The sequence below is a fragment of the Humibacter ginsengisoli genome (genome assembly GCF_054780095.1).
Window position 1 is genome coordinate 166,472 of record NZ_BAAGWZ010000004.1, and the last position, 57,221, is coordinate 223,692.

50 protein-coding genes and 4 tRNA genes (2 of these 54 running past the window's edge) are annotated in these 57,221 nt (G+C 64.3%); 26 read left to right on the forward strand and 28 right to left on the reverse strand.

Annotated features, from left to right (window positions below; translation table 11 throughout):
* The 3 genes from ACYVI5_RS07455 to ACYVI5_RS07465 all read right to left on the reverse strand — a co-directional run.
* Positions 1-80: the beginning of a carbohydrate ABC transporter permease gene (locus ACYVI5_RS07455; protein ID WP_460579653.1), read on the reverse strand. The gene continues 841 nt to the left of window position 1, outside the view; the window shows 80 of its 921 coding nt (coding positions 1-80); its start codon is at positions 78-80; its stop codon lies beyond the left edge, outside the window.
* A gap of 6 nt (positions 81-86) precedes the next feature.
* The gene (locus tag ACYVI5_RS07460; RefSeq protein WP_460579654.1) at positions 87-1,397 is read right to left on the reverse strand and encodes an ABC transporter substrate-binding protein; all 1,311 of its coding nucleotides are present in this window, start codon (positions 1,395-1,397) and stop codon (positions 87-89) included.
* 61 nt (positions 1,398-1,458) lie between these two features.
* Positions 1,459-2,334 (reverse strand): nucleoside hydrolase, encoded by an 876-nt coding sequence (locus tag ACYVI5_RS07465; protein ID WP_460579655.1) that lies wholly within the window; start codon positions 2,332-2,334, stop codon positions 1,459-1,461.
* Between the two features lie 171 nt (positions 2,335-2,505).
* Here ACYVI5_RS07465 and ACYVI5_RS07470 point away from each other — a divergent pair, with 171 nt between their 5' ends.
* A complete protein-coding gene (locus ACYVI5_RS07470; protein WP_460579737.1) occupies positions 2,506-3,495 on the forward strand; it encodes a sugar-binding transcriptional regulator in 990 nt (329 codons plus the stop codon).
* Between the two features lie 27 nt (positions 3,496-3,522).
* Here the strand turns inward: ACYVI5_RS07470 and ACYVI5_RS07475 are convergent, their stop codons facing one another.
* Positions 3,523-4,446 carry a nucleoside hydrolase gene (locus ACYVI5_RS07475; protein ID WP_460579656.1) on the reverse strand — a complete coding sequence of 308 codons (924 nt, stop codon included), beginning with the start codon at positions 4,444-4,446 and terminating at the stop codon, positions 3,523-3,525.
* A gap of 364 nt (positions 4,447-4,810) precedes the next feature.
* Here ACYVI5_RS07475 and ACYVI5_RS07480 point away from each other — a divergent pair, with 364 nt between their 5' ends.
* Positions 4,811-5,443 carry a ScbR family autoregulator-binding transcription factor gene (locus ACYVI5_RS07480; RefSeq protein WP_460579657.1) on the forward strand — a complete coding sequence of 211 codons (633 nt, stop codon included), beginning with the start codon at positions 4,811-4,813 and terminating at the stop codon, positions 5,441-5,443.
* Positions 5,444-5,494: 51 nt separating this feature from the next.
* Here the strand turns inward: ACYVI5_RS07480 and ACYVI5_RS07485 are convergent, their stop codons facing one another.
* Positions 5,495-5,854: a YciI family protein gene (locus ACYVI5_RS07485; RefSeq protein WP_460579658.1), complete on the reverse strand. Its 360-nt coding sequence runs from the start codon at positions 5,852-5,854 to the stop codon at positions 5,495-5,497.
* 125 nt (positions 5,855-5,979) lie between these two features.
* Positions 5,980-6,975 carry a sigma-70 family RNA polymerase sigma factor family protein gene (locus ACYVI5_RS07490; RefSeq protein ID WP_460579659.1) on the reverse strand — a complete coding sequence of 332 codons (996 nt, stop codon included), beginning with the start codon at positions 6,973-6,975 and terminating at the stop codon, positions 5,980-5,982.
* A 129-nt stretch (positions 6,976-7,104) separates the two neighbouring features.
* On the opposite strand from ACYVI5_RS07490, the gene ACYVI5_RS07495 reads away from it, so the two are divergent.
* The 3 genes from ACYVI5_RS07495 to ACYVI5_RS07505 all read left to right on the forward strand — a co-directional run bounded on the left by ACYVI5_RS07495 (position 7,105) and on the right by ACYVI5_RS07505 (position 9,995).
* Entirely contained in the window at positions 7,105-7,863 is a 759-nt protein-coding gene (locus ACYVI5_RS07495) for an SDR family oxidoreductase (RefSeq protein ID WP_460579660.1), read from the forward strand.
* A 73-nt stretch (positions 7,864-7,936) separates the two neighbouring features.
* Entirely contained in the window at positions 7,937-8,854 is a 918-nt protein-coding gene (locus ACYVI5_RS07500; RefSeq protein ID WP_460579661.1) for an NADP-dependent oxidoreductase, read from the forward strand.
* 127 nt (positions 8,855-8,981) lie between these two features.
* Positions 8,982-9,995: an aldo/keto reductase gene (locus tag ACYVI5_RS07505; protein WP_460579662.1), complete on the forward strand. Its 1,014-nt coding sequence runs from the start codon at positions 8,982-8,984 to the stop codon at positions 9,993-9,995.
* On the opposite strand, the gene ACYVI5_RS07510 is transcribed toward ACYVI5_RS07505, so the two are convergent.
* A complete protein-coding gene (locus ACYVI5_RS07510; RefSeq protein WP_460579663.1) occupies positions 9,953-11,002 on the reverse strand; it encodes an SDR family NAD(P)-dependent oxidoreductase in 1,050 nt (349 codons plus the stop codon). The genes ACYVI5_RS07505 and ACYVI5_RS07510 overlap by 43 nt on opposite strands.
* A gap of 75 nt (positions 11,003-11,077) precedes the next feature.
* Between ACYVI5_RS07510 and ACYVI5_RS07515 the strand changes: the two genes are divergently transcribed.
* A complete protein-coding gene (locus ACYVI5_RS07515) occupies positions 11,078-12,016 on the forward strand; it encodes an AraC family transcriptional regulator (protein ID WP_460579664.1) in 939 nt (312 codons plus the stop codon).
* Here the strand turns inward: ACYVI5_RS07515 and ACYVI5_RS07520 are convergent.
* Positions 12,010-12,918, reverse strand: coding sequence for a Rossmann-fold NAD(P)-binding domain-containing protein (locus tag ACYVI5_RS07520; protein WP_460579665.1), 909 nt, complete (start codon positions 12,916-12,918; stop codon positions 12,010-12,012). The two genes, ACYVI5_RS07515 and ACYVI5_RS07520, sit on opposite strands and share 7 nt — an antisense overlap.
* A 69-nt stretch (positions 12,919-12,987) precedes the next feature.
* On the opposite strand from ACYVI5_RS07520, the gene ACYVI5_RS07525 reads away from it, so the two are divergent.
* A complete protein-coding gene (locus ACYVI5_RS07525) occupies positions 12,988-13,854 on the forward strand; it encodes a LysR family transcriptional regulator (protein ID WP_460579666.1) in 867 nt (288 codons plus the stop codon).
* Between the two features lie 54 nt (positions 13,855-13,908).
* Here ACYVI5_RS07525 and ACYVI5_RS07530 read toward each other — a convergent pair whose 3' ends face one another.
* The gene (locus ACYVI5_RS07530) at positions 13,909-15,081 is read right to left on the reverse strand and encodes a low temperature requirement protein A (RefSeq protein WP_460579667.1); all 1,173 of its coding nucleotides are present in this window, start codon (positions 15,079-15,081) and stop codon (positions 13,909-13,911) included.
* A 133-nt stretch (positions 15,082-15,214) separates the two neighbouring features.
* On the reverse strand, positions 15,215-15,898 hold the full coding sequence (locus tag ACYVI5_RS07535; RefSeq protein WP_460579668.1) for an SDR family NAD(P)-dependent oxidoreductase: 684 nt from the start codon (positions 15,896-15,898) through the stop codon (positions 15,215-15,217).
* Between the two features lie 74 nt (positions 15,899-15,972).
* Here ACYVI5_RS07535 and ACYVI5_RS07540 point away from each other — a divergent pair, with 74 nt between their 5' ends.
* Entirely contained in the window at positions 15,973-16,368 is a 396-nt protein-coding gene (locus tag ACYVI5_RS07540; protein ID WP_460579669.1) for a winged helix-turn-helix transcriptional regulator, read from the forward strand.
* A 201-nt stretch (positions 16,369-16,569) separates the two neighbouring features.
* Here the strand turns inward: ACYVI5_RS07540 and ACYVI5_RS07545 are convergent, their stop codons facing one another.
* Together ACYVI5_RS07545 and ACYVI5_RS07550 are read right to left on the reverse strand one after the other, a co-directional pair.
* Entirely contained in the window at positions 16,570-17,160 is a 591-nt protein-coding gene (locus ACYVI5_RS07545) for a dihydrofolate reductase family protein (RefSeq protein ID WP_460579670.1), read from the reverse strand.
* 79 nt (positions 17,161-17,239) lie between these two features.
* A complete protein-coding gene (locus tag ACYVI5_RS07550; RefSeq protein ID WP_460579671.1) occupies positions 17,240-18,709 on the reverse strand; it encodes an efflux MFS transporter permease in 1,470 nt (489 codons plus the stop codon).
* 154 nt (positions 18,710-18,863) lie between these two features.
* Here ACYVI5_RS07550 and ACYVI5_RS07555 point away from each other — a divergent pair, with 154 nt between their 5' ends.
* Together ACYVI5_RS07555 and ACYVI5_RS07560 are read left to right on the forward strand one after the other, a co-directional pair.
* On the forward strand, positions 18,864-19,526 hold the full coding sequence (locus ACYVI5_RS07555) for a winged helix-turn-helix transcriptional regulator (protein WP_460579672.1): 663 nt from the start codon (positions 18,864-18,866) through the stop codon (positions 19,524-19,526).
* A 116-nt stretch (positions 19,527-19,642) separates the two neighbouring features.
* Entirely contained in the window at positions 19,643-21,082 is a 1,440-nt protein-coding gene (locus ACYVI5_RS07560; RefSeq protein WP_460579673.1) for an ABC transporter permease, read from the forward strand.
* A gap of 152 nt (positions 21,083-21,234) precedes the next feature.
* On the opposite strand, the gene ACYVI5_RS07565 is transcribed toward ACYVI5_RS07560, so the two are convergent.
* The 7 genes from ACYVI5_RS07565 to ACYVI5_RS07595 form a co-directional block, all read right to left on the reverse strand.
* Entirely contained in the window at positions 21,235-21,738 is a 504-nt protein-coding gene (locus ACYVI5_RS07565) for a hypothetical protein (RefSeq protein ID WP_460579674.1), read from the reverse strand.
* 105 nt (positions 21,739-21,843) lie between these two features.
* Positions 21,844-22,059, reverse strand: coding sequence for a hypothetical protein (locus ACYVI5_RS07570; protein ID WP_460579675.1), 216 nt, complete (start codon positions 22,057-22,059; stop codon positions 21,844-21,846).
* Between the two features lie 237 nt (positions 22,060-22,296).
* Positions 22,297-22,551: a hypothetical protein gene (locus ACYVI5_RS07575; protein ID WP_460579676.1), complete on the reverse strand. Its 255-nt coding sequence runs from the start codon at positions 22,549-22,551 to the stop codon at positions 22,297-22,299.
* Positions 22,552-22,938: 387 nt separating this feature from the next.
* A complete protein-coding gene (locus tag ACYVI5_RS07580) occupies positions 22,939-25,419 on the reverse strand; it encodes a glycoside hydrolase family 2 TIM barrel-domain containing protein (protein WP_460579677.1) in 2,481 nt (826 codons plus the stop codon).
* A 6-nt stretch (positions 25,420-25,425) separates the two neighbouring features.
* Positions 25,426-27,582 (reverse strand): glycoside hydrolase family 3 C-terminal domain-containing protein, encoded by a 2,157-nt coding sequence (locus ACYVI5_RS07585; protein WP_460579678.1) that lies wholly within the window; start codon positions 27,580-27,582, stop codon positions 25,426-25,428.
* Between the two features lie 16 nt (positions 27,583-27,598).
* Positions 27,599-28,294, reverse strand: coding sequence for a TetR family transcriptional regulator (locus ACYVI5_RS07590; RefSeq protein WP_460579679.1), 696 nt, complete (start codon positions 28,292-28,294; stop codon positions 27,599-27,601).
* 72 nt (positions 28,295-28,366) lie between these two features.
* On the reverse strand, positions 28,367-29,788 hold the full coding sequence (locus ACYVI5_RS07595; RefSeq protein WP_460579680.1) for an MFS transporter: 1,422 nt from the start codon (positions 29,786-29,788) through the stop codon (positions 28,367-28,369).
* Positions 29,789-30,019: 231 nt separating this feature from the next.
* Here ACYVI5_RS07595 and ACYVI5_RS07600 point away from each other — a divergent pair, with 231 nt between their 5' ends.
* From ACYVI5_RS07600 to ACYVI5_RS07620, 5 genes are all read left to right on the forward strand, one after another.
* A complete protein-coding gene (locus ACYVI5_RS07600) occupies positions 30,020-32,425 on the forward strand; it encodes a glycoside hydrolase family 3 protein (RefSeq protein WP_460579681.1) in 2,406 nt (801 codons plus the stop codon).
* A gap of 72 nt (positions 32,426-32,497) precedes the next feature.
* Positions 32,498-34,912, forward strand: a complete 2,415-nt coding sequence (locus ACYVI5_RS07605; protein WP_460579682.1) for a glycoside hydrolase family 2 TIM barrel-domain containing protein — start codon at positions 32,498-32,500, stop codon at positions 34,910-34,912.
* On the forward strand, positions 34,909-35,160 hold the full coding sequence (locus tag ACYVI5_RS07610; protein WP_460579683.1) for an SGNH/GDSL hydrolase family protein: 252 nt from the start codon (positions 34,909-34,911) through the stop codon (positions 35,158-35,160). Before ACYVI5_RS07605 ends, ACYVI5_RS07610 begins: the two co-directional genes overlap by 4 nt.
* 238 nt (positions 35,161-35,398) lie before the next feature.
* Positions 35,399-36,187 (forward strand): SGNH/GDSL hydrolase family protein, encoded by a 789-nt coding sequence (locus tag ACYVI5_RS07615; RefSeq protein ID WP_460579738.1) that lies wholly within the window; start codon positions 35,399-35,401, stop codon positions 36,185-36,187.
* Between the two features lie 303 nt (positions 36,188-36,490).
* Positions 36,491-36,613, forward strand: coding sequence for a hypothetical protein (locus tag ACYVI5_RS07620; RefSeq protein WP_460579739.1), 123 nt, complete (start codon positions 36,491-36,493; stop codon positions 36,611-36,613).
* A gap of 70 nt (positions 36,614-36,683) precedes the next feature.
* Here ACYVI5_RS07620 and ACYVI5_RS07625 read toward each other — a convergent pair whose 3' ends face one another.
* Positions 36,684-37,361, reverse strand: a complete 678-nt coding sequence (locus ACYVI5_RS07625) for an RES family NAD+ phosphorylase (protein ID WP_460579684.1) — start codon at positions 37,359-37,361, stop codon at positions 36,684-36,686.
* A gap of 2 nt (positions 37,362-37,363) precedes the next feature.
* Complete coding sequence (locus tag ACYVI5_RS07630; RefSeq protein WP_460579685.1) at positions 37,364-37,753, reverse strand: hypothetical protein; 390 nt, start codon at positions 37,751-37,753, stop codon at positions 37,364-37,366.
* Between the two features lie 142 nt (positions 37,754-37,895).
* Here ACYVI5_RS07630 and ACYVI5_RS07635 point away from each other — a divergent pair, with 142 nt between their 5' ends.
* Positions 37,896-38,321: a hypothetical protein gene (locus ACYVI5_RS07635; protein ID WP_460579686.1), complete on the forward strand. Its 426-nt coding sequence runs from the start codon at positions 37,896-37,898 to the stop codon at positions 38,319-38,321.
* Here ACYVI5_RS07635 and ACYVI5_RS07640 read toward each other — a convergent pair.
* The gene (locus ACYVI5_RS07640) at positions 38,318-41,005 is read right to left on the reverse strand and encodes an AAA family ATPase (protein WP_460579687.1); all 2,688 of its coding nucleotides are present in this window, start codon (positions 41,003-41,005) and stop codon (positions 38,318-38,320) included. The genes ACYVI5_RS07635 and ACYVI5_RS07640 overlap by 4 nt on opposite strands.
* A 372-nt stretch (positions 41,006-41,377) precedes the next feature.
* Here ACYVI5_RS07640 and ACYVI5_RS07645 point away from each other — a divergent pair, with 372 nt between their 5' ends.
* Positions 41,378-42,319: a HipA domain-containing protein gene (locus ACYVI5_RS07645; RefSeq protein ID WP_460579688.1), complete on the forward strand. Its 942-nt coding sequence runs from the start codon at positions 41,378-41,380 to the stop codon at positions 42,317-42,319.
* 52 nt (positions 42,320-42,371) lie between these two features.
* Positions 42,372-43,100 carry an HIRAN domain-containing protein gene (locus tag ACYVI5_RS07650; protein WP_460579689.1) on the forward strand — a complete coding sequence of 243 codons (729 nt, stop codon included), beginning with the start codon at positions 42,372-42,374 and terminating at the stop codon, positions 43,098-43,100.
* Between the two features lie 397 nt (positions 43,101-43,497).
* Here ACYVI5_RS07650 and ACYVI5_RS07655 read toward each other — a convergent pair.
* Positions 43,498-43,570, reverse strand: a tRNA-Val gene (locus ACYVI5_RS07655).
* A gap of 376 nt (positions 43,571-43,946) precedes the next feature.
* Here ACYVI5_RS07655 and ACYVI5_RS07660 point away from each other — a divergent pair.
* Entirely contained in the window at positions 43,947-46,334 is a 2,388-nt protein-coding gene (locus ACYVI5_RS07660) for an AAA family ATPase (protein ID WP_460579690.1), read from the forward strand.
* A gap of 182 nt (positions 46,335-46,516) precedes the next feature.
* Here the strand turns inward: ACYVI5_RS07660 and ACYVI5_RS07665 are convergent, their stop codons facing one another.
* Positions 46,517-46,885 (reverse strand): hypothetical protein, encoded by a 369-nt coding sequence (locus tag ACYVI5_RS07665; protein WP_460579691.1) that lies wholly within the window; start codon positions 46,883-46,885, stop codon positions 46,517-46,519.
* Between the two features lie 323 nt (positions 46,886-47,208).
* On the opposite strand from ACYVI5_RS07665, the gene ACYVI5_RS07670 reads away from it, so the two are divergent.
* Positions 47,209-48,228 (forward strand): tyrosine-type recombinase/integrase, encoded by a 1,020-nt coding sequence (locus ACYVI5_RS07670; RefSeq protein ID WP_460579692.1) that lies wholly within the window; start codon positions 47,209-47,211, stop codon positions 48,226-48,228.
* A 75-nt stretch (positions 48,229-48,303) separates the two neighbouring features.
* On the opposite strand, the gene ACYVI5_RS07675 is transcribed toward ACYVI5_RS07670, so the two are convergent.
* The 4 genes from ACYVI5_RS07675 to ACYVI5_RS07690 form a co-directional block, all read right to left on the reverse strand.
* Positions 48,304-48,379 (reverse strand) — tRNA-Phe (locus tag ACYVI5_RS07675).
* A gap of 69 nt (positions 48,380-48,448) precedes the next feature.
* Positions 48,449-48,522: transfer RNA gene (locus ACYVI5_RS07680), tRNA-Asp, on the reverse strand.
* Positions 48,523-48,552: 30 nt separating this feature from the next.
* Positions 48,553-48,625 (reverse strand) — tRNA-Glu (locus ACYVI5_RS07685).
* A 94-nt stretch (positions 48,626-48,719) separates the two neighbouring features.
* Positions 48,720-49,682 (reverse strand): helix-turn-helix domain-containing protein, encoded by a 963-nt coding sequence (locus ACYVI5_RS07690; RefSeq protein ID WP_460579693.1) that lies wholly within the window; start codon positions 49,680-49,682, stop codon positions 48,720-48,722.
* An 89-nt stretch (positions 49,683-49,771) separates the two neighbouring features.
* On the opposite strand from ACYVI5_RS07690, the gene melA reads away from it, so the two are divergent.
* From melA to ACYVI5_RS07720, 6 genes are all read left to right on the forward strand, one after another.
* A complete protein-coding gene (melA, locus tag ACYVI5_RS07695; protein WP_460579694.1) occupies positions 49,772-51,193 on the forward strand; it encodes an alpha-galactosidase in 1,422 nt (473 codons plus the stop codon).
* 97 nt (positions 51,194-51,290) lie between these two features.
* Positions 51,291-52,640 carry an ABC transporter substrate-binding protein gene (locus ACYVI5_RS07700; RefSeq protein ID WP_460579695.1) on the forward strand — a complete coding sequence of 450 codons (1,350 nt, stop codon included), beginning with the start codon at positions 51,291-51,293 and terminating at the stop codon, positions 52,638-52,640.
* On the forward strand, positions 52,637-53,602 hold the full coding sequence (locus ACYVI5_RS07705; protein ID WP_460579696.1) for a carbohydrate ABC transporter permease: 966 nt from the start codon (positions 52,637-52,639) through the stop codon (positions 53,600-53,602). The genes ACYVI5_RS07700 and ACYVI5_RS07705 overlap by 4 nt, the downstream gene beginning before the upstream one ends.
* The gene (locus ACYVI5_RS07710; RefSeq protein ID WP_460579697.1) at positions 53,599-54,492 is read left to right on the forward strand and encodes a carbohydrate ABC transporter permease; all 894 of its coding nucleotides are present in this window, start codon (positions 53,599-53,601) and stop codon (positions 54,490-54,492) included. The genes ACYVI5_RS07705 and ACYVI5_RS07710 overlap by 4 nt, the downstream gene beginning before the upstream one ends.
* 154 nt (positions 54,493-54,646) lie before the next feature.
* A complete protein-coding gene (locus ACYVI5_RS07715) occupies positions 54,647-55,918 on the forward strand; it encodes a peptidoglycan DD-metalloendopeptidase family protein (RefSeq protein WP_460579698.1) in 1,272 nt (423 codons plus the stop codon).
* Positions 55,919-55,935: 17 nt separating this feature from the next.
* Positions 55,936-57,221 carry the 5' portion of a C40 family peptidase gene (locus ACYVI5_RS07720; protein ID WP_460579699.1) on the forward strand. The gene runs 232 nt beyond the window's last position, so 1,286 of the gene's 1,518 nt are visible here — the first part of the coding sequence; the start codon lies at positions 55,936-55,938; its stop codon lies off the right edge, out of view.

Below are 57,221 nucleotides of genomic sequence, written 5' to 3' on the forward strand. Positions count from 1 at the left end.
AGCCAGATGTTCAGGCCTTGTGACCAGCGGCGACGCTTCATGCGCGCCGCCGCTGGAAACGAGCGTGTCGTCGTGCTCATGCGCGGCTACTTGCTCGACTTACTGAAGCCCGACTTGATCGCCGGTTCCATCTGTGCCGCAGCCTTCGCTGGTGTCATCGAGCCCTGAACCACCTCCGACTGGATCGAGAAGTAGGTGTTCGCAGTCTCGGCCGGAAGGGCCTGGTCCTGAATGGTGTAGAAGGGATTGTCGGCTCCGATCTTCGCATTCAGTGCGCTGGCAGGATACTTCGAAGGATCGGGCCCGGCACCCTTCACGGTCGACTCCGTGTTCTGGATCGCCTTCTGCGTCGACACCTTGCCGAGGAAGTCGAGGAGTTTCGCGGCGTTGTCCGGGCTCTTGGACGCGGCATTGATCATGAAGCCTTCGACCCAGCCGGCGTGACGGATCGGTTTCTGATCAGTCGGCATCCTGAAGGTGCTGTAGGCCGATGGATCTTTGGACGTCTGGATGTCTTGGCTGTCGACCCACGCGCCCGCGAGCGTGTAGGCGTACTTGCCCTGGGTGAATCCCGGTTCGGTGTTGTTCGGGTCGAGTCCCATGACGCCCTGCGGCAGCCAACCTTTGTCAGCCCACTCCTTCAACTCGGTGAAGGATTGCACCACGGAAGGCGTGTTCCAGCTCGCCTTGCCTGTTATCAGCTTGTCGTGCAGCGCAGGGCCCGCGTTCTTCTCCAGCAGGTACTCGAAGAGACGCATGACGTCCCAGCCGTATTCGCCCCCGAGGCCGCACGGCACCTGGCCGCTGGCCACCAGCTTCTCGTTCGCCGCAACCAGTTCCGCGTAGCTGGTCGGCTCAGAAGTGATGCCTGCCTTGTTGAAGGCGTCCTTCGAGTACCACGCGCTCACGGTTACTCCGTAGAGCGGAAGGCCATACGGCTTTCCATTCCACGTCATGCCGTCAATGTCGTTCTTCGGGATGACGCTGTTCCAGCCGTACTTCTTGTAGTACGGCGACAGATCAGCGGCGAAGCTGTTCTGTGCGAATGGGCCGCCGATGCTTCCGCCCCAGATGCGCCAGACATCCGGCCCCTTACCGCCCACCAATTCGGTGCGGAGCTTCGACGGGAAGATCGCTGCACCCGAGCCCGGGATCGTGTTGAGCGTGACCTTGATACCGGTCTTCTTGTGGAACACATCGAGCTGGGCCTGCAGGATCTTCGCCGGCGCCGCGTTGTCATATGTGAGCAGTGTGAGGTTCTTGCTCTCGCTGCTTCCGCCACTGGACGTGGACGAGCATGAGGCAAGGAATATCGCGACGGGTGTCGCTGCTGCCGCGCCGAGGATGGCGCGTCGCGTGATGAGTTTGGATCCGCTGTCCGGGTGCCGACTCTTCATTGATCTGACTCCGCTCTGGGATGGGTTTTATGTGGGGTGGGTGGTGCAGGGATTAGCCCGGTCACGACCGAGCAGCGTGGGCCTTGATCTTCGCGAACATGTCTTCGAGGAGGAAGCGCGCATCAACCGTTTCGGCGACGCGCACGGAACGCCCCTCGACGACGACGTTGGTCATTCGTGCGTCCTCGCCGAAGACCTGTACGGGGCGGTTGCGCCATATGGCGCCGTCAGGGTTGAGAACGACACTCACCGCGGGTGAGTCGCCGAGTGTGCGGTACTCGATCTCCGGCTCGACATTGGCTGCATTGAACTCCTTGAGCTGACGCACGAGGTACGCACCGAGCTCGCCATACGGCGCGACCTTCTCGTCCAACTCGGCATAGCTCACGCCGACCATTCGGTAGACCGACATTGGTATCTGCCACACCCGCAAGTTCGACTGGAAGACTACGTTCGCGCTTGTGACGTCGTTGCTGAGGTTGTACTCACCACGTGCTTCGCCGCCGGTGATCCCGTCGTATGGTGTACCTCCGATCCAGACGACGGTGATATCCGGATTCTCGGCGATCGTCGGATCGAGGAGCAACGCGCTCGCCATGTCAGTCAGCGGGCCCAAGAAGATGATGAAAAGCGGGCCAGCCGTGTGCGCCTCCTGAATGATCAGTCGCGCCCCGTCTGAATCCGCTGGCGTGGCAGCGTCCGGGATGGCGTGAGCCGCGCCGTTCGCGACCACGACGTCGTCGCGATGGAGCAAATGCAGCAGGAGATCGACCTCGTCTCGGCTGTCTTGCATGCTGTGCGCGCTCTTAGCTTCTCCGAAGTGTGCGGCGATGATGCCGGCCACTTCCAAGGTGGGCGAGAGCAGGGCATGCACGATGGCGTACTGGTCATCGGCCTCGTTCTTGGCGTCGGTATTGATGATCAGGCGGCGCTTCATCGGGTCTCCTTCGGGAATGGTCCGAACCGCTGCGGGCATACTCATGCGTTTTCGCATCGTCATGCCAGGGTACGCAGATAGGTCATGTTTCGTCAACAGTGGGCATATATTCGCTCGACGAAGCCGGAACGCTCCAAGGTAAGCGCATGTTTATGCACTACTCTGGTGGGTATGAGTTCCTTGTCCGCGGATGTGCCGCAGCTGCCTCCGCAGAAGAAGGTCGCACTGCTGACAAAGGTGGCGCGCATGTATCACGAGCGCGGAATGACGCAGCCTGAGATTGCAGAGCAGTTGAACCTGTCGCAATCACGTGTCTCGCGATTGCTGAAGGAAGCTGTGGCGATGGGTGTGGTGCGCACCATAGTGGTCGCGCCATCCGGCGTGCACACGGATCTGGAGGACGAGATCCGCACCCGCTACGAGCTCCGCGACGTGGTGATCGTCGATGCTCCTGTCGAACACAACGAGGAGGCGCTCCTCGCAGCTCTCGGGAGCGGTGCCGCTGGCTACCTGGAAGCGTCGCTCAGTCCTGACGATCGGATCGGTATTTCGTCATGGTCGTCGACCCTGCTCGCGGTGTTGAAAGCCATGTCCCCGCGAACCACTCGCATGGCGCGCGAAGTCGTGCAGATACTCGGCGGTGTCGGGAACCCCGCGGCGCAAGTCAAAGCCACTCATCTGGCAGACGGCCTCGCGCGTGTCACAGGTAGCAGTGCCGTGTACCTTCCGCTCCCAGGAATCGTTGCCGACGCATCCGTTGTCGATGTGCTTCTGAACGACTCCTACTCAGGGACGGCACCGTCGCTCTGGGACGACCTCACGGTTGCTCTTGTCGGCATCGGTAGTCTCAAACCTTCGGAACTGCTGCGATCGTCGGGCAACACCATCTCGGATGACGACGAGAAGCAGTTGCGACGGCAGGGCGCAGTCGGTGACGTGTGCCTGCGGTTCTTCGACAAGTCCGGTGTCTTGGTGGAGAGCGACTTGGAACGACGAGTGATTGGCATTTCGGCAGAACAACTGCGCCGCACGCCTCGGCGCATCGGCGTCGCCGGTGGCGCGCGCAAACATGAGGCAATCCAGGCGGCTGTGCGCGGCAGCTGGATCAATGTACTGATCACAGACGAGGGCACGGCCGATTACCTTCTGCGCTCGTCGTAATCGCCGAGCGAACAATACTTCTCTGCGTCAGCGTGTCGCGAAGAGTTTCAGTTTCAGGAAGAAGTCCTCGAACATCAGCCGGGTGTCTAGATCCGTGTAGACGCGCATCGGTCTGCTCGAGGGAATGTCGCTGTACGAGCCATCCGAATTCAGCCGCGGTGTCGGCTTCGTCACGTGGAAGCTGGATGACGGATCGGGCTCGAAGGCAGACTGTAATGCAGTAAGCAGAACGAGCGGACTATCGCCGAGAGCATAGGTCTCGCCCAGCGGATGCCCCAATTGGCCGGCGCGTTCGGCGAGGTCGTCGATCGCACGTGCCATCCGGTCGCCTAGAGCACCCATCGAGCGAACCCGAACCTCCAACTCCGCCTGCGAGACCAAGCATTGCCGGTAGACGTTCCGGGGGACCTGCCAGAGTCGAATCGGGGAATCGTTGAAGATGACTTGTGCCGCGAGAATGTCGACGTTCAGGTTGTATTCCACGGCCGCAGCGTCGGGAGGTGGTGTTGCAAGGTCAGCGTGCTCATTGCCTCCGATCCAGATAGCCGTGAGACGCTCGGCGATCCTCGGTTCGAGCAGATATGCGCTGGCGAGTTCGGTGAGACCTGCACCGAGCGCGACGTAAAGTGGGAGGTCCGTGTCGGCGCGCATCGCTTCGGCGATGATGCCGCGGGCGGCCTCGGTGTCAATCGGGTCCGTTTCGGAGGTAAGCGCAGTGTTGGAGCCCAGCCATACCGGATAGCGTCCCTTTGCATTGAGCAGGTCGAGGATTTCTTCCGCGGTGCGCACAGCATTCTCGGCCTGGGAGGTCGACGAGTCGAACGGGTCATCCGGGCTGAGGTGCGACCCGATGATTCCTCGAATTTCGACCGAGGGTGACAACACATGATGCACGAGCTGGAACAGATCGTCTGGATCCCCCGAGAAGTCGTTGTCGATGATTAGGCGCATTCGCGGGACAGTCATTGCATCCTCCAATGAATAGACAATCGCCAACGACTGTACATGACTGTTCGGGGGCCAAGGCTAGCGGCAGAATGCAACGATTCGCTAAGCAGCACACCATCATCCGGTCCGGCCTTGAGGTCCAGTAGCTCCGGGCGGTCAGCTGCCCTCGTCCGCCCGCCTCGTGGAGACGATGTTTAAGGGCGCCACGTTCGTGAGCTGGATGGACTTCTTCCGGAGCGCTGGTTGCCCGCTGTCGATCGAAGTTCAGCGGTGCACCTACCTGAAGTCGAGACACCGCAGCCTCGAACCTGGGATGATCATGCAGTGGGCTGCGACATCCGCAGAGTGCCCGGAGGGGAGAATCAGCGTGCAGAACAGGTCGATCGAGACGCGGGAGACGCTGCTGCTGGCTGCAGCTCAGGAGTTCGACGAGCACGGATACGCGGCCGCCACGCTCCAAGGCGTCGCCGACCGGCTCGGCAAGACGAAGGGCGCGCTGGGCTACCACTTCCCGAGCAAGGGTTCGATGGCTCTCTCGATCGTGGAACGCTTCTACGCGGAACTCCCCGCGCTCGTCGAGCGTTACAGTACGGGCGGGAGCACGGATGTGCGATCCCTCGTCGCGATGTCGCTCGAGGTCGCGGCGCAGTTCCGTGATGACGTGATGGTCCGGGCCGCTGTGCGCCTGCAGCGCGATGTGGACGTGGTCGACGTCGAAATGCCGACGCCGTACGTGAACTGGATCGCACTAACGGAAGCGGCTTTGCGGGATGCGGAGAACGCTGGGCAGCTTGTGGAAGGGCTCGACGTCGCGGCTGCCGCGAGGGTGCTGGTCGCCGCGTTCTTCGGCACTCAGCAGGTTGCGACAGCGTTAGGTCACCGGGCCGAGTTGACGGACTGGGTGCTCGACATGTGGCGTCTCCTCCTGCCGGGAGTGGTGGGGGAAGCGGCAGACGGCGTACTGAGCGAGGTCACCGGAGGAGTTTCCCGAGCTCACTGATCCGGCCGGACCTGGGCTCCATGGAGTCGCGTAGTTACTGGATGCGCCGCTTCAGTCGCCGGAGAACGCTCGATCGGCGATGAAAGCGCCCTCGACCGGGCGCACCTCGACGCCCCCGCCCTGACGATTGATCGGGTTGCGGCGCGCTATCTCGAGTGCCGAACCGAGGTCATCCGCCTCGATCACATAGAAGCCGGCGATGAGTTCTTTGCTCTCCACGAACGGACCATCCGTCACCTCGCCGTGGCGCACGGAGACGGCCGTGGTCTCAGCTGGTTGAAGCGCGACGGCGACCACCATGTCTCCGGATGCGGTGAGATCGTCGGCGTAGCTGTCGTGGGCATCCCGCTCATCCGTTGTCTCGCCGACCGGATCGGCTGGACCGTAGATGAGGACTGCGTACTGCGACATGGCTTACTCCATTCACTGATCCGGACGCGTTTCGTTCGGCATCTCTTCGTCGAACAGGAAGTGGGCGATCCGACAAACGCGGCGAGGATCGCCATAAGTGGTGTCATCACCATGCATCCGACAAGCTAGGCGTCGTCTGCGTCGCGGAAGGTGTAGACGACGCCGCCGAGTTTCGCCGGATTCATCATCCAGTACATGCGATCGATGCCGTGGACGGTTGCGGTGACGGTCACCATGGCGAAGGGGACCCCCTGGTAGATGAGCAGGCAACCCAGTCGATTGTTGGCCTCCACGAACCGCACGTCGACGAGCTCCCAGAGCCAGGCGCCGAATGCCATGAGGAACTTCGCGACCCGTTCCCGGCCGGCGACGGGGATTCGCGCGGCATTGCCCTTGCCGTCGCCGTCGGCCCAAGTGACGACGTCATCGGCGAGGAGTGATTCGAGTCGCTCGAGGTCACCACTGCGGGCCGCATCGAGGAATGCGGTCATGAAGCGGCGTTGTTCCGATGCGCTCACCTGTGTGCCGCGTTGTTCCGCGAGGTGTCGTCGTGCCCTGCTCACGAGCTGTCTGGCGTTCGGTTCGGTGGTGTCGATGGTCTCGGCGATCTCGCTGTATGGCGCATCGAACGCTTCACGCAGAACGTAAGCAGCACGTTCCGCGGGCGTCAGCCGCTCGAGGAGGAAGAGCACCGCGAGTTGCAGCGTCTCGTCGTTCTCCGCGGCGAGTTCGGGATTCTGACCGGTGTCGATCGGTTCCGGCAGCCACGGCCCGATGTATGACTCGCGCCGGGCTCGAGCGGATTGCAACTCGTTGATCGCCATGCGGGTCGTCGTGGTGGCCAAAAACGCCGCAGGCTCCCGTACCCGGTCGCGCTCATAGTGCTGCCAGCGCAGCCAGACCTCCTGGACCAGATCCTCCGCATCGGCGACGCTGCCGAGCATGCGGTAGGCGATTCCGAACAGGCGGGGCCGGACCGTCAGGAAGGTCGCCAACCCGTCGTCGACTCCGCGGCCGGCTCGGTCAGGGCCTCGGTCATGGTCGGCGTGGGTAGCCGGCTTCCACAGCCGTCGGGGCATCCGAGGCTCGGGAAGGTCGGCCAGAACGATCTTCCTGGACATCACCACCCCCGTCCGCTCGCATGCTACCGGCACCATGGGATGCGGGCGAACGTGTCACAGACGAGTGCCCTATCCGGTCCGAGCTGTTGATGGCCGCGGAATCGCTGTGGCCGAAAGGAAGGATCAACCATGAAGATCGTCGTCATAGGCGGCACCGGGCTCATCGGATCGAGGGTCGTGGAGCTCCTCGGCGAACACGGCCACGATGCGGTTGCCGCATCCCCGAGTTCCGGGGTCGACACCATCACCGGAGAGGGACTCGAGGATGCATTCAAGGGCGCCGATGTCGTCGTGGACGTGTCGAACTCGCCGTCGTTCGCCGACGACGACGTGCTCGCGTTCTTCACGACCTCGACACGGAACCAGCTCTCCGCGGAGAAGTCGTCGGGCGTGAAGCATCACGTCGCGTTGTCGATCGTGGGCGCCGACCGCCTCCCGCACAGCGGATACTTGCGCGCCAAGGTCGCCCAGGAGAAGTTGATCCGAGACTCGGGCCAGCCATACTCGATCGTTCGTGCCACGCAGTTCTACGAGTTCGCGAAAGCGATCGGCGCAGCCGGTGTCGTCGACGGGATCGCCCGGGTCAGCTCGGGCGTGATGCAACCTGTCGCGGCGGCGGATGTCTCGGCTGCGGTCGCGATGGCCGCGGAGGCAAGGCCGACCAACGGCATCGCGGAGATCGCGGGGCCCGAGAAGATCGCGCAGGACGACTTCGTGCGTCGCGCCTTCGCAGCGATCGGCGAAAGCACCCCCGTCGTGGGATCCCCGGAGACCCCGTACTTCGGAGCCGTGATCGACGGTGACGAGCTGACTCCCGGACCGGGCGCTCGAGTTGCTGCGACCACGTTCGACCAGTGGTTGGCGGCGCAACGGGCAGCAGCGCAGTAGCCGATCAGCGCATCGACCACCGGCCGGTCTAGGGTCGCGATAGGCCATGCGGCACCGATACAAGGAGGAACTCATGAAGGCGATCGTCGCGACGGACCGGGCCGCGGAGGCTGCAGGAATCACGTTGACCGAGGTTCCACAGCCGGAACCGGCGATCAATGACGTCGTCGTCGAGGTGCACGCATCGGGCTTCGTCCCCGCCGAGTGGGAGTGGCCATCCACCTGGGCCGATCGTGCAGGGCATGCACGCACCTCGGCGGTGATCGGCCACGAAGTCGCCGGTGTGGTCTCCGCGTTGGGATACGGCACGACAGGGCTCTCGCTGGGGCAGCGCGTCTTCGGAATCACCGATTGGCACCGTGACGGCACATTGGCCGAGTACACGGCCGTCGAATCGCGCAACCTCGCACCGCTGCCAGGCGACGTCGACTTCACCGTGGGCGCCAGCCTGCCGATCTCGGGCCTGACGGCGTGGCAAGGGCTCTTTCAGCACGGGAACCTGCGGGCCGGGCAGACCGTCATCGCTCATGGCGCCGCCGGGGCCGTGGGATCAGTGGTGGTCCAGCTTGCCCGCGAGTGCGGCGCGTACGTAATCGGGTCGGGACGAGCGGCGGACCGTCAGGCGGTGCTGGACTTCGGCGCCAACGAGTTCCTCGACCTCGGCAGCGACGAGCTCGAGGATGTCGGCAAGGTCGACCTTGTCTTCGACGTCATCGGCGGCGATGTGCAGAAGCAGTCGGCAGAAGCGATCCGGTCCGGAGGGGCACTCGTGACGATCGTCGGTCCCGTCGAGTCGCAGCCGGCCGGCGTGCGTGTCGTCGACTTCGTCGTCGAGTCCGACCGCGGCCAGCTGAGTGAGATCGTGCAGCGCGTGCGCGACGGTCGCTTGCGCACGAATATCGGCACGATCGTTCCCCTCGACGATGCGCTGCCCGCGCTGAATCCGACCGGCCGGCACAAGGGCAAGACCATCATCACCGTTCGTCCCTGATCGTGGGAGGCCCCGTCAGTACCCGGATGACTGGGGACTCCCACGGTCCGGGAGTGGCAGCTTGAATGGAGAAAACAACGCAGCGCCGGCGGGTACGCCGGCAGGTGCGTGAAAGGAACGGAATCTCGTGAAGCAGCGCACTCTCGGTACTGGACTGACCGTCTCGGAGATCGGGCTGGGTTGTATGAGCCTGACCGGCGCGTACGGCAACGTCGGCGGTCCGTCGAGGTCGGACTCGGTCGCTCTCATCCGTCGTGCCGTGGAACTCGGCATCACGTTCTTCGATACTGCGGAGGTGTATGGCCGCTTCGAGAACGAGGACATCGTCGGGGAGGCGCTCGAGCCGTTCCGTGACCAGGTGAAGATCGCCACCAAGTTCGGCTTCGCGTTCCGGGAGAACGGTGTCGAGGACGGCGGACTGAACAGCACACCCGACAGCATTCGCCTGGCGGTGGAGGGGTCGCTGCGGCGCCTGCGCACCGATCGGATCGACCTGTATTACCAGCACCGTGTCGATCCGAACGTTCCGATCGAGGATGTCGCGGGCACGGTGAAGGAGCTCATCGAAGCGGGCAAGGTCGCGCACTTCGGGTTGTCCGAGGCGGCCGCCGCGACGATCCGGCGTGCACACGCGGTGCAACCGGTGACAGCGGTGCAGAGCGAGTACTCGATGTGGTGGCGCGACCGTGAACACGACACCATTCCCGTGCTCGCCGAGCTCGGGATCGGCCTGGTGCCGTACAGCCCGCTCGGCAAAGGATTCCTCACCGGCACGATCGATGCATCCACGACGTTCGCCGACACCGACTTCCGTGCACAGACGCCTCGCTTCCAGGGCGAGGCGCTGCAGGCGAACTTGGCACTCGTCGACGTGCTCAACAAGATCGCGGCCGAGACCGGTGCGACGCCGGCCCAGCTGGCACTGCAGTGGCTGCTCAACCAGCAGCCCTGGATCGTGCCCATCCCCGGCACCAAGCGCATCTCGCGCCTGGAGGAGAACACCGGCGCATCCACCGTCGAACTGACCGAAGACCAGCTGAACGAGCTACGCGCTGCGGCCGACCGCATCCAGATCGTCGGCGCCCGCTATCCCGAGGCTCAGGATGCCATGACCAACCGTGACGCTCCGCTCCCGCGCTGACCGAGGAGCCGTTCGCTCAGTTCCCAGAGGCGGCGAGCAGACTCTGGGTCGATGGAATGCGGCACGACGTTCTGCGACCGGATCAGGTCCGCACCGTGCGCGTTGAGATCCACGGTCTCGTCGAGCGGTGACACATCGCAGTCCCTCAGGTAGACGCCGCCGATGTCGGCGAGCAGGGGGCTGACCGCACCGAAGACGATGGTGGCTGCACCCTGCTGCGGGGTCTTCTTGCCGCGATCCGGGTCGATGACCGGCCGACCGGCCTCGTCGACCAGGCCGGTCGCCACCTGCATCGCGCGTACTTGATCGGCGGGCATCGAATTGCCCAGCTGGGTGCCGACGATGATTCCCGGATGCGCCGCGAAGCCTCGTATCCCGTCCCCGGCCCACCGGCGGTCCAGCTCGACGGCGAACAAGACGTTGGCGGTCTTGGACTGGGCGTACGCGAGTTGCCCGTCGTAGCCGCCTGCGGTGAAGTTCGGGTCATCCCAGCGGATATCGGCGATCCGGGTCGCGCCGGATGTCGTGTTGACGACGCGGGCACCATCGGCCGCGTGCAGCGCAGGCAGCAGGCGCAGCGTCAACTGGAAGTGGCCGAGGTGGTTGGTCGCGAACTGAGACTCGTAGCCGCGGGCATCTCGGATCAGCGGACCGCCCATGATCCCCGCGTTGTTGAGCAGGATGTGCAGCGGCAGACCGGCGTCGAGAAAGGATTCGGCGAAGGCGTCGATGGATGCCGGGTCGAGCAGGTCCAGCCGTCCGACCTGGACTCCGTCGACCCCGGCGAGCGCTGCTGCGGCGCGGCCGGGATCGCGTGATCCGACCGTCACCCTGGCACCTGCCCCGGCCAGTGCGCGGGTGGCCTCGAGTCCGAGCCCGACGTGACCGCCGGTGACGATGACGTTCTTTCCGGACAGATCGATGCCTGCCAGCACCTCATCGGTCGTGGTCGAAGCGGTGAAACCGCTGCCGATCGGGTGCTGCTTGTTTGCGATGGTCTGTGTCATGCAGACAGCCTGACCCCAACGTTCCGGACTGTGAATACTTGTAGATCCGCAATTCTTGCGCCCAGAGTACGAAAAGTGGTCGATGATCAGCTGTCTGAGGTGTTCGAACTCGTCGAAGTGCGCGGCGTGCTCTCCGGTGGTATCGCCGCCCGAGGGCCCTGGGTATCCCGAGCTCCGGTCCAGGACGCGCTCAAGTTCTTCGCCATGGCGCGCGGGCGGGCCCGGCTCACCGCTGATGGGATGGATGAGCCGATCGAGCTCGAGCAGGGCGACGTGGCCATCCTCAACAACCGGTCCTGGATGGAGTTGCGCGCCGGAAGCGGTGACGATGCGCCGCGCCGTGTGACTCCCGAGCCGGATGTCTCCCCAGCACACTTCGCCGACGTGGATCCCCGTGTGGATGACGTCGTGTTCGGACTCCGGGTGGATCTCAACCCGACCGGCCGGATGCTGCTGCAGCAGGCGCTTCCGCCGGTCGGACACGTGCGAGCATCCACGTCTCCGAACCCTGGACTGCGCGACATTCTCGACCGGCTGCTCGACGAGGTGGTCGACGATCGGATCGGCTCGGCGTTTGCGATCAGGCACCGCAGCCAGCTCTTGCTGCTCGAGGCGCTCCGAACCTGGCTCGTCGACGCCGACCTGCCTCGAGGATGGCTGAGGCTGCTGGGCGACGAACGACTACGCCCGGCGCTCAGCCTGATGCATGCGGACCCCGGAAAGCGCTGGGGCCTCGGCGAACTCGCGCGCGCCGCGGCGATGTCCCGCACCACCTTCGCCGAACGCTTCAGGGACACGGCGGGCACGCCGCCGCTGAGCTATCTCAACCGCTGGCGGATGCTCCTTGCCCAGCGCGCCCTTCGCGACCGGGACATCCGGGTCGCTGCGCTCGCGGCAGAACTCGGATACACCTCGGAAAGCGCGTTCAGCACCGCGTTCAAACGAGAAGTCGGCGAGTCACCGCTGCGCTACCGGTACCGCATCCGCGGCGCGGAAGCATCCGCAGTTCACTGAGCGGGCCCGGAAGCACCGGCCGCGGTGAGCTCAACGAGCGGAACGAGCTCGCGCTCGGCCCACGCCCGGAAGATCGTCGGCGACGCGGTGCGCGCTGTGCGCTCTACCGCCTTGTCGAGCCCCGCGTTCTTGGCCGACATCATCCCGACCATGCCGTCGGCCATCGCGGGCGACGCCCCGCGCGCGAGCAGCCCCGCACGGAACGCCTCGAGGTCGATCTGTGTGTACTCGATCGGACGCGCCAGCAGGTCGGACAGGATCGCCGCGACCTCGGACATCGAGAGGTCTTCCGGGCCGAGAACCGGGCGGTCCTTCCGACCGGACCACGAGCGCTGCACGAGTAGGTCGGTGACCACATCGGCGATGTCGTCGACGGCGACGAGTGGAACTTTGAGGTCCGCACGCAGCACGCCGCTGAAGGAGCCGTCGCGCAGTGTCGAGGCATCGTTGAGCAAGTTGTCGAAGAAGCCCGGCAACGTGATGGCGCGGAACGCGGCACCGGTGGCCGCGAAGATGTCCTCGACGGCGAGGCCGTGGCGCACGAGCCCCGATTCGCCCGGGACGCCGCGGCCGAGGTTCGACACCGCCACAACGTGAGACACGCCGTGGCGCTGCACTGCCTCTGCGGCGGGTCGGGCGAGTTCTTCCATGCCGTCCTCCAGCCGTTCGGCACGCCAGGGCGGCGGGGTGAGCCAGAACAGGGCGTCGGCGCCACGGAGCGCCGCATCGATCACCGCGGGGTCGCCGTGCGATCCGGCGATGATCTCAGCGCGGTCGGCTGTGTCTGCGGGAAGCGTGCCGGGATTGCGGGCGATGACACGAACGGGCTCGTCGGTGCGGTCGAGCACTCGTTCGAGCACGTGACGTCCGATGCGGCCGGTGGGGGTGGTGAGAACGATCATGACTTCACTCTCGGCGCCACCGCCGCGGACCGTCCAATACCTTCTCGGGGTCTTCGATACCCTGAGGGTATGGATCTCGACCTTCGCAAACTGCGCTACTTCGTTGCGGTCGCCGAAGAGCTTCACTTCGGGCGAGCGGCCGAGAGACTACTCATCGCTCAGCCCGTGCTGTCTCGGCAGGTGATGGCTCTCGAGCGCGAAATCGGCGTCGGGCTTCTCGACCGCACGGGTCGCCGCGTCGCACTCACCCCGGCCGGCCAGCGACTTGCGGACGAGGGCCGTGGTCTGCTTGCGTCGGCGACGACGGCGGTCCGCCGCGCGCACGAGGCGGCTCGCGGCCTCGAGCGTCTGGTCGTCGGCTTCGCGCCTGGACTGCGCATCGCTCCCGCGGTGGCAGCGATGGGCGACGTCGCGCCCGAACTCGAGGTGGCGCTGATGGAACTCGTTTGGTACGAGGGTGCCGATGCGGTGCGCGACGGTCGCGTCGACATCGCCGTGGTGCGTGAGCCGTTCGATGATGGCGGCCTTGTCAGCGTGCCACTCGGGGCCGAGTCGAAGGTCGCCGTCCTCGCAGCGAACCATCGCCTGGCCGGCAAGCGCCGGCTGCGGCTGCGTGACTTGGAGGGTGAGGGTCCGTTCGAAGCCGATCGGCGTTGCGCTGGAATAGAGGGCACCGTGGAGCTTGCGGCATCCGGCCGAGGCGTGGCGATGCTGCCGCGCAGCGTCGCCACCGTGCACGCGCGCCCGGGTCTCGTCTTGCGCCCGATTGTCGATCGCGCGCCGCTGGGCATTCGGCTCGTAAGGATGTCGGGCGCACACGAAAAGGTTCGCGAGCTGTTCGAGGTGGCAGCGGCCGCGCTCGGATCAAAGGACGAGCCGACAACGGCGTCTGAGAAGGCGCCCAAGTCGACGCCACGCGACAGCGAACGGCCGTGACCGTGCACGACAGCTGGTCACAGATCCGGTGCCGCGGGACCCTCGATGAACTGGTCAGACGGCGGGCGTGGTGCTCGCTTTCGTGCGTGAACGTGCCTCGGTGAGCAGGGCGATGATGATCAGCACCAGCGTCATCGCTGCCGCCGCATAGATGGCGGGCGTTAGGAGCGCGACCGGGATGACGGCGGCCGGCAGGATGATCGCGGGGGCCGCCCACTGCACGACGTTGCGAGCATCCGTGCCGTACCGCGCCGAGATGATCGCGTTCGCTGTGTAGACGAGCGCCACGCCGGCGCCGAGAGATACGGCCGAGACAGGCGGCAAGGTGAGCATCGGCTCGCGGATCGCGACTGACAGAGCACCGGCGAGCGTGATGATGCCGGCAACGAGGAGGAAGGGCAGAAAGGCGAAGGTCTCGACGATGCCGTGGGAATCCTTGTCAGCCACGAGCTTCTCCAGTCCGGACCGCATCGCGTCGACCCCATAGATGAAGAGGCTCCACGCCAGTGCCGCCGTGATCACCAGGCCCATTCCCGCAACCACCGCGGGCAGCGGGGAGGGTTCTTTAGACAGCGTGGTCACGATGGAGAGCACGCACTCGCCGAGGGTGATGATGACCAGCGTGCCGAACCGCTCGGCGAGATGGTCGACGTTGACCGTCCGAAACCGCGCGAGCATGCTCGGCGCCGTCACGATGAGCAGCACGATCTCGATCAGGATGGCCGCCGCCCAGAGCACGTAGTCGACGGGGGCTGGCAGGAATGCGGATACCAGCCAGAGGATGGCCGTTCCACCGTTGTACGTGAGCAGCCTGATCCGCGCTCCGAGCCCGGTCGCCCAGCTGCGTCTCACCCATAGCGCCAGGAGCACAGCGCGCACCGCGGCGTTGCCGATCGCGAAGAGCCACGCGAGTTCCCCGACGGCCTCGGGCGCGGCCACGGCGAGCACGCCAACGCCCGCCATCGCCGCCAGCACGAAGCCGGCCATCGCCCGCCGGGAGAGGCCGGATTGGATGTTCGAGGTGAACGTCAGGTTCACCCACGTCCACCACACCGAGGCGAACAGCGCCAGGAAGATGCCGAGCCCGGTGAACGTGGCGTGCGTGCGCAAGCCGTCTGCGAGTTGCCCGATCAGCGCGACGAACACCAGATCGAAGAAAAGCTCCATCCAGTTCGCCTGCGACGCCTCGGGGTCGCGGCCGTGGGCCTTCGGGTTGTGGGTGTCCACAGGGCCATCATGCCGGTAGCGGGGCCTCGCCGCGCTGGGGTAAGCACCCTTTTGGTGCAAGGCGAGCACCCCGCCTCGATCGGGGCCGTCGGGGCAGTTACGACAATGCCCTGGCCGAGACCGTCGTCGGACTCTACAAGATCCCGGTGAAGACGATCTCGGCTTGCTCCCGCTTGGTGTGCAGATCCCAGTAGACCGGGGCGATCCGGTCCGCTGGCGCGGACGCGTACCCATCCGGCGCCTCATCGCCGATGAACACTCCGATGGCGACGTGGGCGGCCTGGATGCCGTCCTCGGCGAGTTCGTTGTGCAAGTTGAGCACCCAGTTGCGTAGAGCTGCGTGAGCGGCGTTGACATTTGCCAGCATGGAAACCGGTTCGACCGAACCGGCACCGGTGGTGAACAGCAGCGTGCCCGATCCTCGCTCTCTCATGTGCGGCAGCACGGCCTCGGTCGCAGTCAGCGCGCTGTAGAACTGGAACTCCAGATGCTGCTGTACCGCTGCAGGCGTGGTCTGTGACGGCAGCGTCAACCTGGCGTCTTGCAACGAGCTGCTCGGCGAGTGCTCCAGCACGTCGATGCCGCCGAACCGCTCCTCTGCCGCGGCCAGCGCGCCGCGTAACGAGTCGGGGTCGAGCACGTCGGCCGTGAAGCCGGCAGCGGTGATGTCCTCTGCGGCGAGGTTTGCGACGAGCGCATCCAGTTTGGTGCGGTTGCGGGCGATCAGGGCGACGTTGAAGCCCTGGGCGCCAAACGTGCGCGCGATCGCGGCGCCCATTCCGGGGCCGGCGCCAATGATTGCGATAGTCGAGTTCATGATGCTCCGTTGGTTACGATCTGTGTGTAAGCACACGCTACGTAAGTGGCGGAACCTCTACAAAAGGCACTTCCATGTCACCCACGCACAACGGGATCACCGAACTGTCCTCGACCTGTGCAGCCGCACCCGACGGCGGCCGTGCCGTCCGAGAGACGCTTGACCGCATCGGCGACAAATGGTCGCTGTTGGTCATCGGCACGCTCGGACTCTCGGGTGCGCTGCGCTTCACCACCCTCGCCCGGCAGATCCCCGGCATCTCCCAGAGGATGCTCACCCTCACGCTGCGCCACCTTGAACGCGACGGGCTGCTCACCCGCACCGCGTACGCCGAGATCCCCCCACGCGTCGAGTACGAGCTGACCCCACTAGGCGAGAGCCTGCGCGACATCGCCGTCGAGCTGGCGCAATGGGCCAATGACAACATGGACCGCATCGAGGCCTCACGGCGCGAATTCGACAGGCTCTAGGCTTCGTCGGCCTGGACGGAGGGGTGCTCCGCAGCGGCAACTTCCGCCGTCGTCAATTCACTGTCGCTGCTGCCGGCTGCCGGATCCGGAGTTTCCTCAGCTCGCCATTCACGTCGGCGGACTCTGAGCTCGATATCACTGCCAAGTACCGCGGATGCCTGCAGATCGTCATCCTCAAACCTGGAAGCTTCTCGCTGCCGGTTATCGCTGATTGTGCGGCTGGTAGCGAGTGACGACCACTCCGCACTCGTAGGCGACCGAATCCAGAAGGTGGAGCTGCATCCCGGTGGGCGCAAAGATCGACTCGCCGAGGCCCACCGCTGTCGGGTTGATGAACAGCTCGAGTTCATCAACGGCGCCGGCTGCGAGCAGCGCCGAGGCGAATCCGGTGCCGCCGAATGTCAGAAGAGTCCGCCTGTCGTCCTTCAGCGCGGCGACGCCCTGCCCGAAACCTCCGGGGAGCACAGTGGTCTTCTCCCATTCGGATGCTTCCAGCTCGGAACTGAGGATCAGTTTGTCGACACTCGTGATGCGTCGTGCGAATCGGAAGTCCGCATCGTCCCGAGTCGCCTCGGCAACGCCGGCCCAATGATCGAGGTAGCCCTCCTGTGCCATTTTCCGGCTGAGCAGGATGGCGTCCGAGCGTTCGAACGTGTCATTGAAGCGTTCGCGCAATGATGCGTCCCACGGCCATTCGGCCCCCCAGTTCCACAGCTGCCATCGCTGAGACGGATCAGCCGCTTGAACGCGGCCATCCACCGAGATCTGCATCTGAAGGATCAAGTGAGCCACGGTTCACCTCTCGTTGATTGGATGTCTGCCGCGTTTCGGTGCGGCGGCGTAAGGAAGATCGCTTGCAGGTGGGCCATGGTTACGGGCGCACCGGTGGTGTGGTGCCGGCCTCGATCAGTCCGGCGCTGTTCTGTGATGGAGAACTGCGAACAGTGGCACGGGTTCGTTTTCCTGCGAGCAGCGTGGCAGCTCCTGCTCCGGCGAGGGCGAGTATCGCACCGGCATAGAGCGCGGCAGAGAACCCCGAAGTGAATGCGGCCTGCGACGAGTAACTTCCGTAACTGGCGAACACGGCGCCGAGGATCGCGATGCCGAATGCACCGCCGAGCTGGCGCATTGTGCTGTAGGCACCGGATGCCTTCCCGATGTCGGAGGGTTCCATCTCGCTGGTGGCCGCTCGCGTGAGCGAGGGAATCGCCAACGCGAAACCGATGCCGAGAACGCTCATCGGCGCGATCAGGTTCGCATAGTCGATCTGTGTGGTGGCGGTCAGAGCGATCCAAGCGGACCCGACTGCCTGGAGGAGTAGGCCGACGACGGCCAGAGGGCGTGATCCGAGCCGATCAGCGAGCGACCCAGCGAAAGGGGCCAGCACAAACGGAGCGATTCCCCATGGGAGCAAGCGCAGCCCAGCGTTGAGGGGGTCTTGCTCGAGAACGATCTGCTGAAACTGTGCCATGAAGAAGATCGCCCCGGTCAAGCCGGCGTTGAGAAAGAAGATCGCCGTGTTTCCTGCCGAGAACGCGCGGTTGCGGAACAGCCGCAGTGGAAGCATCGTGGCCCGCCGGTTGTGCTCCCACATCACGAAGGCTGCCGCGGCAATGATCCCGACGATGAGCGCTCCTAGGACTTCGGCGCTAACCCACCCAACCGAGTTGGCACGGATCAGTCCCCACACGAGGCCGAGTGCGACAACCGTGATCAGTGTGAGCCCAAGCAGGTCGACCCGCTGTCGAGTTCGAGATGTCTCCTGCACCTTGACGTACAGGAGCGGGATCATCAGCAATGCGATCGGTACGTTTATCCAAAAGATCCAGGGCCAGCCGAGCCCGCGAGTAAGCAGACCGCCGACGATCGGGCCGAGGACAGCTCCGAGCCCCGTCACGCTGCCGAAGATCCCCAGCGCCCAACCTCGGCGGTCGGGAGGAAACGCGCCGTTCAAGAGGGCCAGCGCCATCGGCATGATGGTCGCGGCCCCGACGCCTTGAATCACCCGGGCAGCAATCAGGACGCCAACGCTGGGAGAGAGTGCACAAATCGCCGAGGAGACGGCGAAGAGAGCCAACCCGGCAGCGAACATCCGTCGCCGCCCGAATCGATCCCCGAGAGTGGCGGCCGTCATCAGCAGAACGGCAAAGCTCAGTGTGTAGGCATTGAGCGTCCACTCGAGACCCTCCAGCGACGAACCCAGATTCCGCTGGATCGCGGTCAGGGCTGTCGAAACGACCATCATGTCGAGAATCACCATGAAGGACCCCAGTGATGCCAACGCCAGCACCCACTTCTGGATCGACGTAATCGCGCTCGCCGGCACCTGCTTCTTCGTCACATCGAGCTCCTCATGCTGGATGCGTCCCCCGGCGGGTACTCGCCTGCACGGCGATCCTCGGGGGAGATTCGACACCCGATGTGAAGTCTGTACCGGCGAGTATGAAAAGGCAACTTAATAGGTTGAATAAGCGACCGATTGGTACGCTGGGGCTATGACCACCTCGCGGACCTACGGTGAGGCGTGTGCGGCCGCGCACGCTTTAGACCTGGTCGGTGAACGATGGGCCCTCCTGATTGTTCGCGAGCTGTTGATCGGCCCGAAGCGGTTCATGGATCTGCGAGCCGGACTCCCGCAACTGACTGCTCCCGTCCTCTCGCAAAGGCTGCGGGACATGGAAGCACACGGACTAGTTCGCCGCCGCCAACTCGCTCCACCCGCGAGTGTCTGGGTATACGACCTGACCGATTGGGGCAGAGAGCTCGAGCCGGTTCTTGTCGAACTGGGTCGATGGGGCCGCCGGTCACCGCTTCGCGACCTGGATGCCCACCTGAGTATCGACGGCATCTTGCTTGCACTGCGCGCACACTTCGATTCCGCGGCCGCCGGCGACCTCACCGCCACGTTCCAGGTGGGCGTTGCTCACGAACTCTTCTCGATTCGGGTGCAGGCGGGGCACCTTGAGATCAGTCGAGGCGAAGCGAACCGCCCGGACGCAATCATCGACACGGACGCCCGGACCCTCATGAGCCTGATCGCAAACCGCCAAAGCTTGGCGTCGGCGAAGGAAACGGGAGCGCTGACCATAGGTGGAGATGAGCGCCTGTTCCAGCGTTTGCTCCATGCTCTGCCCGGCTTCAGCATGGCGACGCTCTGAAGAACTCTGCACAGGCATCGTCGATGCCGCTTGATACCCGGCCGTCATGCTTCGGATGTATCGGACGCTTTCCGTCGGCGGATGTGCGCGGCCGTGCTGCCTCGTAGCCTGCCGATATGCAGTCGACTTTGAGCTCGCCGGAAGTGGCGCGCAGACCCACAGCACTTCGCACCGGTCGGCGTCGCGATCACGCTTCGACGCTGGTCGTGGCCGGAATGACGGCCTTCTTCGGCACCGTTCTGGTCGAGGCGGTGGCGGTGATCGAAGGGGTGGTCTCTGCGACGGGGGCGTCGGCCGCGTCGGTCAAGATCGGGATCGGCCTGTCTGTCGTGGCGGCGGTGTTCTTGCTGGTGGCCATCTACGTCGGATGCGTCGTCACGACGAACGCATTCGGCACGGTGATCGCCGGTCGCCGCCGCTCGATCGCGCTCTTGCGCCTGGTCGGCGCGGAGGGCCGGGTGCTGCGTCGCGCCGTCGCGATCGAGGGACTGTGGGCCGGAGCATCAGGTGCCGCCATCGGGGTGGCGACCGGCATCGCCTCTGCCGTGATCGTCGTCGCTGCCGGGATCAGTGGCCACTGGTTGCCCAGCACCGCTTACGCATTGCTGTCGCCGTACCTCGTCGTTCCCGGGTGCGTGGTCGTGCTCACCACCTGGTGGGCCGCGTGGGTCGGCTGTCGTGCCGTGACCACGGTCAGCCCGCTTGAGGCCACTGCCGTTGCAGCGACCCAGGATGCCCGAGGCGGGCGCTCATCTGTGCGCTTCACCGCCTGCATCGTCCTGATCGCATCGGGAGCGGTGCTCATGGCCCTCGGCGTCATGGTCGGTCTGATCCTCCCGGTCGGCCTCCTGCCGGCGTTCTTCGGTGGTGTGCTCTCGTTCACGGGCATCGTGCTCGGTGCTGGGCGGATCATGCCGCCGCTGCTCGGTCTGACCGGACAGGCGTGGAGCCGCGGGGCGGTCGGCCGCATAGCGGTAGGTGGCGTCAGCCGCTACCCGGAACGAAGTGCTCGCACCGGCATCGCACTGGTGATCGGCGTGACTCTCGTGACCACCTTCGCCGTCGCACTGACCGGCTTTCACGACGCCGCCGCCGCGAAGCTGGCTGCGTCTCCCGGCGAGCGGGCCATCCTGAACCAATCGGTGACCACCGCACTCTGGGCCCTGACCGCGATCATCGGGTTCTCCGCGTTGATTGCCGGTGTGGGCCTTGTCAACACCATGCTGATGGGCGTGCTGCAGCGAACACGAGAGCTGGGGTTGCTCCGCGCTCTGGGCCTCAGCCGGTCGCAGTTGCGGTCCATGATCGCTGTCGAAAGTGCCCACGTCACGGTGACTGCCCTTCTCTTCGGGTTCATCCTGGGCTGCATCTACGGGTGGGTCGCGGCTCAAGCGCTGATGGGCAGCGCCGTGCACCGGCTGATGCCGCCGGATGTTCCGTGGGACATCGTCGTGATCGTCGCGGCGGCCGCCGTCGTGCTGTCCACCGTCGCCGCAGCGACCGCCGCACGCCGAGCCGTACACATCTCACCCGTCGCGGCCATGGCGGTGGAGTAGAGCCGACCCGTCTTGGTGGGGTGTACATCGCTGGGCTCGGGCAGGCCCACGATCCTCGACCGAGGGCCGACCTCAAACGAGTGAGCCCCCAGGCTCGGTGAAGGCCTGGGGGCTCGATTCTCGCGTGGGACGAGGCTGGGTGAACGGTGACGCTACGCGAACGCTGCTCTACTCCTAGGGCGTCCGGTCTTGGTGTTCCTTCTCTCAAGCCACCGTGCGACAGCGTTCTTGCTCATCAGCGGCCCCTGCGCGGTCTCAATGACCGGCTCAGGGAATCCATTGATCTGCGCGAACTGCCGTGCACGCTGACGGGTGACGCCAGCCATCTCCGCGATCTCCGCATAACCAACTACTGGGGGGTAAAGAGGTTCTGCGAGGTTCGCGTCAACGGCCTCCTCCGAAAGCACCTCAAGTCCGACGATCTCGATTGCGCCGATGGTGGAGTCGGCGGCACGAGAGACGAGATCGGATGCGATCGAAGCAGCGTCGAGCGTGTTGCCGTCTTCGATGGACAGAATCACTTCTGCTCCCATCTGATCGACGTCTACGCTCACTACAGCCCCGTGGTCAGCGAGGCTATCGATGAGATCGAAGGCAGCATCGTCCGTCAAGACACCCGAAGTCCTGAACGAGACGGTGGCCTGCCACTTACTCATATGGGCTACCTTCCTATCGGTTTCTCAGTTGCGTGGAAGTCGCAGGATGTTTAGATTGAGGGAAGCCGCACCGACCAAAGCTTGGCTTCCCCCAACCTCTCCCACTTACTTGAATCCCTGGAATCCGCTCTTACGGAGAGCTGACAGGCAGTTCTCGTACCAGCGGTGATCCGACGGTGTCTTGTGGATCGCTACCGGGCGTTTGCTTTTGTCCGGTGGAAAGCACATCCAGCCCTTGGTTTTCGGGTCGATGCGCCATCCCTGCGCTTCCAGTTCATCAAGAAGGGGTTTGATCCTGCGATCTGAGGGGATCTCGATCACCTCCTTCCACGCGCTATTGAATTGTCGCTGACAAGTCTATCATAAGTCTTCCCAGTGACAATAGCCGCCGGCTGGAGCTCGGGAGCCTCGGCCCCCGAATCCTGTAGTGGGCGTCGGCGGCGCACGCCCTCCTCGATCGCGTCGCGTTGATCGTCGCTCAGGTCGGCGCCGTCCGGATGCTGCGAGTCGAAGGTGAGTCGGTCACGATTCTTGTGTGGAGTCTTCTGCGCGCCGCGTTCATCCTTCGCCGCCGCGCGCTTCCTTCCGTGCCGCGCGCTCAAGCTCGAACGCGACGTGCTCGCGCAGCTCGGCCCTCGCCTCCGCCATGTCGGACTTCACGCCATCGAGCTCGGCCTTGTTCTTGGCGAGAGCGTCATTCAGTTCCGTGTTCGCGTGCGCACGGCCGCTGCGCACTGCCGCGTTCGTTTCCGCTCGCTGCGCCTTCGCCCACGCACGGGTCTCTGCCGGCCGAGACTTCGCGTCATCGCTCATGCCCTGGTCTACGACTCTGGCATGGCGAGTACCGATCAAGGTTCTTGGGTGCAGTAACGGGTGCACATACGCCGGAAGATTTCACCGTGTGACTGGTGTCTAGTGGTGGCTCCGACCGGCATCGATCCGGTGACCTTTCGATTTTCAGTTAACTCAGACTGCATTTCTGCGGGGATGTAGGATCACAGACCCTTGATTTTCCGCGGAAGTTGAGGCGCACCGATCACCCGAAAGGGCCGTCAATCGCGTCCGGTTGTAGTCAAAAGGTAGTCACGCCGCCTTGGTGAGACCGCGTCTTGTGATGCCATCGGACAGGACAGCGGCGGTGGGCAGCGCCGCGGAGATCTGCAACCCTGGCAGCGACCAATCGTTGACGTTCCCCAGGTCTCACAACGATGCTGCGGAGGTCTCGGGCCGCGAGATCGCGTGGTGCGTCACAGTCAGAGGCTCGCAACCGTCTGCGGTAATGGTTATCTCCACTGGTCCGCCTTCCCGGGTGGACCGCAGGACGGCGAGAGCTCGCCCTTGGAATGTCGTGTGCGTTGTTGCCACGAAGCTTTCTGTAGTGGAGGGTGCCGCCGACCCAAGGGCCAGGATCGCAGGTCCCTTCACGGCGACTGTCAGCTGACGGTCCGCGGTCGGCTTCACGATTCCTGCGCCATCCGTGAGCTCCATCGTCAGGTAGAGCAGTGATTGTCCGTCTGCGTGGAAGCCTGCCGTCTCGGCGTCGACGCGCAGGTGAAGGTCCCGGCCGGCGCTTCGTAGTTCGTCGTGGCCGATCAGGGTCCCATCCGCGTTGTAGGCGTAAGCAGTCAGGGTGCCGGCACGGTATGACACGCGGAACGTTGTCAGGTATTCGCCGTGGCGTTTGCCGCGGCTCACAGGAACGCCGTCGAGCTCGAGTTGCACGCGTGCGGCATTGGCGTAGACCTCGACAGTGGCCGCAGTCCCTTCAAATCCGTCCCAGCTCCAGCTGCGGATGGCGTCGGTGGCGCGGAAAAGGGATGGTGTCCGTTTGTCGCGGGCGTGGTCGACGGGTCGTACGGCGATGTAGGGGTCTGTCCGGAGTCCCCAGATGATCTCGTTGGCGTAGGTCTGGGTCTGGCGGTGGCCGGTGATGTCGATGTTCGCGGTCGCGGCGAGATGACCCGGCCATGGCGAGAAAAGGCGTGGTCTGTCGTTGTAGCGGATACTGCCGATTCCGGCTTCGCCGAGGTAGTCCCATCCGGTCCAGACGAAGTCGCCGATGATCTGGGGATGTGTTTCGATGACCGGCCAGTTCTGTTCGAGCTGACCTGGGCCGGTTTCGGTCCCCACCATGGGCTTATCCGGATGTTGTCGTGCGTCCTGTACATACCTGGCGCCGCCGTAGTTGTAGCCGGCGACATCAAGCACGTCCATGGCTGGTCGGATCTTCGCGTCGGTGAACTTGCGGCGCACGATGATGGGTGTGACCTTCTGCATCGCGGACATGAGCAGATTCAGTACCGTGATGAGGCTTCGCCCGCTCTCACTCGGCTCCCGCCCATCGGCCGCTTTCGACGTTTTTGAGATCTGCTGGGCATGCTTCTCGTCGCTGGGGGCGAGGAGATTCAGGAAGGGATTGACGCCATTGGTGATAGGGCGCGTCGGGTCTGCGGTGCGGAGGATGTCCGCCAAGTGCTGACTGAGCGCTATGCCGGAGGACTGTGATGTCTCGGCGATCTCGTTGCCGATGGAGTACATGATCACGGAGGGATGGTTAATCGCGTTGGCGACCATCGCCTGCAGGTCGCGTTCATGCCACTCCTCGAAGTCGCAGGCATAGTCGTGTCTCGTCTTCGCCCGGGTCCAGACATCGCTGAATTCCTCCATGACGAGGAGTCCGTGTCGGTCTGCGGCGGCCAGAAGCGCCCGTGCAGATGGGTTGTGGGCGCTGCGTATTGCGTTGAACCCGGCGGCCTTGATCAGCCGTGCCCGGCGATCTTCTGCCTGGTCAAGGGCGACGGCGCCGAGCACACCGTGGTCGTGGTGAATGCACGCGCCACGCAGCTTGGTGACCTGTCCGTTGATCCGGAGGCCGTGTTCGGCGTCGACGGCGACAGTTCGGATTCCGATGACCTCGACGGCGGCATCCTGCACGATGGAGTCGACGGTGACGGTTGCGTGCAACTCGTATAGGTCGGGTGTGTCCGGTGCCCAGAGCGCAGGGCGATTGATGGCGAGCTGGACGGTTGCTGTCGCCGTCTCGCCGACGGCCAGGAATATGTGCTCAATACCTGAGGTGGTCTGTTCACGGTGGCGGGTCATCGACACCTCGAGCTGGATGTTCGCTGGATTCGTTGATCCATTCTCGATGACGACCGAGACATCGAGGGTTGCCAGTTCCGGTGCAGCGGCCAAGGTTCTGGTTCGGAGCCCTGTGGGTGGGATTCGGACGGGGCCACCGGTCAACAGGTGCACGGGTCGGTAGATGCCGCTGCCGGTGTACCAACGGCTGTTCGGCATGGCGTGATTGTGTGCGAGGACCTCGACGATGTTCTCTTCCCCGAATCGCAGATGCTCCGCCAGCGGAACATGGAAGAGCGCATATCCGGAGGGGCGTCCCCCCGCGAGGACTCCGTTCACGAATACCTGGGAGCGTTGGTAGACGCCCTCGAACTCGAGGACGGGGTTCTGGTCGCGCCACTCCTCCGGTGCGATGAAGCGCTTTGTGTAGCGGTAGACGCCACCCGGGTAGTAGCCGGTGTTGTGCCCGTTTGGCGTGTGTGGGGACCGAGGCTCGACGATCATGGCGTCGTGCGGAAGCGTGAGCGGGCCTTCGTCCTTGACGCGGTCGGCCCCATCGTGACCGACGTACCAGTTCTCGTTGAACGATGCACGGAGCATGGGTGGTCAGTGCAGATCGAGGGGGACCGTCACGGCTGACGGGTCGTCGGCGTAGGCCGCCGCCTCCAATGTGGCGTGCGTGCTGGCGGGCACGAATCCGTGGGTAGTCCAGCGTTGCAGCGGCCGGGTTGATCCGTGTACTGAGATCGTGTTGCTCGCTCCCGGACCCAGTTCAAGGGGCACGAATCCCAGGAGAACGCGCGAGGGAAAGTCTGTGGCGTGCACGACGCCATACAGTTGCACGACATGGCGGCCGCGGCGCGCGCCGGTGTTGGTGACCGTTACCTTCGCCGTGAAGTGCTCGCCGGTGCCTGGTTCTGTCTCCAGATGATCGATGCGGAACGTGGTGTAGCTCAGGCCGAAGCCGAGGGGGTAGGCGGCGGCGTGGCCGTCTCGATCGAGCATCCGCTGTCCGAACCAGCGGTCGTAGACGATGCTGGTGGCGTTGCGGTCGAAGTAGGGCAGGTGTTCCTCGCTGGTCGGGATCGAGTACGGCAGGCGCCCTGAGGGATCGGCCTTGCCGAGGAGCACGTCGGCGAGGGCGTGACCGCCTTCGCAGCCGGAGTACCAGGCGATCAGCGTCGCCGGCACGGAGTATCGCCACGTCTCGGTGATGACGGCGCCAGCGGTGACGACGACCACGACGGTGCGGGGGTTAGCTGCTGCGGTGGCGAGGATGATCTCCTCATCGATCGGGCGCAATCGCAGGCTGGCTCGGTCGCCGCCTTCGGCTGTGCCCATGGCGCTGGCGGTGGCGGCCGGTTCTCCGGCGAGCATCATCCCGTCTGGCATAGGTGGGAAGAGCGCGAGCAGTTCCGGGTTGTTCATGGCGTCGGTGCCGAGGTATTCGCCTTCGTCTTCCGCGGTATAGCCGACGACCACGATCGCGACGTCCGCGTTCGCGGCCGCCTGAGCCGCAGCGTCCGCGTCGTCCGCTTCCACATGGCTGACCAACGCGCGCGGTAGCGCGGCGGTGATGCCGTCAAGGGCCGTTGTCACGTGGGGGCTGTGGACGTCCGAGGAGCCGTGGTCGCCGGTGTTCGGCATGCTCGCTAGCCGGCCGATCACGGCGACGGTGGAGAGCATCTTTTCGTCGAGCGGGAGCAGGGGCGTCTTCTCGACGTTCTCGTTGCGAAGGAGGACCATGCTGCGCTGTGCTGCCTCGCGCGCGAGGGCCCGATGCTCTGACGAGAAGACCACTGCAGGTTCGGGTTGTGGTTCCCGATCGGATGCGTAGTGCGCCAACTGGGTGCGGAGGATCCGGCGTGCGGCGCGGTCGACGTGTTCCCAGGAGGCCTTTCCGGCGTCGAGATCTTCGGGGAGGTGGGCCGCGCGCTGCTGTCGGGCGGGTTCCTCGACGTCGAGCCCGGCCACGAGGGATTGGGCTGCGTCGCGGATCCCGGAGATGAAGTCCGAGACGGTGACTCCCCGGAATCCCCACTCCCGGCGCAGGATCCCTTCGAGCAGCTCCTGGTTCTGGCCGGCCCATTGCCCGTTGACGGAGTTGTAGGAGGTCATGATGCCGTCGACGCCTTCTTCCACCACACGACGGAAGTGCGGCAGGAACACCTCGTGCAGGGTGGCATCGTCTGCCTCGACGTCGACGGTGAACCGTGCGTTCTCCATCGAGTTGAGGGCGTAGTGCTTCGCCACAGCCATGGCGTTGCGGTGGATGCCGCGGACCAGTGCGGCGCCGAACTCGCCGAGCAGGTAGGGGTCTTCGCCGTAGGTCTCCTGCGCGCGCCCCCAGGCCGGATGACGGGGCAGGTTGATGCAGACGCCACCGAAGAAGTTCGCGCCTTGCGCCCGCAGCTCGCGGCCGATGGCCACGCCGATCCGTTCCTCGAGCTCGAGGTCCCACGTTGCCCCGCGCGCCATGGAGACGGGGAACGCGGTGGAGGTCCCCATGACCACACCCCGGGGTCCATCGCTGAAGCGGAGGCCCGGGATGCCGAGTCGTTCGATCGCTCCCATCACGATCGGACGGTTGTTGTATCCCTGCGACATCTCGGCGATCGCCGGCCAGAACTCCTGGTCTCCGTCGAGGAGCCAGAGCTTCTCCTCAGGCGTGAGCTGGACGAGGAGGCCTTCGGCTGCTGAGTCGAGCGCGGCTCCGTGCTCAAGTTGGCCGAGGGCATCTTCGAAGGCGGTGGTCGTCGTCATGCAGGGAAGTCCTTACTTATTGCTGGTTGTCGGCGAGGAGTTTCTCCACGCCGTGGATGATGAGGGTGACGTCGAAGGCGAACTGTTCGTCGCTACCGAGTGAGGAGGAGTGCGCCCCGACCAATCGACGAATCAAGGCGAACTCGCCGTCCGGGGCAGTTTTCAGAGCCTGTTCCAGCTCGGGCTCTTGGGGATGTGTCCCACCGCCGGTCACCGTGTGGTCTCTGGCGGAGGCGAAAGCGAGTTCGGCCAGGAGCGCGATCACACGTCCGGCATCGGTCTCTGCTAGACCGGCCGCGATCAGGGAGCCTACTGCGGCTTCGGCCGGCCGTACCGCCTCAAGGTCTCGCTCATTCTCAAAGGCGACGTAGCTGGCCCACGCTCCTGCGCTGATCACCGCTGCGCGGGTGAGGGTCGCGAAGGAGCGAAGGGTGTGACGCCAGTCGTCTTTCGGGGTGAACTGGTGCTGAGCCACCGCCTCCCGGAAGGCGTCGGCCGCCACCATCCGAAGCAACGTTTGCCGGTTCTCGACGTGGTAGTGCAGCGTCTTGCGGTCGACACCGATCTCGAGGGCGAGTTGTTGCATCGTCAACGTTGCCGGATCCAGCACTCGGGCTGCTTCGATGATGCGTTCCCGGTCCACGCGACGCGGACGACCGCGCCGTGGTTTGGAGTCATTGCTGTTCGTCATCAGATCGCTTTCGGCAGTCATGCTGTCGATTATGGTGCGCGATCGCCACAGTTTCCCCCGGTACGGGAAGAAACTGAAGCGGTCGTCCGGATGTCATCGCACTCCTTTGACTCGCAGCACCAGGGCTGCCGAGATGGCGACGAGCACGAATCCGACGGGCCACACGGGTGCGTATGCGCCGGCGAAAGCGGCGACGACGGCGCCGGCGATGATGGGTCCGAGCGCGTTGCCGAGGTTCTGCCCCAGGGAGGAGAGTCCGAGGTCACGTCCAGCAGCGTCCTTGTCGGGCAGAACGTCGATGAAGAGCGCCTGGTCGACGACCACGAACGTCCCGTATCCGAGTCCGGTAATGATGACCTGGATGAACATGGCGGGAAGCGTGGGCGAGATGAAGGGGATCAGGAAGCTGCCGCCCATGAGCAGGCCTGCGGCCACTACGAACGGCTTGCGGCGCCCGATCTTGTCCGACCAGCGCCCGGTCACAAACATGGCAATGAGCGTTGTGGGAAGAGCAGCGAACTGCAGGAGCGGTGCGGTTTGCGCAGCCTGCGTGGCCGAGAGTGCAGGGCTGATGTAGCTCTGTAGCATATAGAGCGAGTAGACGCTGCTGATGCCGTAGCCCAGGTACAACAGCACCTTTGAAATCCATGCCCAGCGGTAGTCCGCGTCGGCAAGGGCCACTCCGTAGGACTTCAGAACCGCCTTGAAGCGCAGTCGTTTGGTGACCATCTCGCGGGAGGAGTTGTCCCGAGCGAATAGGACGAACGCCATCGTGGTGAGCAGGAGTACGACCCCGATCGGGAAGTACGCCGCCAGCCCCATCGCGGCGAACAAGGATCCTGCGACCACGGCGCCGATGATCGCGCCGAAGTAGGACGCAAGGCCGGAGATGCCCGAGACCACTCCGATGCGCGCTTCGGGAACGCGGTCGGCGACGGTAGCTACGAGCGGACCTTGCGCCAAGCCGACGACCGCTTGGAGTATCGACCAGATGACCACGAGAACGGCGATGGTGGGTGCGACCGGCATCAGGCAGATCAGCGCGGCTCCGCCGATGCCACCGGCTGCGATCCACGGGGCACGGCGTCCCCACCGCGACTTCGTCCGATCGGACAGGATACCGATGATCGGGGCAAGCAGCATCCCGACCAGTACCCCGACCGATGACACGACCGACAGGCTCGTGGCGCGGGAAGAGTTGAACTCGGACAGCAAGTGCAACAGCCGCTGCTGGTCCGCATTAGGCGTGACTGTTCCCGCCGCCACCTTGCCCTGAAGGGTCGTGAGGGCTTGCAGGTTAACACTGGCGTCGGCGCCGGTGAAGAAGTGGTGGAACTCGATGCCCTGTACTTGTAGCGGAACGAGAATGGCGAGCAGCGTCCCCCAGAGGACGGCGATGCCCAGTGAGGCAAGCGAGTACAAGGTCATGTAACGGCGCATCGGCCGGGTCTTCACTTGATACTGCACGGCGTTGGAAACCGTTTTGGGTGCGGTTTCGGAGGAGGCGTTGGTCATGGTCTTCTTCCTTGAAGTGGGGTAGCGCCGATCCCGGGGCGGGTGTTTTTCCCGGGATGGGGGAAAATATAGATGCCTCCTCGTCCCCCCGTCAAGCGGACCGGAGATTTGTTTTCGCGACGTGACTTGACTCCCCTGCGCCGTGCCGCCTACTGTTTTTCCCACCACGGGGAAAACTCGTGTGTCGTGGCGCGAGGCGCGCGGCTTCAACGACGAAGGACGAAACCAGCAATGTCGAACTACCTCGAGACCAGTCCCCGTACCCGGATACAGATCGACGAGCTGCTCGAGCGGATGACGTTGGAGCAGAAGGTAGCGCAACTGCAGTGCACGATCCTCGTCCCCGGGCACGAAGAAGCAGGTCTCGCGAACTTCCCGAACGGAGTCGGTGCGCTCGGAAGCATCAGTACCGGCGAAAGCCCAGCCGCGGACGCGGCCTTCTATGGTGCACTGCAGCAATCGGTGGCCGAACGCACCGGGGAGGACGTCCCGCCTCTCATGCATGGGGAGGCTGTTTCCGGCTGGACAGGTCCAGGGGGGACGGTGTTTCCGTCTGCCATCGGGCTCGGTGCGACATGGAACCCGGCGACGATCGAACGGATGACGCAGATCGTCCGCAAGCAAATGCTCAGCGTCGGCGTGCGGCAGGCACTGTCGCCCGTGATGGATGTCGCGCGTGACCCGCGATGGGGCCGGGTCGGAGAGACGTATGGCGAGGACCCGACCCTGTGTGCCGCGATGAGCGTCGCATTCGTGCGCGGTCTGCAGGGCGAGGATCTGGAAGACGGTGTCGCGGCGACGGGGAAGCACTTCCTCGGCTTCGGGTTCTCCGAGGGCGGCCTCAACATGACTTCGAACCCGATCTCCCCACGGGAGCTGCGCGAGGTTTACGCGAAGCCGTTCCAGGCCGCTATCACTGAGGCCGACCTCGCGGCGGTCATGAACTCCTACGGCACCATCGACGGTGAGCTCATCATCACGTCCAAGCACATCCTGCACGATCTGCTGCGCGAGGAGATGGGCTTCGATGGCCTTGTTGTATCGGACTACATGTCGATCAATCTCGCCGTGGACCTCAACGTCGGAGCGGACCCGAGCGACGGCGGCATCAAGGCGATCTCCGGCGGCCTGGACGTAGAACTGCCGACCCCGTATGGGTTCGGGCCGGGCTTGATCGACGCGGTGCGCAACGGAGAGTTGGACGAGACGGTGATCGACCGCGCGGTCCGCAACATGCTCGCACTCAAGGCAAAGCTGAATCTGTTCGAGAACAGCTCCCCACGCACCGACCTCATCCCTGAGGCATATGACCCGGAGCGCACGAGTGCCCACAGCCTGACCGCCGCGCACGAGTCGATCGTTCTACTGAAGAACGACGGCATCCTTCCGCTGAGCCGTTCCATCAAGAAGATCGCCGTGATCGGGCCACACGCCGACTCGGTGCGCCTGTTCTTCGGCTGCTACACCGGACCGGCATCCATCGACCTGGCGATGAGCGGCACCATGTCCGAGATGGCCGGCATGCTCGACCTGCCGGAGCTCACCGCCTCTCTCGAGCTTCCGCCGCTCGCGCCGCTGTTCGAAGGCAGCGACGTCCGCTCCGAGCCGCCGCTGGTGGAGCAGACGCTGCGCGGCATGTTCGGGGAAAAGACTCCGACCATCGTGGACGCGATCCGCCGGGAGGCCCCACAGGCGGAGGTCCTTTACGTCAAAGGATGCGAAGTCGCCGGAACCGATCGATCCGGGTTCGAAGCGGCGGTGGCGGCCGCCCGGGACGCGGACGTTGTCGTCTTGACCCTTGGCGGCAAGTACGGTTGGGGAAGCTCCTCCACTTCCGGCGAAGGGATCGACACCGCCGACGTCGGCCTACCAGGTGTGCAGGAAGAGCTGGCGCGGCGGATCCACGAAACTGGAACACCGGCGGTGCTGGTGCACATGGACGCCAAACCGCTTTCCAGTGAATTCATCGCCGAGAACTACGACGCTGTGCTCGAGAGCTGGTTTCCCGGCGAGACCGGCGGAACCGCACTCGCGGATGTGTTGTTCGGGGAGTACAACCCGGCCGGTCGGCTGCCGATGACGGCGGTGCGTCACGTCGGCCAGATCCCGATCTATGCCGCCCACCGACGCAGCAACAGCGTTAGCAGCGCAGGCACCATGATCATGAACCGCTACGTAGAGGGCACCAAGGAGCCACTGTTCGTCTTCGGCCAGGGCAAGAGCTACACCGCCTTCGACTACTCCGACCTCATGATCGACTTCGACGGCGACCCGAACGGTGTCGTCACGATCTCCTGCCGAGTGACGAACACGGGCGACTACGACGGCGACGAGGTGGTCCAGCTTTACGTTCGAGACGAGCTGGCCAGCATGGTGCGACCGGTCCAGGAACTTGCGGGGTTCGCGCGCGTCCACCTCGCGGCGGGGCGGTCGCGCACGGTGACCTTCCGTCTCCGTGCATCCCAGTTCGCGTTCCTCGACCTGGAAATGCAGTGGATGGTCGAGGCCGGTGAGATGACCGCCCGCATCGGCGCATCCTCGGAAGACATCCGCCTCACCGGCACGTTCAGCATCGGCCGGACAACCCGGGTCGACGGCAAGAACCGGGGCTTCTTCGCCCAGGTCACGGTCGACTGACTCAGGTCGAGCCTCGGGCCTTCCACCTGTATGCAACCCAACGGCACACCCACGAACCGATAAGGACCGATCGTGCACAAGACGAGTTTCAACAGCGGCTGGGGCGTGCGCCACCAGACCAGCCCCTTCCTTGAGATTCTCGGCCAAGCCGAACCACCCGAGCCGGTGACCCTGCCGCACGACTGGTTGATCTCCCAACCCCGCTCCGCGGAGAACAAACCGGGTGCGCTGACCGGCTACCACGGTGAGGACGTTATCGAATACGTGAAGACCTTCACTGCACCGCCGGGCTTCCAGGAGGGCCGGATGGAGGTCGAGTTCGACGGTGTCTACCGCGGGGCGATGGTCTATGTCAACGACGCGTTCGTGGCGCAACGGCCGTACGGGTACATTCCGTTCTCGGTCCGTGTCGACCCGTACCTGCACGAGGGGGAGAACCAGATCCGCGTCGAGTGCCGCAACCACCTGGACTCACGTTGGTACTCGGGGCTGGGCATCTACCGCGACACCTGGCTGCTCACCGGCGCCGCGACGCACATTGCCCGGAACGGCGTACGGATCCGTACTGTCGACGCTAGTAGGGCGAAAGCTGTCATCGACGTCACGACGGTAGTCGAGAACGACTCGGAACGACTGAACACCGTGACCGTCATCAGCGATGTCATCGCACCGTCAGGCGCGGTCGTGGCGACGGAGTCGTCCCGGCTATCGGTTCGACCGGGCGAGTCCGCTCCGCTGCGGCAACGCTTCGCGGTGTCGGAGCCGGAGTTGTGGGCCCCGGAGACACCGTCTCTGCATACGGTGCGAACCCGACTGGTGCCGACCACGTGCACTGAAGAGGTCCACGAGGAACGCTTCGGCATCCGGAGACTGACCTGGGATGCTCAGGACGGGTTGCTCATCAACGGTCAGCAGGTCAAGCTCCGTGGCGGATGCATCCACCACGACAACGGTGTCCTCGGTGCAGCCGCCATCGGCCGGGCGGAGGAGCGTCGGGTTCAGCTGCTCAAGGACGCCGGGTACAACGCGATCCGTTCCGCGCATAACCCGATCAGCACCGCACTACTCGATGCATGCGACCGACTGGGCATGCTCGTGCTCGATGAATTCACCGATGGTTGGATGACTCCCACCCTCGGCTTTGGATACGGCATCGACCTGAACGAGTGGTGGCAACGCGACCTCACCGCCCTCCTCGAACGGGACTACAACCACCCCAGCGTGATCATGTATTCCATTGGCAACGAGGTAGCAGACACCGGCAACAGCTGGGGCGCCACCTTCGGACGTGACCTCGTCGACTGGATCAAAGCGATCGATGACACCCGCCCGGTGACCAACGCCATCAATCCGATGATGACCGTCCTCCACGACCTGAAGGCCGAGCTCGGGAAAGAGGACAGTGCCGGAGTGAACGCCTTCATGCGCGATCTCGGCGAACAGACCCACGACCTCGTCGTCTCCGACCTCGCAACCGAGCGGCTCGAGGAGCCGATGTCGCAGCTCGACATCTCCGGCTATAACTACGCGTACAGCCGCTACGAGCTCGACATCGAACGACACCCGCAGCGCCTGCTCCTCGGCACCGAAGGACTGCCCGGCAAACTTGACGAGGTCTGGCCCTACGTCACGCGTCACCCGCAGGTCATCGGCGAATTCAGCTGGACCGCATGGGAGTACGCCGGAGAAGCAGGACTCGGGGCGGACAAGCCCGCCGAGGAAGCCTTCTTCGGCAACTACCCGTGGAGGCTGTCCGGGACAGCGGACCTCGGGATCACCGGACAACGTCGCACGATCTCCTACTGGCGGCAGACCGTCTGGGGATTGCGATCGACGCCGTACATCGCCGTTCACCTTCCCCCCGCCGGCGCCCGCGACAAGCTCAAGCCCTCCATCTACACCTGGACCGACAGCCTGAACAGCTGGAGCTGGCCCGGGCATGAGGGCACGACACTCACGGTGGACGTGTACTCAGACGCCGACGAGATCGAACTACTTCTCGATGGCAAGCGCATCGGGCGAGCGCCGGCGGGACCGACACACCGGTACATCGCGACATTCGAACTGGCCTACCGGCCGGGCGAACTCACAGCGGTGGCCTATCGCGACGGTTCGGAGTCGGGCCGCTCCAGCATCCGCACCGCCAACGACGTCGTCGCGCTCACGCTCACAGCAGACCGCAGTGAGATCACCGCCAACGACCGAGACCTCGCCTTCATCGACATCGCCTTCACCGATAGGCACGGCACCGTGCACAATCCACGCGAGGAGCCCGTCACCATTACCGTCACCGGCAACGGCATCCTGCAAGGGGTCGGAAGCGACAACCCGGCATCCGAAGACGACTATGCCGGCAATCGGTGCGTCACTTACCGGGGGCGCGCGCTGGCCGTCGTCCGGCCCACCGGGGTCGGACTGATCGCCATCCGGGCCGAATCGGGGGACTTCGCTACTGACTTGATCATCACAGCGAAGGAACCACAATGAGCGCCGGACGATCCCGAGCATCAATTGCAATCTTCGGGTACCTCGCGCGACGCCTCGGTGCAACACAGTTCCTCACTGGTGCGCAGCGCACCCGCCGCGACCAACTGGACCAACTCACACCTGTTCCCGGCAGCATCGTCTTCCTCGGCGATACCATCACCGAACAAGGCGAATGGCAAGAACTGCTGCCCGACCTCCCCGTCGTCAACCGTGGTGTCGGCGGTGAGACAAGTGCACAGTTCCGCTGATGTCAGTGTCCGGCCGCACCGCATCGGGGCGACGTTCAGTTCGTCATACAGTTGCGGCGCACACACCCGGCCTTCGATCGTGAAGGAGTAGGCATCAGTGTGCTGGCGAGCACCGACCCGTCGATGATGGCCCGAATTTCGACGCAACCGAACAACTCGAAAGCTTTGGAAGCCAAGGAAATGGATCGCCCGTCTGGCATGGGCGAGGTCCCCTCTGAGGAGGCTTGTAGTGAAGCGCATGGTGGCGCTGGGAAGTTCGTTCGCTTCCGGAGCGGGAATTTCGCCGATCGTCAACCGTCTCGCGAACCGTTCGGGCAACAACTACGCCCACCTGGTTGCCGCCGCCATCGGTGCAGATCTCACCGATGCCACGGTCGGCGGCGCAACCACTGAGACGGTGTTGCGGAAGCCACAACGCGTCGGGCTCTATCGCTTCCCTCCACAGATCGAGGCGATCCCGCGCGACAGCCCGGTGGATTTAGTGACGATCACCGCAGGCGGCAACGACCTGCACTACTTGGGGTCGCTCCTCTCCGCGGCCTACGGGAGTCGCCTCGATGCGCACCCCGTGACGCGTGCTCTCGGCCGCCGAATGCGAGCAAAGGCGACAGCGGCACCGCCCCATCCGAAGGACGTAAACACGGCTGCACGGGGCCTCGTCGACATCGTCAAAGCCGTCCGCGACCGGGCACCGTCCGCTCGCATATTGCTTGTCAACTACCTCACCATCATCGGCACCAGAACCATACCCTCCCACACGGTCCCGTTCACCACCGCTGAGCTGCTGAGCTTCCGGACCATCGCCGACCATCTGAGGGACGCATTCGCGATTGCAGCGCACGAGTCCCACGCCGAACTCATAGACGTTGCCGCCGCGAGCGATTCCCACGCCATCGGATCCGCCACACCATGGGTCCAGGACTTCGCCGACCGACGCAAACGTGAAGCTGCGCTCTTCCACCCAACACTGGCGGGAATGCGCGCCGTCAGCAACGCCATACTCAACCACGTGGGTCTGCCGGATTAACGGTGGATCTGGCGCTGGCGGTGGATAGTTGACGCGGCCCACGACGCCGAGATGTCTGGTCGCGCAGTGGCGAGCAACCGCTGTCGGCGAGAACGGCCGATCGGTATGGGCTTACAGGACGAATACATGCGGGCACTGGCATTCGATTTACTCCCTGAAGAAGATCGAGCGGCCGCACTGGAACGTTTCGTCGCGCTGATTGAGGAGGGCAGGAGAGCACCTGGTGACAGGCTTCCTCCGCACACCGTTGTTACTCCCCGTCGTCGCGCACTTCTGGCGTGCTGACCTGACTACCGGCTGCTGCTGCACACGACCGCACCTTCATGGCCCCGAATGGTCGCGACGGGCGCAACGATCATCGCGGAACACTGGTCACTCCGACGCCGCGGAGCTCCGCGACGAGGAGCGAGCCCGAAAGCTCCATGAGTGCTGCAGAGCCGCCTGCCTCCTTCAGTACAATCGGCAACCGTGACCGGTCGCGCCAGGGTCAAGGACTTCAGGCCAACACGATGCCGTGACGTTCCGCTATTGCAATCAGGTCCGGGTCGTCGAGTGTGATGCGGCGTTCGCTGACGAGCTCCACGGGTGTCTCGTCGAAGATGGCCCAGCACTCGTAGTCGGTGCTGAGCCGCGACAGGTAGCGGATGCCGCCGTAGAGCGGATCTCCTGTGTCGTCGACGGCCTGGTAGATCCAGGTGGCCAGTCCTCTCGTCAGCAGGCGGGACGGGCCTCGTACGGTGGCCACGTCCAAGGTCGGCACGCTCAGGCTGATGAGGATCGTACGGGCTCGCTCGGTGAGGTAGGTGTGGGTCGCTGCGGCTTCGATGTCGAGGAATGGCAGTGCGTCGCGGCTGCGAATGGTCCGGATGACGCGGGGAGCGCGCCACGAGGCGTCCAGCGCGGGCGCCTCGAGCTCCTCTGCGGTCGCGCCGGCCTCCGCCATCAGCTGGCGCACCGACGCGCTCAGCCGGAACGGCGCCGTGACCTCGGCTAGTGCGCCCTGCGCCGTTGTCGCCGCATACAGCACACCGGCGCCCGGGACATCGAAGCGATTGCCCTCGTTGTCGCGACCGGACACGTCAGCCCTGATCCTCGAGAACTTGAGCGCGGATTCCGAGCGCTCTACCCGGTACATCTCGATGGGCGGTTCAACCAGGACCGGGCCATCAGGCATCGTCAGGTCTCATCGACGTATGCGCGCGCGGCAGCCATGACCTCACGAGTGCGCCCGGCCGCGAGTACTTCGGCCGGATTCTCGTCATCCAACTGCGGATTCATTCCCATGAACCAGGCGCGTACGACCGACGGAGAGTCACTCGTCAGGAGCAGCTCAACGATCTGCAGCGTGTCGATGACTCGGCGCTGCTCCTCGTCTCGGCTCGGCCCCTGACCAGCGATCCAGCGGGAGATCGTCTTGACATCCCGCTTGACGATCACGGCGAACAGCGCCTTACCCAATGTCTCCGCCAGCGACTTCACCGCTGGGGTGAGATCGGATTCGACTGCACGTACATGCGCCAGTTGACGCTTACGCCGTGGCGCCGGCGCCTTGAGAACGCTCGACATCGGATCACCTCCGATCTAAAGTCTACGCAACGACGGCCGGAAATGTCCGCGAAATGTCCCAGGAATGTGCAGGGTTAGATCCAGCCAGTCATCTTGCATTGGGCTTGTCTGTGGGGTGCAGTACCAAAGTGGGGTTCGATGGGTGGCGCGCTGGCGTCATGATGATCGTGTGATTGGTCATCGTCCGGCTCCGCGTCCCGATGGTGTCAATGACCGCGATGCCGTGGCGCTGTGCCGGGAGTGGATGATCTTTCTCGGCGAAGCAGACACGGTTGCGTCCGCGGGAGCGGCATCCAGGATCTGCGACTTGTACAGTTCGCGCTACGTGGCTGTGGTCGACAACGGCCGCGGCAATATCGGGCTGCCTTTGGTGGACCGCGTCGCCGTGCTCGCGGAGTCGGATGGTCGCCGAGGATTGATCTTCCATGCCGAGGGATGTCTTCCGGGCGCTGCGGTGAAGGCTGATCGCGCGGGCATCGCAATCATCACCTTTGATGCGCGGAACTCTGAGATTGAGGCGAGGAATCAAGTGGCGATCCCGATCTGTCGGTCCTACCAGCTTCCCTAGCGATCTACGCCAGTCGTCCTGCGCGGCCGCATAGTCTCTGCCGGTGTCACGGCCTGGCCGGTTGCGGCTCTGGATAGTTCTGTTTGTGCTGCTTCTTGCGAAACTCCGAGGCTGTGTTCGACGCTCGAGCGGCGGAGCATGTCGGCTAACTCGGCGGTTGCCGCTTTTGCGGTAGCCGCGATGAGAACTGCTTGGTTGTTGTGGCGTCCACGCGTGAGCCCGACGTAGAGGCCTGAGGCGTCGACGCCGGGTCCGACGATGGAGCGGTCGGTGGTTTCTCCTTGCGCGCCATAGACGGTGGAGGCGTATCCGAGGTGAAGGTGGATGGCAGCGTACGCGTGACTGATCCGCCGTGCGTTGCTCGAGTCGGTTGTTGAGGTGAGGAGGATGCCATCTGCGCTGATGTGAGTGATGACCCAGTTCTGTCGATTCTCGACACCAGTCGTGGAGTCGTTGCGTCGCGTCTGCACCACGTCGCCCTCGAAGATGGCCTGGCCGCTCTGACCAGTCGCGACATGATCTATGCTCAGTGAGCCCTCACGGATCCGCCGGGCCTGGATTCCTTCTCCGACGGCCTGTGCTTCGGCGTGAGTGGCCGTGACGAGTGAGATCGTGGCCCGGCTTTCGGTCGCGTCGAACCATCCGTCGACCATCGTCTGTAGCGCTTCTTGGGTGTTGTTCACCAGCGCGACGTGACCGCTGCGCACTAGGCGTACTGCAACCTGCTGACGTTCCTCGGCACCGCGAGCATCGCGAAGTTCCCGTGTGAGTTCCGCCCAGGCTGGGTCCTGGAACCGGTGGATGTCGGTAAGTGCGATCCGGGCTGTGCTTGCGCGCCGAATGAGTTCCATGGCGCCGGAGTGTCCGACGGGCAGCGCCTGGTTGGGGTCACCGACGGCTGCCAGGCCCACACCGGTCTCGTTGACGAGTTCGACAAGTGCGTTGGCCGCGTCGAGGTCGAGCATTCCGGCTTCGTCGATCACGATCCGGTCCTGGCGCCGGACTATGTTCGCTCCGGGGCCGGTGTAGGGGTGTCCGGTGGCGGGGTCGGTGTCGCCGATCATCAGCCGTGTCCAGGTGGTGCGGCCGGCGGCATCGGTGTCCCATCGCCATCCGTACGTGTGCAGGAGTTGGTGAAGGGAGGATGCATCGGCACCGGTTTCCCGACCCGCCACGGTCGCTGCTTTCTTTGTCGGGGCGACCACGACCATCCGCCGGCCCTGCAGGTGCAGTGCTGCGGTCGCGACTTTCAGCATCGTGGTCTTCCCGGTCCCGGCGGCCCCGATGATCGTCACCAGCCTGTTCGTGCCGGCGATCATGCTTGCGCCGGCCAGCTGTCCCTCGTCGAGGTTCTTGTCCCTGCTGACCGTTGCCGCGACCCGAGTGATCGCCTCACTTGGTGCTGCTTCCCCTGTGGCGGGCAGGAGTTCCAGGCGGTTCGCCAGCCTGTTCTTCGCGACCGCGGTCTCCGTGGCAACCAGGTGCTTCACGTGGTCTGGCACGACATCGTCCTCGAGTAGTCGGACCGTGTGCACGGCAACCGCCTTCGCCATCAGGTCCGCGGCAAGCCGGTCAATGCTCTCTCTGTCCGTGACCAGTCCGGTAGCGGCGAGGGCGCGGAGGACGCCGGCGCGGACATCGAAGACTGAGAACCGGCCACCGGTTCCGGTGGAGCGGCCATCAGCATCCACGACGGCTTTCGCGGCCATCAGAGCCAGGTCAATGTCCGCGACATCGACCGGGGCCACGGTGACGGCTGGTCGCGCGGTCACCCCTGGGTCGGCGGTGTGGATCTCGTCCCGGATCATGCCCGCCCAGTTGTCTTCGTCCAGGTTCGCCGGCTTGTTGGGTCGACCGGTTGCCCATGCCCACCGGTCGATCTGGTTCAGCACGTCCCGGGACGTTTCCTCACCGGGATGCTGTGACCGCCACCATTCCAACCGTGCCGACCTGTTGGCCTCGATCTGTGCTGACCGCTTGGACAACGGGCGCACCAGGTGCGCCAGTTGCTCGATTTCTCCGTCCGCGTTGAGGGTGAATCCTTTGATGGCCAGGGCGTGGATCCAGGCCGGGTCGGTGCGTGCGGCGAGGTCGCCTTCCGCGTTGATCACGTTCTGGAACCTCAGGGCCACCCTCGTGTCAAGGTTGGACCAACGCCCGTCCCTGCCTTGGACTTTGACATTTAGCCAGAGGTGCCGGTGCTTGTGCGGATCCAGCGACCGGGAGCGTTCGTGCTTCAGCTCGACAACTTCGACCCGAGCCAGGTCCTCCCGAACCCGTCCGCCGGCACCACGGCGAGCGTTGAGCTCTTGTTGCCAGAGATGAATGATGCGGTCCCGCAGCCGGTCCTGCAGATCCTCGTACGCTGCGTTCAGCTCAGGATCCAGCATCGCGGCGATCGAGAACGACTTCGGCGCGTTCAGCGTCGCATCCAGCACCAGATCAGCCACCGGGGACTCCAGATCGCGGCCGCGCCGTTCACCCGTGATCGGGTCTAGCCCGTCCACCCACTGGCGCAACTGCTTCCGTGTGAGGAGGTCGTCCCGGATCGCGCCGTCTTCGCAGATGTACCGGGTCATCACCGCGTCCGCATAATCCGTGGCAGCGATCACCCCGGCCGCGTCTCTCGCGGTAAGAGTCGCGTCACAGACCCCGCCGAAGGCGTACGCGACCGCCTGCTTCACCCCTTGCGAAGCCTTGCCCCGCTTCCACCGTGCGATTCCACCCCTCACACCTACTCTTCATCGAAACGGCCGATTTCGGCGCGCACCTCACAGAAAGTGCCTGCGTGCATCACCGAATTCGATTGTTGGGAACAATGTTCTTGATACCTGCCTTCGGTTCCTTCCTCTTGGTCAGAATCTCCTCGTCAGCCGCTCCGTTCATGTTCATGTTTCGCTGTGATTGTTCGAGAACGCCGTCGCCTAGCCGGCGCCGCTTGCCGTGGCGATTCATGGAGGAGCCGCCTTCCGTCCCGGCGGCGGCTCCAGGGCTCGGAACTCGCCGCGCCCGAGCCTTCGATGTTTGATCGCAACATGTCCGTACAATGCGGGACCATGCGCGCCATCGCCAGCCGACTGGACGTAAGTTCGTGGGAGCAAGTGTTAGTCGAAACTCGGGGAGCCACTGAGAAAGCGTGGATTCGGATGCCCGGCGGGTCCTCCTCCGAACCCAGCTCTGACTGGCTCTTCAAACCGGCTTTCGTCCAAGGGAACGGCGTGCGGCAGGTGGGCGACTGGACCGAAGCAGTCTCGTCCCGGATTGCTGGTGCCCTGGACCTCCCGGCCGCTGAATCTACTACGGCAGTGCGGCATGGCGTCGAGGGTGTGATCGTTCGGAATGTGAGGCCGCGCGGCTATGACATGGTCACCGGACGAATGGCAATGATCGACGCGATCGCAGTCGAAACACGCGACTCACATCGAGTTCGCACTGCCTCGGTCGGGCACTCGCTTGCCAACGTCCTGCGAAGTCTCGAAGGATATGGGCCGCCTCCCGGATGGGCGTCTTGGGCCGGTTGCACTGCCATAGACGTGATGGCGAGCTACCTAGTCTTAGACGCGCTGATTGGCAACGGCGACCGTCATGAACAGAATTGGTCCGTTCTACGTGCGCAGTCATCCCTGTCGGCCCTTGACGACACCGTCTCGGCCACATATGACCTTGAGGCCTCTCTGGGCTTTCAACTGAGCGACGAACAACGGGCGGCTCGATTGCGAGATCCCCGTGGTATGGAGTCCTTCGCTTTGAACGGGCTTGCGCGTCGATTCGATGGCGACCAGGCGACACCCCTCCTTGAAGTCGCGGTTCGGGCGGCTAGATCATGCACCATTCAAGGACTGAGGCGAATCGCACTCCTGGTTGATGAGGTCTCCCGCGCAGATTTTGGCGCGATCGTTATGAGTGTGGGCGGAGTGTCAGAGGTCACGCGTAACTTTGCAATCAACGTTCTGAACATCAACGGAAGGAGGATCACCGATGCCAAGTGGAACAGCTGAACGCACTGCTACTGAACTGGCCGTACTGTGGCAGGATCCAGCGTCCCGTGCGATGACTCCGATCGCGTTGCTGTCGTATGACGGCAGCACCTACACGTTTGCTTATCTGCCAGCCGCATCGACGATCGCGGGATTTAGGCCGTTGCTCGGTTTCCGCGACCTGTCAGAGGTCTACACGAGCGATGAGCTCTTCCCTCTGTTCCAAGAGCGCGTCCTAGATCCAACGCGTTCCGACTTTGCACGAGTTGTTCATGGCCTCAAGCTCGACCCCGCCGAAGCCACTCCGTGGGAGCAGCTGGTCCATTCCGGAGGCGGTTCCGAGGGTGACACGCTTCAAGTCACACCACTTCCACATCAGGATGGGGACGGGTGGTCGTGCTACGTCCTTGCCGCAGGCCTACGGTATTTCCAAAGCAAGACGGTCCGCACCGAAGCGGGAGAGACACGAACCTATACCGAAGACGAGTTCGAGCGAGTGCTGGAAGCGCTTAGCCCAGGGGACGTGCTAACGGTCCGGCGAGAGATAGGAAACGACTACAACCCGGCAGCCCTCCTACTGTTCACCGAGAATGACGATGTAATCGGTTACCTGCCCGACTGGTTGGCGCGATTTGTTGAGCCCATGTCACCTGAAGGCGTTCCCGACCTCGTGGTAAGGGTGGAACGGATTACCGATAAGAGCGCGGGGTGGCACCTCCGTCTCATGGTGTCGGTTCACGGTCCAGACCCGTTCGAAGAAACTAGAGAAAAGCTCCGTACGGGACGCGCCCTGCGCTACTAAGCGCTCGGAGTCCGGGCCATGGTTACAGCCGACGATGGACCCATGCCGTCCCTCATTGCCTAGCCCGCCTATATCGCGCCGAACGGATGCACCTTGAAATCTCTCGATCTAAGTGCAGACCCAATGAACAGACTATGCCGCCTGATCCTTTGAAGACGAAAGTTCCTCACCGGTCGGCACGCTCTCGAACAAGACTGCCCTGGCCGCGCTCGCGTCGTCCGTCGTTTCGTTCATGTTCGCCTTTGAGCGCCGGCGAATGGTACGAGCATTGCGGAAGGCGAATCTCGCATTGCCCGGGGCCGAATGTGCGGGCTCGGTCCCTGTAGCCGATTACTACGACGGAGTTTCGCGGGTCCCACTGCGTTGGCAGGGGACCCGCGCCGTGATCGCATCACGGAATCCTTGGCGGGACTCGAACCCGCAACCTTCCCTTAGTAAGAGGGCTGCTCTGTCCGTTGAGCTACAAGGGGTCTGGAAAAAGACTCTATGAGCCGGTCCCGGCCATATCCATCCCGCGTTCGGGTGACGTTGCAAACAGAGCAAGCACCCTCCCGCCGGGTGTTCCATGCCGCGCACCGACTGCGACGGTCGGCCGCAAGCGGATCACTAAGCGGGCGCTCGGCGGCAGGGTCTCCGACCGTACCGGCGGTCGGCGAGGCCTCAACGAGGCGCCCGCTCATGGCTCTGGCCTTCAACGGGTGGCACGCCCTGGCGGTCAGCTCGATCTAGCGGCGTATTGAAGGTGAGGTGACAAACGTCTGTGGCTCAGGCCCCGTCGGTGGTCACGCATAAGGTGGGCTCACAACATCTGCCGGCAAGTCGCCGGCTCGATTCCTGGGGAGCACCTTGATCGTCGCGACTTTATACGTGCGATTCTTCCGGTCGTTCAATTTTGACTACCTGCGCCAAGCCCACAATCGTTATCAGCCAGATCTGTGGGACGTGCTCGAAGACGGGCGCGCGTTTCCATTCGTGCAGATCCCCCTGGCCCCGGACGTCACAACGGTGGTCGGTGCAAACGAGTCGGGCAAGAGCCAGCTGCTCGACGCAATCAAGTTCACGCTCACCGGACAGGGCGCGAAGCCGTCCGACTTCTGCCGGTACTCCGAGGTGTTCTCGATCAACCGCGACCTCCCATCGCCCGACTTCGGCTTGCAACTTGGAGGTCTCACTGACACGGATCGCGCCTCGATCGGAACCGCGATAGGCGCGGAACTCAGCGCTGACGATCAGGTGCGGGTGTTCCGATTGAGCGGTCGGCCCCTTGAAGTCTTTGTAACGGGCGACCAGACGACGAGACACGCGCCAGCCAATCCGACTCTCGTGGAAGCGCTCCTCCCGACCTGGTTCGAGATCGACTCAAGGACCGCGCTGCCTAACCGTGTGCCTCTCGCTCGGCTGACTCAGCGTGGTGACTTGGCAGGCTCGCCCCCGAACTCGGCTACCGCCGTAGCTGCCTTCGTGCAGCAGAATCCCCAATTCTTCACCAACGCTGCCACTGTCCAAGGGGCTGCGGACGCGATCTATCAGGCCTACGCCGCGGCGCCCCCGGGCGAAGACGGCGTCTCCGCCGCGCAGGTCACGCTCGTCAGGGATCTCCTCCTTCATGTCGGCGGGGTCAGTGAGTCGACGTTCCAACAGATCCTTGACTCGGTCGTTGCTGGAGACGACGGGTACGTCAACGGCCTGGTCGAGAGAGTGAACCGTAGTCTCGCGACCGGTCTGAACTTCCCGCATTGGTGGAGTCAAGACCATAAGTTCCAACTGCTCGTCAGTGTGCGCGGCTTGGATCTTGTTCTCACGATCAAGGACCGGACAGGGACGGAGTACTCCTTTGCCGAACGCAGCGGCGGGATGAAGTACTTTCTCAGCTACTTCGTCCAGTACCTCGCCCACCGCCCGGCGCGTGGTTCGCCGAATGAGATCCTTCTGATGGACGAGCCCGATGCGTTCCTCTCGAGTCAGGGTCAGCAGGACTTGCTCCGAATCTTCGAGGACGTCGCCCGCCCTGCGAATCCAGAGCGCCAGGCCGCGCAGGTGGTCTATGTGACGCACTCGCCGTTTCTCATCGACAAGAACCACGGCGAGCGGATCCGGGTGTTAGAGAAGGGGGAGGCCGACGAAGGTACCCGGGTGGTTCGGAACGCAGCCCGTAACCACTACGAGCCTCTGCGCTCCGCTTTCGGTGCGTTCGTGGCCGAGACGACTTTCATCGGGCAGTGCAACCTGATGGTTGAAGGAATGTCGGACCAGATCATCTTGGCCGCGGTTTCCGCATGGATGGCCCGGACCCACCCGGAGCTGACTGCGGAGAACCTAAACCTCAACACCATCACGCTCGTCCCCGCCGGAAGCGCCTCGCAGATCCCGTACCTCGTTTACCTTGCCGTTGGCCGCGATGTCGATCGCCCGGCAGTCATCACCCTGCTTGACTCAGACGCGAGCGGCGACAAAGCTGCTGCGACCCTCAACAAAGGCGGTCCCTACAACAAGTGTCTGCTCAAGAAGGATTACGTCCTCCAGCTCGCAAGCCTTGATGGGGACGGTTTGACGCCTTCCCGGCCGCAGGGCTTCAGCGAAATCGAAGACCTCCTTCCCGTCGAGGTCGTGCTCCGGGCGGCTCGAAACTACGTGGCTGAGTTCCTCGGTCAGGCAGCAGAGAAGAAGATTCAAAGCGTCGTCATTCAAGACCTTTCGTTTGATGGTTCGGGTACTCAGAAAGTCGTCGAGACTCTCCTGAGGTCCAAGCTCGGCGAGGACTTCCACCTCGACAAGGTCGGCCTTGCCCGCCACATTTCGGAGCTACTCCGCGATGACGACGTGACGGATGACCAGCGGGACAAGTTGCTCGCCGTGGCCCGGGCTCTGTTCGGTCGGCTCGTAAAGATGCAGCGAGCAGCGAATTTGGAGATGTCGACCGAGCGAGTCGCGCGGAAGGTAAAGCGGGCAGTGAAGGCGTTCCAGACCGCGACGTTGGGTACGCCGACGCGTGATCAGGCGCTTTCCTTGGTGGAGAACATCGAACGCGACTTGATCGTGGGTACTCAGACGGAAGCGCTTCGGGACGAGTTGCGAAGATTGCGGATTGACTTCCAGCTGGAAGAGGATCCGAGCAAGCCACTCGTCGATGCGACACGGTTTATTGAGCGAGTCAACGCGTCCGCTTACCTTCGCGAGCTCGAGTCGCAGGACGAAGGGTTCGCCGAAATGGTCGGAGGGAGTAAGCCGGCCTAGGCAGGCTCGGGCTTCCCGGCCAACCGCTCGCAACCGAGTATCGGCACGCTTCGAGTGCGAAGGCCACGGCCCCCACCAATGCAACGACGTCCCCCGCGGCAGCGATGCATAGACGCAGGCGAACTCGCCGCGGATGGCGAGTCGCCGATCCTCATCGTACGAGCGACGTTCGCTGTCGCCTCCTACCGACCGAAGTGGTGGTTGTGGTGTGGCCCTAACTGAACCCCGGCAGTCTCGATGCCGCCGGCCGCCCCGCCCTGGTATGCCACGTAGGTGCTGTGCATTGCTTCGGCGCCTTTGCGGACGACGGGTGCGAGCGGTGATTCGGCCGAGGCCATGATGGTCCAGCCTTCGTCGATCAGCCACATCGCGAGCTCGGGGGCCCGGACGTGTTCGGCTGCCGTGAGTTCGTCGAATTCGGTGTTGAGCAGGACGACTGTTTCAGTCTTGTCGTTGGTGAACAGTTCATGAGTTCCATCTTCATGAGTCCCTCTCCTCGTTCTGCCGTGTACCAGATGCGTTCTTCTGGCCGTTTCGGCGAACGAGATCAAGAGCCGGGCGATGAGGCAGAGTGAGTGGAGGGAGCGCAGCCGAGGAAGCCGGCTAGGATCGACCTCCGGAGCGGCAAGAAGACCCCGACAGGCAGCACGCCTGCGGCGTCCTGCACGACGAATGCTGTGCCGCGTAGCGCCCGGATCCGTCTTCGTTTGATGGCGGCCTCGGGCTGACAGCAGTCATCTTTCGCCGGTCGGTGGCCGCTGCGACACTGGAAAGCGGGGAACGGAGGTGTCGGATGGGGTCGGTGGAGCCGTATCAGACGGCAGCGGGTAAGCGGTACCGGGTGCAGTATCGGAAGCCGGATCATAGCCACACAATGAAGCGTGGCTTCAAGACAAAGCGTGATGCGGAACTCTTCCTTGCCGAGCTGGAGGTCAGGCAAGCCAAGGGCGACTGGATAGATCCGACGAAGGCCCGCACGCCGGTTTCGGTGATAGCTGAGGAGTGGTACCAGGCACAGGTGCAGGTGAAGCCGACGACACGGTCGGGTTACCGGTTTCATCTGGACAAGTACGTCCTGCCCCGGTGGGGGCGGCTGAGCCTGGTGGATGTTCGCCACGGTGATGTTCAAAAGTGGGTGGGCGAACTCACCGAGCACCTCGGGCCCTCCATGGTGAGGCAGATTCACCTGGTTCTGGCCGGTGTGCTCCGGTACGCGATTCGGGATGGGCTGCTGACCAGCAACCCGTCAGACGGGATCCAGCTGCCGAGGCTCATTCGGCGAGAGCACGGATACTTGACTCATCAGCAAGTGCGAGCGCTCGCCACCGAGTGCGGGACGCAGGGAGACGTCGTCCTCTTCCTCGCCTATACCGGGCTGCGGTGGGGGGAGATGGCCGGCTTGAAGGTCAGCCGAGTCAATTTCGCACGCCGCCGAGTCGACGTCGCTCAGGCCGTGTCAGAACCTCGAGGCGTCATCGTCTGGGGAACCCCGAAGAACCACGAACGACGATCGGTGCCGTTCCCCGAGCTGCTGACCGATGCCCTGGCACAGCGCTGCTCAGGCAGGAAACCCGATGACTTGGTCTTCTTCGGCGCCGACGGTGGCGTGTTTCGTGCGGGCAACTTCCGCAACCGGGTATTCAACACCGCAGTCGCCCGCTGCATGGAGAACGACTCCACCTTTCCACGACTGACGATTCATGACCTGCGGCACACGGCGGCATCCCTCGCTGTATCGGCCGGAGCAAACGTGAAGTCGGTGCAGCGGATGCTCGGCCACGCCTCCGCCGCCATGACGTTGGACGTCTACGCGGACCTCTTCGATGATGACCTTGACGCCGTTGCCGTCGCCCTGAATGACAGCGCGACGCAGTCAGATGTAGTCAAAATGTAGTCAGATGGCTCTCGGCCCTCCTCGCCGGAGGCATAAAAAGAACCCCCGAATCCCAGTAGAATCGGGGGTTTTTCTTGGTGGCTCCGACCGGCATCGATCCGGTGACCTTTCGATTTTCAGTCGAACGCTCTACCAACTGAGCTACAGAGCCGAGGCATCCGGCACAAGGAAGGATGCCCACTGGAAAAGAAGCCCTCCATAAAGAAGGGCTTCTCCAGCGCGACCCTGACGGGACTTGAACCCGCGACCTCCGCCGTGACAGGGCGGCACGCTAACCAACTGCGCTACAGGGCCTTGTGTGTTTTCAATTATTCAGTGTAGTCGTGACCCCAACGGGATTCGAACCCGTGCTACCGCCGTGAAAGGGCGGCGTCCTAGGCCGCTAAACGATGGGGCCGTCTGCGCTCACGGCGTATGACTACCGAGGGTCAAGCATAAGGGAGGGCTGGCCGATCGCCAAACCGGTGGGGACGTGGATCGATGGATGTCGATCACAGTCCGCTCGGGGCGGATAAGACCTGTAAAGGCTGGGGCGAGCAGATCGTCTGCTGTCCGGCGCCGTGCGACTTCAGCACCTGCTGCTCTGCCCGAGCACCGTGCCGGTAGGCGCTCGGGGAAACGTTGCAGGAACGGGTGAAGTGAGCGTAGAAGCTGCTCTGCGAACCGAAGCCGGCCGCGTGCGCGATCTCGCTCGTCGTCATGGTCGTGGTGAGCAGCAGCCGCTGAGCTTCGGCCATGCGGCACCGCGTCAGGTAGGCACCCAGTGTGGTTCCGACGGTTTCACGGAAGAGCGTCATCGCGTAGTTCGGGTTCAGGTGCGTTGCCCTGGCGATGTCGGCCGGAGTGATGTCGGAGCGGAAGTTCGCGACGGTGAACTGAGCCATCTCGACGATGTGCTGCATGCCGTCGTTGTGCAGATGAGTGGCGCCGGATGCCTGTGTCGCCTCCGCGCCGTGCTCGAGGAAGTGGAAGAGCAGCCTCTGCACCAGGGCCTGGATCTCCAGAAGAGCGCATTGCTCGGTCGGGCCGCCGGTCAGGTCGCTGACCCACGACGAGAACATCGGCTCGACGGCGCGGCCCGCCGCCTCCATCGGAAGAACGATCGGTCGGCTGGTCAGCAGTTCGCGAAGGTGCTCGCTCGGGAGTCCCCAGCTGAAGACCGTCGACAACGGAATGTGCACCCAGTAGTTCTTGCCCTTGAGTGTGGTCTCGTCGTCGATGAGGCGATGGGGAGTGGATGCCCAGAACATCGCGATCTGTCCGGCTTCGACGAGCAGGCGGTCGCCTCCGAACAGGTACTTGAGGTGACCGTCGACGACGTAGTTGAGCTCCAGGTCGTCGTGGCGGTGCGACTTCTCCATCTGCGGCGCCGTTCCGAGGCGCGCCCAGATCGCAGGGTCTTCCACCACAACTTGCGATTCGGGGGTGATCGTCGAAGGCCGGCGCTGGCGCATCCCATCACGATAAGCGCACCTGAGGATTCTGGAAAGACAGCCTTATGAACGAGAAGCCTGCCGACCCAGTTGGTTCGTACCGTATCGGTATGCCTGACATCGCAGCCAAGCCCAAGATCACCATCATCGGAGCCGGTGGCTTCGTGTTCCCGTTCCGTCTCATCGGCGACCTGATGAGTTTTCCCGCTCTGCGCAGCGGCCGTCTCTGCCTGATGGACATCAACGCGGATCGCGTGGCGCGAGTGGCGGATGCCGCACGCGAGCTGGCGTCTCACTACGACTTCGACATCCAGGTCGACGAGACCACGGACCGCCGCGAGGCGCTCCGCGACGCCGATGTCGTCATCATCACCTTCCAGGTGGGAGGCATCGAGTCGTACCGGCACGACGTCGAGATCCCACGCCGCTACGGCGTCGACCAGACCGTCGGCGACACCGTCGGGCCAGGTGGTGTGTTCCGATTCCTGCGGTCGGTCGGCGCCTACGAGGCGATCGCAGCGGATGCCCTCGAGCTGTGCCCGAACGCCCAGTTCATCAACTACGCCAACCCCATGGCGATGGCGACCGCGTTCCTCAACGCGAAGGGCCTGAAGACGGTCGGGCTCTGCCACAGCGTTCAGGGGACGACACGGATGCTCGCGCGCACCCTCGGCGTGCCCTACGAGGACGTGAACTACGTCTCCGCCGGCATCAACCACCAGGCCTGGATCCTCAAGTTCGAACGCAACGGCGAGGATCTCTACCCTCGGCTGCACGAGACCATGCGTGCCCGTCACCTGCGCGGTCGCGGCGCCGAGGGGCTTCTGTCCGACGACGGAGACCACAGCGAAGCCGCGGCCGAATCCAGCAACTACGAGGGCGGGAACGAGCAGGTCCGCACCTCGATCATGGAGACGTTCGGCTACTTCCAAACGGAATCGAGCCACCACGCATCCGAGTACCTGCCCTACTTCCGCAAGAACCCCGACCTCGTCTCCGAGTTCATCCCCGAGCGATGGGACTACTTCGAGATCTGCTCGGCGCACGACGAACAGGGCGACATCGACGAGCAGCTCGAGAAGCTGAAGGAGAACCTTGCGCCCTCGGTCGAATACGGCGCATCCATCGTGAACTCCCTCGTCACCGGAGTGCCGAGCGTGATCTACGGCAACGTGCCGAACTCCTCGCTGATCACGAACCTGCCCGCGGATGCCTGTGTCGAGGTTCCCTGCCTCGTCGATAAGAACGGCGTTCAGCCGACATCGATCGGGGAGCTCCCGCCGCAGCTGGCGGCGCTCAACCGCACGAATATCGGCGTGCAGACGCTCGCCGTGCGCGCGGCGCTGACCGGCGACATCCAGAACGTGTACCACGCCGTCGCCCTCGACCCGCTGACGGCGGCCCTGCTGACGCTCGACGAGATCCACGCCATGACCGACGAACTGCTCGTGGCGCACTCACGGCTGCTGCCGGATGCACTACGGCCCGCGTCGACCACGCCGGCCGAGGAGCAAGCGGTCTCGGCGGCCTGACCCCCGGCCGAGGCTCGAACTCGGCTTCAGCCCAACGCGACGCAGCACCTCGGCGTGCTGGTCGGTTTCGCACCACCCGTGAACAAAGGAGTTTGTCATGCCCTCGCAGTACTCATCTCACGACCCGAAGCTCATCTCCAGGCGCACGGCGCTTCGGTACGCGGCGACCGCGGTCGGCGGAATGGCCCTGGCGCCCGCGCTCGCGGCGTGCTCGGCAAGCGACGCATCGGCCGGGTCGAGCAAGGTCGGCCCGGACACGAAGGCCGACCTGGTGATGACGACGTGGAACATCCCTGCCGACATCGTCGCCTACAAGAAGTTCGCGGCCGAGTACAAGAAGACCCATCCGGGCGTGAACATCAAGGTGCAGGTCACGCCGAACGGCGATTTCAACCAGTACCTGAGCACACAGCTCGCGGGCGGCAACGCTCCCGACATCATCCGCAACACGTGGCAGCAGATCGGCCGATGGGCCAAGAACGGCGGCTTCGTCCCGCTGAACGACTACCTGAAGAAGGACTACGGCAAAGGCTTCGGCGAGACCTTCTGGAACGCGGCACAGCTCGACGGCAAGGTGCACGGCATCCCGCAGCACACCGACACCTTCGGCACCTACTACCGCACCGAGATCATGCAGACGATCGGCGCCAAGCTCCCCGACAGCCTTGATGCGGCCTGGAGTTGGGACGAGTTCCTCAGCATCGCTCGCGAGGTCAAGAAGGCGACCGGCAAGGCCGCTGTCGCGTACGGCTTCGAGGGCGTGAACACGGCCTATCGGTGGCTGCCGTTCCTCTACATGCACGGCGGCAAGCTGATGGAGGACGACGGCAAGACGCCGGCCATCGACTCGACGGAGGGCGTCGAAGCGATCGCGTGGTTCCAGCAGCTGTACAGCGAAGGACTCATCCCCAAGTCGAACACGATCAAGGGCTCCACCACCGCCGCTGTCGAGAACACCTTCACGAGCGGGCAGGTCGGACTCATGCTCTTCGGCGACTGGATCATGGCCGAGATCGGCAAGGGCCTGCCGCAGGAGAAGTGGAACATCACCTACATGCCGAAGGATGTCTCGGCCGCTTCCGATCTGGGCGGCAACCTTCTCTCCGTCTCCAAGAACTCGAAGAACCCAGCCGTGGCGGCCGACTTCATCCAGTTCGTCTGCGACCAGGCCAACATGAAGTACTTCTGCGAGACCGATCTCTTCTTGCCCGTGCGCACCGCTCTGATGGACGAGAAGCTCGAGTTCGCCTCGAACTCGCAGCAGATGAGCCTGTTCAGCGAGCAGGCGAAGACGGTGCCCGCGGCGATGGCGAAGGTGGAGACCCTTCCGAACTTCGCGTCGATCAACCAGGTGCTGGCGGACCAGCTCGACCTCTGCTTCATCGGCAGTCAGAGCCCGAAGGCGACGGCGAAGAACATCGCCGACGGCATCAAGAACGCGTCATGACCAGCGCGCTCTCGCATCCTGCCGAAGGCGCTTCGCCGGGGAGGGCGGGTGGCAGCACCAGCACGCCGCTCGGCGAGCGACGGAAGAGTCGCACGCGGCGCGAGGGCAGGCTCGCTCCCTGGGTCTTCGTCAGCCCTAGTCTCGTTCTCTTCACCATCTTCGCGTTCGCGCCCATCGCGGCAGCGGTCATCCTGAGCTTCCAAGACGTGCAGCTGTTCGGCGGAGGCACCTGGGTCGGCGTCGACAACTACACGAAGATGCTCACGACCCCTCTGTTCTGGACGAGTGTGTGGAACACCGTCGTGTTCACCATCGGCACTGTCCCGACGAGCACGGCGCTCGGCCTTCTCCTCGCGGTGATGCTGAACCGCAAACTGCCGGGCAGGGGCATCATCCGCAGTCTCTACTTTCTGCCGATGGTGGTCTCCGGCGTCGCTGTGTCGCTGGTGATGGTGTGGATGTTCAACAGCGACAACGGCATCGTCGACGCGTTCCTGCAGCTGGTCGGTCTTCCGCGGATCGACTGGCTGAGCTCACCGAGCTGGGCGATGCTCACGGTCATCCTGGCGGTCGTCTGGGGTCGGATCGGCTTCTGCATGGTCACGTACCTCGCGGCTCTGCAGGGCATCAACCCGTCGCTGCTCGAAGCAGCACAGATCGACGGCGCGGGCACCTGGCGGCGCTTCGCGTCCATCACGTGGCCGCTGCTCAATCCGACGACCTACATGCTGATCGTTCTCAACATCGTCTTCTCGCTCCAGGCGTTCGACGTGATCTATGTGATGACCGGCGGAGGCCCGGGGTTCTCCACGACGGTGCTCATCCAGTACATCTTCCGGTCCGCCTTCACGGACGGCCGCATGGGTTATGCCTCCGCGGTCGGCGTGTTCCTCGTGGCCGCTCTGCTCGTACTCACCCTGCTTCGCAATCGACTCTCTCGTCGAACGGAGGACCAATCATGACGGCGTACACCGAGAAGACGGTGGTCGCAGCACGCCCGCCCGCCACTTCGCCGAGACGGCGTCCTGGCACGACACGACGAAATGTCGGCCGCTGGGTGGTTTGGGCACTGCTTGTCGCCGGTGCCTTGATCATGTTCTTCCCCGTCTACTGGGTTTTCGTCACTGCGATCAGTCCGGGCGGACTCGCCGAGGGATCCGGCTTCGCCTTGTGGCCGACGCGAGTCGACTTCAGCGTCTTCGCCAGGGTCTTCCAGAGCCAGCCCATCGGACTCTGGATGCTCAACTCGACGATCACCTCGGTGGCGAGCGTCATCCTGTCGGTCGCCATCAGCCTGCTGGCGGGATACGCCTTCGCGAAGTACCGGTTCCGGGGCAGGAATGCCCTCTTCGCGCTCATGCTGCTCACGATCATGGTTCCGATCCAGGTCATCGTCGTGCCCGAGTTCGTGATCATCTCGAAGCTCGGACTGGTGAACTCCTACTGGTCGGTGATCCTGCCCAGCGCCGCCCAGGGGATCTGCATCTTCATCGCGCGCCAGTTCCTCATCGCCGTTCCCGACGAGCTCATCGAGGCCGCCCGGGTGGATGGGGCGAGTGAGTTCCGCATCTTCCGGCGCGTGGTTCTGCCCATGAGCGGTCCACTCATCGCCGTCCTCACGATCCTCACGTTCGTGTGGCGCTGGAACGACTTCATCTGGCCTCTGGTGGCACTGCAGACTCCCGACAAGTTCACGATGTCGGTCGGCCTGAACTCGCTGAACGGCGCCTACTCGCATCCGTGGGACCAGATCATGGCGGTCACCCTGCTGTCGATGATCCCGGTGATCATCGTCTTCCTGGTCTTCCAGCGACAGTTCGTGCAGGGCATTGCGGAGTCCGGCCTGAAGTAGGGGCCGGGCAGAAACAGGGCAGGGTGCCGAAGCGGGAGGCTCACGACGAATCCGGCAACCCTCGCCGAATGACCCGGGGCGCGCGCCCCACCCGGGTTACAGTCGCTCGAGTACCCCGCCGGCGCACCCCCGCGACCGCACACGAGGAAGAGCCATGACGCGAGACGACCGTACGCGACGACGCGTGCGCTTCAGGCGAGCGTTCCGGCGACCGGATGCCCGCCTCGCAACCCGCGCGCTGATCGCGATCGCGGGCCTCGTGCTCGTCGGAGGCGTCGCGGCTCCCGCGCACGCCGACGACTATCCGAGCTGGCAGGACGTGCAGAACGCGAAGTCCAATCAGGCTGCCGCTCAGGCCGAGGTGACCAAGATCCAGGGACTCATCGCCAACCTCGAGACGCAGGTCTCGCAAACCCAGGCGGAGTCGGTCAAAGCCGGCAACGAGTTCGCGGAGGCGCAACAGAAGTTCGACGTCTCCGACCAGCGGGCGCAGGCGTTGCAGTCGCAGGCATCCGGTCTGCAGAAGAAGGCGGATGACGCCACCACCCAGGCAGGACGCCTCGCGGCCGAGCTCTACCGCTCCGGCGGCGGCAACCTGACGGCCAACCTGTTCCTGAGCGGGTCGAAGAGCGCGAAGGATGCTGACAAGCTGCTCGATCACCTCGGATCCGCTTCGAAGCTGGTCGAGAACACGAGCGGCATCTATCAGCAGGCCGAGCAGGCGCGCAACACGGCGAAGTCGATGAGCGACCAGGCCAATGCGGCGCGCACGGAGCGCGAGCAGCTGCGCACGGAGGCGGATGCCGCCTACAAGAAGGCGGTCGCGGCAGCCCAGGCTGCGCAGCAAGCCCTCGCGACGCAGCAGGCGCAATCCGTGGTGCTGCAGGCTCAGCTGGCAGCGCTGCAGGACACGACGGCAAAGACCGTGGCCGGTTACGAGGCAGGCGTCGAGGCGCGCCGCAAGGCTGCGGAGGCGGCTGCAGCGGCGGCGCTGGCCGGCGGGAACGTCGGCCCCCAGGGCTGGGCGGTGCCCGTCGGAGGACCGATCACCGACTACTTCGGATGGCGAGTCTCGCCCTGTTCCGGCTGCACGAGCTTCCACGAAGGAGTGGACATCGGCGGCGGATGCGGCGCCACCATCCACGCCGCCCACGACGGCGTCGTCACCTACGCCGGCTGGAACGGCGGCTACGGCAACTTCGTGCTCCTCGATAACGGGGGTGGCATTTCAACAGGGTATGGACATATCGTGAGCGGAGGCATTCTCGTCAGCTATGGCGAGAGGGTCGGCGCCGGTGAACCGATCGCCCGGGTCGGCTCGACCGGACATTCGACCGGCTGCCACTTGCACTTCGAGGTGCGGCAAGGCGGAAGCGCGATCAACCCGATCCCGTTCATGGCAAGCCACGGCGCACCCCTCACCTGAGTATCGCGGGGGGCGATATGGCAACCGAATCGCCGAACGAGACCGCGCGCGCCGAGCGGCTGCGACGCGAGAACGACATCCTGCAGGCCGAGCGGCGCCAGCGGGAGCGGGCATCGGTGTGGGGTCCCGCAGGGCATCCGGTGGCGGATGTCGACAGCGGCAAGCGCAGGCGGCCCGCGAACCGCACGTCGTCGCTGGTACCGCTCTCGATGAGTGCGGCGGTCGTCGGCGTCATGACCGGGGCCATCGGCATCGCGGTACCGCCCGCGCACGCCGACGACTACCCCAGTTGGAACGACGTTCAGCAGGCCAAGCAGAACGTGGCCGACCAGCAGTCGCTCGTCGACAAGATCACCGGCCTCATCGGCGACCTGCAGAAGCAGGCGGATGCCGCGAGCGTCGCCGCGGACAAGGCCGCAGAGGCCTACCTCCTCACGAAGGCCAAGCTCGACGACGCGACGTCGAAGGCATCCGATCTGCAGAACAAGGCGAAGGCCGCGGCCAAGACGGCCAAGACCTCGGCAATGCGGGCGGGGCTGCTGGCATCCCATCTGGCCAAGACCGGCGGCGACTCCTCAGTGAACCTGCTGCTCTCGGGCGGCGACACGGATGCCTCCGACAAACTGCTCTACCAGCTCGGCACCATGAGCCAGCTCACCGAGCAGTCCAGCGCGATCTACAAGCAAGCGGTCACCGACAAGAACACGGCGGCGTCGCTGTCGGACCAGGCCGCGGCCGCGGAGAAGACGCGGAAGGTCCTGGCGGATGCCGCGGCATCCGATCTGCAGAAGGCGAAGGATGCCGCGTCGGCAGCGCAGGCGGCGCTCGCGGACCAGCAGACGAAGCAGACGGAGCTGGTGTCGCAGCTCGCGACGCTGCAGAACACGTCGGTCGAGGTCGCGCAGCAGTACGCCGACGGAGTCAAGGCGAAGGCAGCGGCGGCAGCCGCAGCCGCGGCGGCGCAGCCGCCAGCTCCGTCTCAGGTCGGCCAGGCCGGGAGTTCGGGGGGATCACCCGCTAGTGGTTCCTCGTCAGGCGGTTCCTCGTCCTCTGGTTCCTCGTCCGGGGGTTCCTCTAGCGGCTCGTCCTCCGGCGGTTCGTCCGGTGGGGGTGGATCCTCGGCGCCTTCCGGAGGCGGTGGCGGCGGAGTCGGCGCTCCGAACTCGAGTGTGGTGGAGGCGGCCATCGGCTACGCCTACGCCCACATCGGCGCTCCTTACGACCTAGGCGGCGCCGGGCCGATCTACTACGACTGCTCGGGCCTCGTGATGGCGGCTTACGGTGCCGCGGGCGTCTACGTCGG

Bases quoted from the DNA above. Each gene is read 5' to 3' on its own strand.
- ACYVI5_RS07560 (WP_460579673.1), top strand. From the start codon at position 19,643: ATGCAGTCGACTTTGAGCTCGCCGGAAGTGGCGCGCAGACCCACAGCA.
- ACYVI5_RS07705 (WP_460579696.1), top strand. From the start codon at position 52,637: ATGACCAGCGCGCTCTCGCATCCTGCCGAAGGCGCTTCGCCGGGGAGG.
- ACYVI5_RS07485 (WP_460579658.1), bottom strand. From the start codon at position 5,854: ATGTCGCAGTACGCAGTCCTCATCTACGGTCCAGCCGATCCGGTCGGC.
- ACYVI5_RS07575 (WP_460579676.1), bottom strand. From the start codon at position 22,551: ATGAGCGATGACGCGAAGTCTCGGCCGGCAGAGACCCGTGCGTGGGCG.
- ACYVI5_RS07565 (WP_460579674.1), bottom strand. From the start codon at position 21,738: ATGAGTAAGTGGCAGGCCACCGTCTCGTTCAGGACTTCGGGTGTCTTG.
- ACYVI5_RS07625 (WP_460579684.1), bottom strand. From the start codon at position 37,361: ATGCCTGATGGCCCGGTCCTGGTTGAACCGCCCATCGAGATGTACCGG.
- ACYVI5_RS07630 (WP_460579685.1), bottom strand. From the start codon at position 37,753: ATGTCGAGCGTTCTCAAGGCGCCGGCGCCACGGCGTAAGCGTCAACTG.
- ACYVI5_RS07490 (WP_460579659.1), bottom strand. From the start codon at position 6,975: ATGTCCAGGAAGATCGTTCTGGCCGACCTTCCCGAGCCTCGGATGCCC.
- ACYVI5_RS07520 (WP_460579665.1), bottom strand. From the start codon at position 12,918: ATGATCGTTCTCACCACCCCCACCGGCCGCATCGGACGTCACGTGCTC.
- ACYVI5_RS07590 (WP_460579679.1), bottom strand. From the start codon at position 28,294: ATGACTGCCGAAAGCGATCTGATGACGAACAGCAATGACTCCAAACCA.
- ACYVI5_RS07700 (WP_460579695.1), top strand. From the start codon at position 51,291: ATGCCCTCGCAGTACTCATCTCACGACCCGAAGCTCATCTCCAGGCGC.
- ACYVI5_RS07500 (WP_460579661.1), top strand. From the start codon at position 7,937: ATGAAGGCGATCGTCGCGACGGACCGGGCCGCGGAGGCTGCAGGAATC.
- ACYVI5_RS07510 (WP_460579663.1), bottom strand. From the start codon at position 11,002: ATGACACAGACCATCGCAAACAAGCAGCACCCGATCGGCAGCGGTTTC.
- ACYVI5_RS07470 (WP_460579737.1), top strand. From the start codon at position 2,506: ATGAGTTCCTTGTCCGCGGATGTGCCGCAGCTGCCTCCGCAGAAGAAG.
- ACYVI5_RS07540 (WP_460579669.1), top strand. From the start codon at position 15,973: ATGTCACCCACGCACAACGGGATCACCGAACTGTCCTCGACCTGTGCA.
- ACYVI5_RS07600 (WP_460579681.1), top strand. From the start codon at position 30,020: ATGTCGAACTACCTCGAGACCAGTCCCCGTACCCGGATACAGATCGAC.
- ACYVI5_RS07595 (WP_460579680.1), bottom strand. From the start codon at position 29,788: ATGACCAACGCCTCCTCCGAAACCGCACCCAAAACGGTTTCCAACGCC.
- melA (WP_460579694.1), top strand. From the start codon at position 49,772: ATGCCTGACATCGCAGCCAAGCCCAAGATCACCATCATCGGAGCCGGT.
- ACYVI5_RS07710 (WP_460579697.1), top strand. From the start codon at position 53,599: ATGACGGCGTACACCGAGAAGACGGTGGTCGCAGCACGCCCGCCCGCC.
- ACYVI5_RS07465 (WP_460579655.1), bottom strand. From the start codon at position 2,334: ATGAAGCGCCGCCTGATCATCAATACCGACGCCAAGAACGAGGCCGAT.
- ACYVI5_RS07670 (WP_460579692.1), top strand. From the start codon at position 47,209: ATGAAGCGTGGCTTCAAGACAAAGCGTGATGCGGAACTCTTCCTTGCC.
- ACYVI5_RS07650 (WP_460579689.1), top strand. From the start codon at position 42,372: ATGACTCCGATCGCGTTGCTGTCGTATGACGGCAGCACCTACACGTTT.
- ACYVI5_RS07610 (WP_460579683.1), top strand. From the start codon at position 34,909: ATGAGCGCCGGACGATCCCGAGCATCAATTGCAATCTTCGGGTACCTC.
- ACYVI5_RS07460 (WP_460579654.1), bottom strand. From the start codon at position 1,397: ATGAAGAGTCGGCACCCGGACAGCGGATCCAAACTCATCACGCGACGC.
- ACYVI5_RS07615 (WP_460579738.1), top strand. From the start codon at position 35,399: ATGGTGGCGCTGGGAAGTTCGTTCGCTTCCGGAGCGGGAATTTCGCCG.
- ACYVI5_RS07645 (WP_460579688.1), top strand. From the start codon at position 41,378: ATGCGCGCCATCGCCAGCCGACTGGACGTAAGTTCGTGGGAGCAAGTG.
- ACYVI5_RS07555 (WP_460579672.1), top strand. From the start codon at position 18,864: ATGACCACCTCGCGGACCTACGGTGAGGCGTGTGCGGCCGCGCACGCT.
- ACYVI5_RS07585 (WP_460579678.1), bottom strand. From the start codon at position 27,582: ATGACGACGACCACCGCCTTCGAAGATGCCCTCGGCCAACTTGAGCAC.
- ACYVI5_RS07580 (WP_460579677.1), bottom strand. From the start codon at position 25,419: ATGCTCCGTGCATCGTTCAACGAGAACTGGTACGTCGGTCACGATGGG.
- ACYVI5_RS07535 (WP_460579668.1), bottom strand. From the start codon at position 15,898: ATGAACTCGACTATCGCAATCATTGGCGCCGGCCCCGGAATGGGCGCC.
- ACYVI5_RS07475 (WP_460579656.1), bottom strand. From the start codon at position 4,446: ATGCGCCTAATCATCGACAACGACTTCTCGGGGGATCCAGACGATCTG.
- ACYVI5_RS07715 (WP_460579698.1), top strand. From the start codon at position 54,647: ATGACGCGAGACGACCGTACGCGACGACGCGTGCGCTTCAGGCGAGCG.
- ACYVI5_RS07525 (WP_460579666.1), top strand. From the start codon at position 12,988: ATGGATCTCGACCTTCGCAAACTGCGCTACTTCGTTGCGGTCGCCGAA.
- ACYVI5_RS07690 (WP_460579693.1), bottom strand. From the start codon at position 49,682: ATGCGCCAGCGCCGGCCTTCGACGATCACCCCCGAATCGCAAGTTGTG.
- ACYVI5_RS07495 (WP_460579660.1), top strand. From the start codon at position 7,105: ATGAAGATCGTCGTCATAGGCGGCACCGGGCTCATCGGATCGAGGGTC.